General features: G+C 50.7%; 56 protein-coding genes and 1 pseudogene (2 of these 57 cut by a window edge). 33 read left to right on the forward strand and 24 right to left on the reverse strand.

Annotated features, from left to right (window positions below; all coding sequences use genetic code 11):
* Positions 1–74, reverse strand: the 5' end (the start) of a protein-coding gene (gene coaBC, locus AC07NP_RS03690) for a bifunctional phosphopantothenoylcysteine decarboxylase/phosphopantothenate--cysteine ligase CoaBC (protein ID WP_301700525.1). The gene continues 1147 nt to the left of window position 1, outside the view; the window shows 74 of its 1221 coding nt (coding positions 1–74); the start codon lies at positions 72–74; its stop codon lies off the left edge, out of view.
* 180 nt (positions 75–254) lie between these two features.
* On the opposite strand from coaBC, the gene radC reads away from it, so the two are divergent.
* The 4 genes from radC (at position 255) to mutM (ending at position 2469) form a co-directional block, all read left to right on the forward strand.
* Entirely contained in the window at positions 255–920 is a 666-nt protein-coding gene (gene radC / locus AC07NP_RS03695; RefSeq protein WP_203359573.1) for a RadC family protein, read from the forward strand.
* Between the two features lie 216 nt (positions 921–1136).
* Entirely contained in the window at positions 1137–1373 is a 237-nt protein-coding gene (gene rpmB, locus AC07NP_RS03700) for a 50S ribosomal protein L28 (RefSeq protein WP_003024071.1), read from the forward strand.
* Positions 1374–1393: 20 nt separating this feature from the next.
* Positions 1394–1561: a 50S ribosomal protein L33 gene (gene rpmG, locus AC07NP_RS03705; protein WP_003024094.1), complete on the forward strand. Its 168-nt coding sequence runs from the start codon at positions 1394–1396 to the stop codon at positions 1559–1561.
* 98 nt (positions 1562–1659) lie between these two features.
* Complete coding sequence (mutM, locus tag AC07NP_RS03710; RefSeq protein WP_203359574.1) at positions 1660–2469, forward strand: bifunctional DNA-formamidopyrimidine glycosylase/DNA-(apurinic or apyrimidinic site) lyase; 810 nt, start codon at positions 1660–1662, stop codon at positions 2467–2469.
* A 56-nt stretch (positions 2470–2525) separates the two neighbouring features.
* Here mutM and coaD read toward each other — a convergent pair whose 3' ends face one another.
* The gene (gene coaD, locus AC07NP_RS03715; protein WP_203359575.1) at positions 2526–3005 is read right to left on the reverse strand and encodes a pantetheine-phosphate adenylyltransferase; all 480 of its coding nucleotides are present in this window, start codon (positions 3003–3005) and stop codon (positions 2526–2528) included.
* A gap of 8 nt (positions 3006–3013) precedes the next feature.
* A complete protein-coding gene (waaA, locus tag AC07NP_RS03720; protein ID WP_494659616.1) occupies positions 3014–4291 on the reverse strand; it encodes a lipid IV(A) 3-deoxy-D-manno-octulosonic acid transferase in 1278 nt (425 codons plus the stop codon).
* A gap of 403 nt (positions 4292–4694) precedes the next feature.
* Between waaA and rfaQ the strand changes: the two genes are divergently transcribed.
* The 7 genes from rfaQ to AC07NP_RS03755 all read left to right on the forward strand — a co-directional run bounded on the left by rfaQ (position 4695) and on the right by AC07NP_RS03755 (position 11816).
* Positions 4695–5765, forward strand: coding sequence for a lipopolysaccharide core heptosyltransferase RfaQ (rfaQ, locus tag AC07NP_RS03725; protein ID WP_203361184.1), 1071 nt, complete (start codon positions 4695–4697; stop codon positions 5763–5765).
* Positions 5762–6886: a glycosyltransferase family 4 protein gene (locus AC07NP_RS03730; protein ID WP_494659617.1), complete on the forward strand. Its 1125-nt coding sequence runs from the start codon at positions 5762–5764 to the stop codon at positions 6884–6886. The genes rfaQ and AC07NP_RS03730 overlap by 4 nt, the downstream gene beginning before the upstream one ends.
* Complete coding sequence (gene rfaP / locus AC07NP_RS03735; RefSeq protein WP_494659618.1) at positions 6879–7676, forward strand: lipopolysaccharide core heptose(I) kinase RfaP; 798 nt, start codon at positions 6879–6881, stop codon at positions 7674–7676. Before AC07NP_RS03730 ends, rfaP begins: the two co-directional genes overlap by 8 nt.
* 132 nt (positions 7677–7808) lie before the next feature.
* Positions 7809–8819, forward strand: coding sequence for a lipopolysaccharide 3-alpha-galactosyltransferase (gene waaO / locus AC07NP_RS03740; RefSeq protein ID WP_494659619.1), 1011 nt, complete (start codon positions 7809–7811; stop codon positions 8817–8819).
* 40 nt (positions 8820–8859) lie between these two features.
* Entirely contained in the window at positions 8860–9564 is a 705-nt protein-coding gene (gene rfaY, locus AC07NP_RS03745) for a lipopolysaccharide core heptose(II) kinase RfaY (RefSeq protein ID WP_203359579.1), read from the forward strand.
* Positions 9565–9647: 83 nt separating this feature from the next.
* Positions 9648–10667 carry a glycosyltransferase family 8 protein gene (locus AC07NP_RS03750; RefSeq protein WP_494659767.1) on the forward strand — a complete coding sequence of 340 codons (1020 nt, stop codon included), beginning with the start codon at positions 9648–9650 and terminating at the stop codon, positions 10665–10667.
* Between the two features lie 6 nt (positions 10668–10673).
* Positions 10674–11816, forward strand: coding sequence for a lipopolysaccharide N-acetylglucosaminyltransferase (locus AC07NP_RS03755; protein WP_494659620.1), 1143 nt, complete (start codon positions 10674–10676; stop codon positions 11814–11816).
* Positions 11817–11865: 49 nt separating this feature from the next.
* Here the strand turns inward: AC07NP_RS03755 and rfaL are convergent, their stop codons facing one another.
* From rfaL to rfaD, 4 genes are read right to left on the reverse strand one after another with little or no spacing between them, the layout of a single operon-like run.
* Positions 11866–13071 carry an O-antigen ligase RfaL gene (rfaL, locus tag AC07NP_RS03760; RefSeq protein ID WP_494659621.1) on the reverse strand — a complete coding sequence of 402 codons (1206 nt, stop codon included), beginning with the start codon at positions 13069–13071 and terminating at the stop codon, positions 11866–11868.
* Between the two features lie 28 nt (positions 13072–13099).
* Positions 13100–14062 carry a lipopolysaccharide heptosyltransferase RfaC gene (rfaC, locus tag AC07NP_RS03765; RefSeq protein WP_494659622.1) on the reverse strand — a complete coding sequence of 321 codons (963 nt, stop codon included), beginning with the start codon at positions 14060–14062 and terminating at the stop codon, positions 13100–13102.
* A gap of 3 nt (positions 14063–14065) precedes the next feature.
* A complete protein-coding gene (gene rfaF / locus AC07NP_RS03770; RefSeq protein ID WP_494659623.1) occupies positions 14066–15112 on the reverse strand; it encodes an ADP-heptose--LPS heptosyltransferase RfaF in 1047 nt (348 codons plus the stop codon).
* A 9-nt stretch (positions 15113–15121) separates the two neighbouring features.
* The gene (gene rfaD, locus AC07NP_RS03775; protein WP_494659624.1) at positions 15122–16054 is read right to left on the reverse strand and encodes an ADP-glyceromanno-heptose 6-epimerase; all 933 of its coding nucleotides are present in this window, start codon (positions 16052–16054) and stop codon (positions 15122–15124) included.
* Positions 16055–16356: 302 nt separating this feature from the next.
* Between rfaD and yibB the strand changes: the two genes are divergently transcribed.
* The 3 genes from yibB (at position 16357) to tdh (ending at position 19731) form a co-directional block, all read left to right on the forward strand.
* A complete protein-coding gene (gene yibB / locus AC07NP_RS03780) occupies positions 16357–17214 on the forward strand; it encodes a protein YibB (RefSeq protein WP_494659625.1) in 858 nt (285 codons plus the stop codon).
* A 285-nt stretch (positions 17215–17499) separates the two neighbouring features.
* The gene (gene kbl, locus AC07NP_RS03785) at positions 17500–18696 is read left to right on the forward strand and encodes a glycine C-acetyltransferase (RefSeq protein WP_203359586.1); all 1197 of its coding nucleotides are present in this window, start codon (positions 17500–17502) and stop codon (positions 18694–18696) included.
* Between the two features lie 9 nt (positions 18697–18705).
* The gene (tdh, locus tag AC07NP_RS03790; RefSeq protein WP_192614107.1) at positions 18706–19731 is read left to right on the forward strand and encodes an L-threonine 3-dehydrogenase; all 1026 of its coding nucleotides are present in this window, start codon (positions 18706–18708) and stop codon (positions 19729–19731) included.
* 114 nt (positions 19732–19845) lie between these two features.
* Here tdh and AC07NP_RS03795 read toward each other — a convergent pair whose 3' ends face one another.
* The 3 genes from AC07NP_RS03795 to gpmM are packed head-to-tail and all read right to left on the reverse strand — an operon-like array spanning position 19846 to position 23658.
* Positions 19846–20796 carry a divergent polysaccharide deacetylase family protein gene (locus tag AC07NP_RS03795; protein ID WP_494659768.1) on the reverse strand — a complete coding sequence of 317 codons (951 nt, stop codon included), beginning with the start codon at positions 20794–20796 and terminating at the stop codon, positions 19846–19848.
* A gap of 24 nt (positions 20797–20820) precedes the next feature.
* Entirely contained in the window at positions 20821–22080 is a 1260-nt protein-coding gene (gene envC, locus AC07NP_RS03800; protein ID WP_494659769.1) for a murein hydrolase activator EnvC, read from the reverse strand.
* 33 nt (positions 22081–22113) lie between these two features.
* Complete coding sequence (gene gpmM / locus AC07NP_RS03805; RefSeq protein WP_494659626.1) at positions 22114–23658, reverse strand: 2,3-bisphosphoglycerate-independent phosphoglycerate mutase; 1545 nt, start codon at positions 23656–23658, stop codon at positions 22114–22116.
* A gap of 248 nt (positions 23659–23906) precedes the next feature.
* On the opposite strand from gpmM, the gene AC07NP_RS03810 reads away from it, so the two are divergent.
* From AC07NP_RS03810 to cysE, 5 genes are all read left to right on the forward strand, one after another.
* Complete coding sequence (locus AC07NP_RS03810) at positions 23907–24338, forward strand: rhodanese-like domain-containing protein (RefSeq protein WP_494659627.1); 432 nt, start codon at positions 23907–23909, stop codon at positions 24336–24338.
* A 25-nt stretch (positions 24339–24363) separates the two neighbouring features.
* A complete protein-coding gene (gene grxC / locus AC07NP_RS03815; RefSeq protein ID WP_152400605.1) occupies positions 24364–24615 on the forward strand; it encodes a glutaredoxin 3 in 252 nt (83 codons plus the stop codon).
* A 62-nt stretch (positions 24616–24677) separates the two neighbouring features.
* Positions 24678–25145 (forward strand): protein-export chaperone SecB, encoded by a 468-nt coding sequence (gene secB, locus AC07NP_RS03820; RefSeq protein WP_096759097.1) that lies wholly within the window; start codon positions 24678–24680, stop codon positions 25143–25145.
* Positions 25145–26164, forward strand: a complete 1020-nt coding sequence (gene gpsA / locus AC07NP_RS03825; RefSeq protein WP_494659628.1) for an NAD(P)H-dependent glycerol-3-phosphate dehydrogenase — start codon at positions 25145–25147, stop codon at positions 26162–26164. Before secB ends, gpsA begins: the two co-directional genes overlap by 1 nt.
* Positions 26165–26243: 79 nt before the next feature.
* Positions 26244–27065, forward strand: coding sequence for a serine O-acetyltransferase (gene cysE / locus AC07NP_RS03830; RefSeq protein WP_192614113.1), 822 nt, complete (start codon positions 26244–26246; stop codon positions 27063–27065).
* A 183-nt stretch (positions 27066–27248) separates the two neighbouring features.
* Here cysE and trmL read toward each other — a convergent pair whose 3' ends face one another.
* The 6 genes from trmL to AC07NP_RS03860 form a co-directional block, all read right to left on the reverse strand.
* Positions 27249–27722 carry a tRNA (uridine(34)/cytosine(34)/5-carboxymethylaminomethyluridine(34)-2'-O)-methyltransferase TrmL gene (trmL, locus tag AC07NP_RS03835; protein ID WP_494659629.1) on the reverse strand — a complete coding sequence of 158 codons (474 nt, stop codon included), beginning with the start codon at positions 27720–27722 and terminating at the stop codon, positions 27249–27251.
* 46 nt (positions 27723–27768) lie between these two features.
* Positions 27769–29109: an MFS transporter gene (locus AC07NP_RS03840; protein ID WP_494659630.1), complete on the reverse strand. Its 1341-nt coding sequence runs from the start codon at positions 29107–29109 to the stop codon at positions 27769–27771.
* A gap of 196 nt (positions 29110–29305) precedes the next feature.
* Positions 29306–30496: an FMN-dependent L-lactate dehydrogenase LldD gene (lldD, locus tag AC07NP_RS03845; RefSeq protein WP_203359594.1), complete on the reverse strand. Its 1191-nt coding sequence runs from the start codon at positions 30494–30496 to the stop codon at positions 29306–29308.
* Positions 30493–31269 carry a transcriptional regulator LldR gene (gene lldR / locus AC07NP_RS03850; RefSeq protein ID WP_192614117.1) on the reverse strand — a complete coding sequence of 259 codons (777 nt, stop codon included), beginning with the start codon at positions 31267–31269 and terminating at the stop codon, positions 30493–30495. The genes lldD and lldR overlap by 4 nt, the downstream gene beginning before the upstream one ends.
* A complete protein-coding gene (lldP, locus tag AC07NP_RS03855; protein WP_203359595.1) occupies positions 31266–32921 on the reverse strand; it encodes an L-lactate permease in 1656 nt (551 codons plus the stop codon). The genes lldR and lldP overlap by 4 nt, the downstream gene beginning before the upstream one ends.
* 253 nt (positions 32922–33174) lie before the next feature.
* Complete coding sequence (locus AC07NP_RS03860) at positions 33175–33537, reverse strand: YibL family ribosome-associated protein (RefSeq protein WP_203359596.1); 363 nt, start codon at positions 33535–33537, stop codon at positions 33175–33177.
* Positions 33538–33826: 289 nt separating this feature from the next.
* On the opposite strand from AC07NP_RS03860, the gene AC07NP_RS03865 reads away from it, so the two are divergent.
* On the forward strand, positions 33827–34036 hold the full coding sequence (locus AC07NP_RS03865; RefSeq protein WP_192614120.1) for a hypothetical protein: 210 nt from the start codon (positions 33827–33829) through the stop codon (positions 34034–34036).
* A gap of 12 nt (positions 34037–34048) precedes the next feature.
* On the opposite strand, the gene mtlR is transcribed toward AC07NP_RS03865, so the two are convergent.
* The 3 genes from mtlR to mtlA all read right to left on the reverse strand — a co-directional run bounded on the left by mtlR (position 34049) and on the right by mtlA (position 37847).
* Positions 34049–34636: a mannitol operon repressor MtlR gene (gene mtlR / locus AC07NP_RS03870; RefSeq protein ID WP_203361186.1), complete on the reverse strand. Its 588-nt coding sequence runs from the start codon at positions 34634–34636 to the stop codon at positions 34049–34051.
* A gap of 5 nt (positions 34637–34641) precedes the next feature.
* Entirely contained in the window at positions 34642–35787 is a 1146-nt protein-coding gene (gene mtlD, locus AC07NP_RS03875) for a mannitol-1-phosphate 5-dehydrogenase (protein ID WP_494659631.1), read from the reverse strand.
* Between the two features lie 143 nt (positions 35788–35930).
* Positions 35931–37847, reverse strand: a complete 1917-nt coding sequence (gene mtlA / locus AC07NP_RS03880; RefSeq protein WP_494659632.1) for a PTS mannitol transporter subunit IICBA — start codon at positions 37845–37847, stop codon at positions 35931–35933.
* A gap of 535 nt (positions 37848–38382) precedes the next feature.
* Between mtlA and AC07NP_RS03885 the strand changes: the two genes are divergently transcribed.
* The 9 genes from AC07NP_RS03885 to AC07NP_RS03925 all read left to right on the forward strand — a co-directional run bounded on the left by AC07NP_RS03885 (position 38383) and on the right by AC07NP_RS03925 (position 48581).
* Positions 38383–38745 carry a DUF3302 domain-containing protein gene (locus tag AC07NP_RS03885; RefSeq protein ID WP_203361187.1) on the forward strand — a complete coding sequence of 121 codons (363 nt, stop codon included), beginning with the start codon at positions 38383–38385 and terminating at the stop codon, positions 38743–38745.
* A 2-nt stretch (positions 38746–38747) separates the two neighbouring features.
* Complete coding sequence (locus AC07NP_RS03890) at positions 38748–39884, forward strand: HlyD family secretion protein (protein WP_203359599.1); 1137 nt, start codon at positions 38748–38750, stop codon at positions 39882–39884.
* 91 nt (positions 39885–39975) lie between these two features.
* On the forward strand, positions 39976–40584 hold the full coding sequence (locus AC07NP_RS03895; RefSeq protein WP_494659633.1) for a glutathione S-transferase: 609 nt from the start codon (positions 39976–39978) through the stop codon (positions 40582–40584).
* Positions 40585–40683: 99 nt separating this feature from the next.
* On the forward strand, positions 40684–42075 hold the full coding sequence (gene selA, locus AC07NP_RS03900) for an L-seryl-tRNA(Sec) selenium transferase (RefSeq protein ID WP_494659634.1): 1392 nt from the start codon (positions 40684–40686) through the stop codon (positions 42073–42075).
* Positions 42072–43919: a selenocysteine-specific translation elongation factor gene (gene selB, locus AC07NP_RS03905; protein WP_494659635.1), complete on the forward strand. Its 1848-nt coding sequence runs from the start codon at positions 42072–42074 to the stop codon at positions 43917–43919. The genes selA and selB overlap by 4 nt, the downstream gene beginning before the upstream one ends.
* 190 nt (positions 43920–44109) lie before the next feature.
* On the forward strand, positions 44110–45261 hold the full coding sequence (gene yiaY, locus AC07NP_RS03910) for an L-threonine dehydrogenase (protein WP_203359603.1): 1152 nt from the start codon (positions 44110–44112) through the stop codon (positions 45259–45261).
* 93 nt (positions 45262–45354) lie between these two features.
* Complete coding sequence (aldB, locus tag AC07NP_RS03915; RefSeq protein WP_192614128.1) at positions 45355–46893, forward strand: aldehyde dehydrogenase AldB; 1539 nt, start codon at positions 45355–45357, stop codon at positions 46891–46893.
* Between the two features lie 222 nt (positions 46894–47115).
* A complete protein-coding gene (locus tag AC07NP_RS03920; RefSeq protein WP_203359604.1) occupies positions 47116–47439 on the forward strand; it encodes a DUF3302 domain-containing protein in 324 nt (107 codons plus the stop codon).
* 5 nt (positions 47440–47444) lie between these two features.
* On the forward strand, positions 47445–48581 hold the full coding sequence (locus AC07NP_RS03925) for an HlyD family secretion protein (RefSeq protein WP_494659636.1): 1137 nt from the start codon (positions 47445–47447) through the stop codon (positions 48579–48581).
* Here the strand turns inward: AC07NP_RS03925 and AC07NP_RS03930 are convergent.
* On the reverse strand, positions 48575–49552 hold the full coding sequence (locus AC07NP_RS03930) for a LysR family transcriptional regulator (protein WP_203361188.1): 978 nt from the start codon (positions 49550–49552) through the stop codon (positions 48575–48577). The genes AC07NP_RS03925 and AC07NP_RS03930 overlap by 7 nt on opposite strands.
* Before the next feature lie 121 nt (positions 49553–49673).
* On the opposite strand from AC07NP_RS03930, the gene AC07NP_RS03935 reads away from it, so the two are divergent.
* Complete coding sequence (locus AC07NP_RS03935; RefSeq protein ID WP_203359606.1) at positions 49674–50414, forward strand: MipA/OmpV family protein; 741 nt, start codon at positions 49674–49676, stop codon at positions 50412–50414.
* A gap of 33 nt (positions 50415–50447) precedes the next feature.
* Here the strand turns inward: AC07NP_RS03935 and AC07NP_RS03940 are convergent, their stop codons facing one another.
* Complete coding sequence (locus AC07NP_RS03940) at positions 50448–50759, reverse strand: hypothetical protein (protein ID WP_203359607.1); 312 nt, start codon at positions 50757–50759, stop codon at positions 50448–50450.
* Positions 50760–50872: 113 nt separating this feature from the next.
* On the opposite strand from AC07NP_RS03940, the pseudogene AC07NP_RS03945 reads away from it, so the two are divergent.
* Positions 50873–50965: pseudogene (locus tag AC07NP_RS03945) on the forward strand (IclR family transcriptional regulator); the annotation flags it as partial.
* Positions 50966–51091: 126 nt separating this feature from the next.
* Positions 51092–51565 (forward strand): 4Fe-4S dicluster domain-containing protein, encoded by a 474-nt coding sequence (locus AC07NP_RS03950; RefSeq protein WP_494659637.1) that lies wholly within the window; start codon positions 51092–51094, stop codon positions 51563–51565.
* 43 nt (positions 51566–51608) lie between these two features.
* On the opposite strand, the gene avtA is transcribed toward AC07NP_RS03950, so the two are convergent.
* A complete protein-coding gene (gene avtA / locus AC07NP_RS03955) occupies positions 51609–52859 on the reverse strand; it encodes a valine--pyruvate transaminase (protein WP_494659638.1) in 1251 nt (416 codons plus the stop codon).
* A 176-nt stretch (positions 52860–53035) separates the two neighbouring features.
* Positions 53036–55066 (reverse strand): alpha-amylase, encoded by a 2031-nt coding sequence (malS, locus tag AC07NP_RS03960; RefSeq protein WP_494659639.1) that lies wholly within the window; start codon positions 55064–55066, stop codon positions 53036–53038.
* Positions 55067–55382: 316 nt separating this feature from the next.
* Here malS and AC07NP_RS03965 point away from each other — a divergent pair, with 316 nt between their 5' ends.
* A complete protein-coding gene (locus AC07NP_RS03965; RefSeq protein ID WP_203359611.1) occupies positions 55383–56207 on the forward strand; it encodes a protein bax in 825 nt (274 codons plus the stop codon).
* Between the two features lie 47 nt (positions 56208–56254).
* On the opposite strand, the gene xylR is transcribed toward AC07NP_RS03965, so the two are convergent.
* Positions 56255–56892: the 3' portion of a D-xylose utilization transcriptional activator XylR gene (gene xylR / locus AC07NP_RS03970; RefSeq protein ID WP_494659640.1), read on the reverse strand. The gene runs 541 nt beyond the window's last position; the window shows 638 of its 1179 coding nt (coding positions 542–1179); its start codon lies off the right edge, out of view; the stop codon is at positions 56255–56257.

Genomic DNA, 56892 nt, shown 5'->3' on the forward strand with positions numbered 1-56892 from the left:
ACCAGTTCCGGGGTTTTATAGGCCGCAATGCCGCCGCTAACACCGAGAACGATTTTTTTACCGGCCAGGCTCATCATGATCTTTCCTGTGGGGTGTTGGGTTTCACCAGAAGGCGGATATTTTATCACAATCCTTAGCGCGTCGTGTTTTTGCCCGCGATTCACTTTGCGAAGCGGTACGCAGGGGTGATAACAGGGCGTCGAATCCCCTGAGTGGCTGTGCCAACATGTGGCATGACTAAGGGGAGGGTGCGTATGGATACCGCAGAAAGTTTGATGCCTCGGGAAAAAATGCTGCAGTCAGGAATTGGTTCTCTCAGCGATGTGGAGCTTCTGGCCCTCTTTCTGCGTACGGGAACGCCAGGAAAAGATGTGATGACGCTGGCGAAAGAGATGCTCTGTCATTTCGGTTCGCTCTACGGCCTGCTGACGGCTGATTTTATACAGTTCCGTTCCCTTTCTGGGGTGGGCATTGCTAAATATGCGCAGCTAAAAGGGATTGCAGAACTGGCCCGGCGTTACTACAACGTGCGGATGATGGAGGAAAATTCGCTGCTGAGTCCGGAAATGACGCGGGAATTTTTGCAAAGCCAGCTCATGGAAGAGGAACGGGAGATCTTTCTGGTGATCTTTCTTGATGCCCAGCATCGCGTCATTACCCACAGTCGTCTTTTTGCCGGAACGCTCAGCCATGTTGAGGTGCATCCGCGTGAAATCATCCGCGAGGCGATAAAATTAAATGCGTCGGCGGTGATCCTTGCACATAATCACCCTTCGGGGTGTGCAGAGCCGAGTAAAGCGGATAAACTCATCACCGAGCGTGTGGTAAAATGTTGCCAGTTCATGGATATCAGAGTACTTGATCACCTTGTGATTGGGCGCGGAGAGTACGTTTCTTTTGCCGAACGTGGCTGGATTTAGAGCACTTTGCGCGATCCAGTGGGATCTTTGTCTGTTCGGGACTTGAGCACACCGCTTACACAGCGTATACTACGCCACCTTTGAGAATCTCGGGTTTGGCATTTGGGCCTGGCAATCGAGAGTTCGCTTAGAACTGCGATAACCGGGCTGAGAAGCCTGACGAGGCGCCAATACCCCATACGAAGCTCGAGCTAATTTGATTTTTGGAGAATAGACATGTCCCGAGTCTGCCAAGTTACTGGCAAGCGTCCGGTGACCGGTAACAACCGTTCCCACGCACTGAACGCGACTAAACGCCGTTTCCTGCCTAACCTGCACTCTCACCGTTTCTGGGTTGAGAGCGAGAAGCGTTTTGTCACCCTGCGTGTATCTGCTAAAGGTATGCGTGTTATTGATAAGAAAGGCATCGAAACAGTTCTGTCTGAACTGCGTGCCCGTGGCGAAAAGTACTAAGTACTAAGAGGAAATAAATCATGGCTAAAGGTATTCGTGAGAAAATCAAGCTGGTTTCTTCTGCTGGTACTGGTCACTTCTATACCACTACGAAGAACAAACGTACTAAGCCGGAAAAACTGGAACTGAAAAAATTCGATCCAGTTGTTCGTCAGCACGTTTTATACAAAGAAGCGAAAATCAAATAATTTTCGTTTTGATGTAAAGAAAAACCCTGCCTCGGCGGGGTTTTTTGTTTTCTGGCTGTCCCCATAATAAAAACATATCAAACAGTACCGGAGACGCTATGCCTGAATTACCTGAAGTAGAAACCAGCCGTCGTGGGATTGAACCCCACCTGGTTGGGGCAACCATTTTGCACGCCAACGTGCGCAATGGGCGTTTACGGTGGCCTGTATCAGAAGAAATCTACCGTCTGAGCGATAAGCCCGTACTGAGCGTGCAGCGCCGTGCCAAATACCTGCTGCTGGAGCTACCGGATGGCTGGATAATCATTCATCTGGGGATGTCAGGCAGCTTACGTATCCTCCCCGAAGAACTCCCTGCAGAAAAGCACGACCATGTTGATTTGGTGATGAGCAACGGGAAAATTCTCCGCTATACCGATCCGCGTCGCTTTGGCGCATGGCTGTGGACGAAAGAGCTGGAAGGGCACAATGTCCTGGCACACCTTGGCCCGGAGCCGCTGAGCGACGATTTCAACGGCGAGTATCTGCAACAGAAATGCGCAAAGAAGAAAACGGCCATAAAGCCGTGGTTGATGGATAACACGTTGGTGGTGGGTGTCGGTAATATCTACGCCAGCGAGTCGCTGTTTGCGGCAGGCATCCATCCTGACCGTCTGGCCTCGTCATTGTCGCAGGATGAGTATGTGCGGCTTGTACGTGTGATTAAGGCTGTTTTACAGCGTTCTATCGAACAGGGCGGAACGACGTTGAAGGATTTCCTGCAAAGTGACGGTAAGCCAGGATATTTTGCGCAGGAATTGCAGGTATACGGACGGAAAGGTGAACCTTGTCGGGTCTGTGGCACACCGATTATCGCCACCAAACATGCTCAGCGCGCGACGTTTTATTGTCGTCAGTGTCAGAAGTGATTGAAGGGGTGAGTGGTTGCATGCCGGATTAGCGCCAACGCTATCCGGCATCGTCGTTACTTCAGCTTATCCATCAGTGCCTGATGGACGTTGGCTGGCAGGAAATGGGTAACATCGCCCTGATGACGTGCCACCTCTTTGACCAGCGAAGAAGAGATAAATGACCACTCTTTGGAGGGCATCAGGAAGACGCTTTCCAGTTCTGGCATCAGATGGCGATTCATGTGCGCCAACTGCATTTCATACTCAAAATCCGCCACCGCGCGCAGGCCACGAATCAGAATGCTCGCCTGTTGTTCGCGAGCGAAGCTCGCCATTAAGTCGCTAAACCCCATCACGTCGACGTTACCGAGATGCGCCGTCGCTTGTTGCGCCAGCTCCACACGTTCTTCAAGTGTGAACATCGGTTTTTTACTGGGGCTTGCGGCAATGGCCAAAATCACGCGATCGAACATTTGAGTCGCACGTGTCACGATATCGATATGACCGTTAGTAATCGGATCGAAGGTACCCGGATAAATTGCCCGTTTTTGCATGACAGCCCTCAATGCGTTTTAGGTGGCAGATAGGGTTCCAGCAGTTGTAGCAGACGCTGAAGCGCGCCCTGGTTTTGATACAGCACTTCAACAGCATGGCGACCATAGAAATTACGGTAATCGGCATCGGTCAGCAAAGAAGAGACTTCTTTTGCCAGTGTTATGTCATCGGTGACGGTGATAAGACCACTTGCCTGCTCCAGACGGGCGCAAATATCTTTAAAATTAAAGGTATGCGGTCCCATTAATACTGGGATAGCGTGCGCAGCGGCTTCCAGTGGATTATGCCCGCCCCGATCAACCAGTGAACCGCCGACGAAAGCGAGATCCGCAATACCGTAGAGCAACATCAACTCGCCCATGGTGTCGCCAATGACCACCTGAGTACTGGCAGAGGGCACTTCTCCTGAGGAGCGTGTGGTAAAGCTTAGTCCAGCCTGACGTACGAGGTTAATCGCATCCGGAAAACGTTCAGGATGTCGGGGAACCAGAATTAGCAGCAGATTGGGAAACTGGTGTAGCAACGCCTGATGCGCGGCGATAATCACGCTTTCTTCACCGTCATGGGTACTGGTGGCAATCCACACGGGACGATGCGGTGCCCACTGACGACGCAAGGTGATGGCTTTCGCCGCAAGCTGTGGGGTGACAGAAATATCGAACTTCAGGCTGCCGGTGACGGTAACTTGATTGCTTCTCGCCCCCAGCGTTACGAAACGCTCACCGTCTTCGCCATTTTGCGCCGCAATAAGCGTAATACGACGCAGTAGTATGCGGACAAATTTGCCCAGTTTTGCGTAACCCGCTGCTGACCGTGCAGAAAGGCGCGCATTGGCAATCACTAATGGAATATGGCGTTTGTGCAGTGCAGCAATCAGATTTGGCCACAGCTCAGTTTCCATGATCAACACCAGTTTGGGGTCGACTTTATTGAGGAAACGATTGAGTGCGTCAGGTAAGTCATAAGGCAGATAGACGTGCTGAACATCGCTACCAAAAGCGGACTGCACGCGCTCTGAACCCGTAGGCGTCATGGTTGTGACCGTGATCGGAAGATCCGGATAACGGTGACGCAGAGCGCGAACTAAAGGAATTGCGGCCAGTGTTTCACCCACGGAGACGGAGTGCAGCATGATCCCGCCGGGTTTCAGTGGGCGACGGTAAAATCCGTAGCGTTCACCCCAACGTTTTCGATAGGCTGGTGCCTTACGTCCGCGCAACCAAAGCCGTATCCAGATCAATGGCTGAATAAGGTAGAGAAGGGCGGTGTAAAGCAATTCGAGCATAATAAATAGCTGACTTAGGGATGTGCTGGGGATTCTATGTATTTAGCTCAGGCTTTACCATTACTTTTCCTATTTTTGAATCAAATAGCCTGAAACGTGGATAAAGAATGCAGGAGGCCACAGTTTTTTTGTATTTTTATGCGATTCATTGTTTTTCCCCTGTAACGCAATCTTAAATGGCCGTATTAGCTCGGTGTGCTGTTTTTTATTCCACTGATTATAAAAGAAAAAAAATGCGACACGCTTAAAATTTATTCATATCGGATCGCGGCGAAAGAAGTGTTACACTAACATGCACAAAGTAAGTGCGCGTATCAGTATTCAGGTAGCTGTTGAGCCTGGGGCGGTAGCGTGCTTTTTTTCTGCTTACCTTTACCGGAAAATCACAACAAAAGAGTCGCTTGTGGATAAGCCATTTAGAAAAATCCTGGTCGTAAAGATGCGTTTTCACGGAGATATGTTACTCACGACTCCCGTTATTAGTACGCTAAAGCAGAATTACCCTGATGCAAAAATCGATGTACTGCTTTACCAGGACACAATGCCCATTTTGTCTGAAAATCCTGAAATTAATGCTCTTTACGGCATAAAAAATAAGAAAGCCGGCGCGATGGAGAAAATTTCAAACTTCATTCAACTGGTCAAAACGTTACGGGCAAACCAATACGATCTGATCGTAAATTTGACCGACCAGTGGATAGTCGCTCTGCTGGTGCGAATGCTGAATGTTCCGGTCAGGATTTCACAGGATTATAGCCACCGTCAGTCCTCATTTTGGCGAAATAGCTTTACTGCCATGGCGCCACTGCAGGGAGCGAATGTGGTGGAGAGTAACTTATCCGTTCTGGCTCCATTAGGGGTCACGTCGAACGTGGCTCGCACGACCATGAGCTATAACCCGTCTTGCTGGGAGCGTGTGCGCAGCGAGTTAGATAGGGCGGGGGTCGGCGAGCGTTATGTGGTGATCCAACCCACCGCACGCCAAATTTTTAAGTGCTGGAATAACGAGAAGTTTTCACAGGTCGTTGATGCTTTGCACGATCGTGGCTACGAGGTTGTGCTGACTTCCGGACCCGGGCAGGACGATTTGGCTTGTGTTGATACCATTGCTCGGGGCTGTAAAACACAACCTGTTACGGCGCTTGCCGGTAAGGTGACGTTTCCAGAACTGGGGGCGTTGATTGATCATGCCGATCTGTTTATTGGCGTAGATTCAGCGCCTGGACACATTGCCGCCGCCGTCGATACTCCGCTGATTTGCCTGTTCGGGGCGACGGACCATAATTTCTGGCGGCCGTGGTCGAATAATATGATTCAATTTTGGGCGGGTGACTATCGCGCCATGCCTCCACGCGAGCAGCGCGATCGCAATGAAATGTATCTTTCCGTTATTCCGGCAAGTGACGTTATTGCGGCTGTTGATAAGCTGCTGCCATCAGGTTGCGTTTCTTCTGTGGCGGATACCCCATCATGATCGTCGCATTTTGCCTGTACAAATATTTTCCCTTCGGCGGTTTACAGCGTGATTTTATGCGCATTGCGCAGACCGTCGCCTCGCGCGGTCATCATGTCCGGGTCTATACCCAGTCCTGGGAAGGCGAGTGCCCGGATGATTTTGAACTGATCCGGGTTCCAGTGAAATCGCGCACGAATCATGGTCGTAACGCTGAGTATTATTCCTGGGTGCGGGCGCATATGCGTGAGCATCCGGTTGATCGGGTTGTCGGGTTTAATAAAATGCCGGGGCTGGATGTCTACTACGCAGCCGATGTCTGTTATGCCGAGAAAGTCGCACAAGAAAAAGGTTTCTTTTACCGGTTGACGTCACGGTATCGCCATTATGCAGCTTTCGAGCGTGCAACCTTCGAACAAGGTAAGCCAACGAAATTGCTGATGCTAACGGATAAGCAGATAGCCGATTTTCAGAAGCATTATCAGACTGAAGCCGATCGCTTTCACATTCTCCCTCCGGGAATTTATCCGGACAGAAAATACAGCCAGCAAATTCCAGATAGCCGGGAAATTTACCGTCAGAAAAACGGTATCACAGAGCAACAGAATTTACTGTTACAGGTCGGTTCTGATTTCACGCGTAAAGGTGTCGATCGATCTCTCGAGGCGCTTGCTTCATTACCTGAGGCTCTGCGGCATAATACGCTACTGTTTATTGTGGGTCAGGATAAGCCGAGAAAATTTGAATCTCTGGCAGAAAAGCTGGGCGTAAGAGCAAATGTCCATTTCTTTTCTGGCCGTAATGATGTGGCTGAGTTAATGGCCGCCGCCGACATATTATTACACCCTGCTTATCAGGAAGCTGCCGGTATTGTTTTACTGGAGGCGATCACCGCGGGATTACCGGTTCTGACCACCTCCGTTTGCGGCTACGCACATTATATTGTGGATGCAAATTGCGGTGCAGTGATTGAAGAGCCTTACCGACAAGAAGGGTTAAATGAGATTTTACGCAAAGCGTTAACTCAACCTTCATTGCGTGCAGCCTGGGCAGAAAACGCCAGGCATTATGCTGATACACAAGATTTGTACAGTCTGCCAGAAAAAGCGGCGGATATTATTACAGGTGATTTGGATGGTTGAGCTGAAAGAGCCTCTGGCCACGCTATGGCGAGGTAAAGATGCGTTCGAGGAAGTGAAAACGTTGCAGGGTGAAGTCTTCAGAGAACTGGAGACCCGCAGAACACTGCGATTTGAACTGGCCGATAAAAGCTACTTCCTTAAATGGCATAGAGGCACGTCCCTAAAAGAGATCGTCAAAAATCTACTCTCACTGCGTATGCCAGTGTTAGGTGCCGACAGAGAGTGGAATGCAATTCATCGGCTCCGTGATTTAGGCGTAGACACGATGCACGGTGTGGGGTTTGGTGAAAAAGGGGTGAATCCTCTGACCAGAACCTCATTCATCATTACCGAAGATCTCACTCCCACTATCAGTCTGGAAGAGTATTGCGCTGACTGGGCAACGAATCCTCCTGATGTAAAAGTGAAGCGGATGATCATCGAGCGTGTTGCTACGATGGTGCAAAAAATGCATGCAGGCGGGATCAATCATCGTGATTGCTATATCTGCCACTTCCTTCTGCATCTGCCTTTCTCAGGTGAGGAAAAAGGCCTCAAGATTTCGGTTATTGACCTACATAGGGCGCAGATTCGTCATAGCGTTCCACGCCGCTGGCGCGATAAAGATCTGATCGGTCTCTATTTTTCCTCAATGAACATCGGCCTGACTCAGCGGGATGTTTTCCGCTTTATGAAGGTTTATTTTAGTTTACCCCTGAATGTCATCTTCCAGCGGGAAGATGAGCTTATTAAAAAAGCTAAAATAAAAGCAGAAAAAATCAGAGAAAGAACAATTCGCCGATCGTTATAAATAAATTATTGCGAGTATTGTCGATTTACAGGTCAGGATGAAGTTCAGCGCTTCATCTTTTTCCGAATTGAATAAAAGGCAGTGCAAAGTAATATCAATCGCACTTCCAAATATATTGGGTAAATATTAAATATGTCACAGTTTAGTGATAAAGACGTCATTCTTTCTGTTATGGAGTATAACTTTCATGACAGAATATCTGAAAATAATCTTAATATAGCGTTTGGCATAGATAAAAATTTTCTTTTTGGATGTGGTGTATCTATTGCTTCTATATTATTAAGCAATAAATCGATAAACTTTGACTTTCATGTTTTTACTGATCATTTTAGCGAAGATGATCAGAAAAGATTTTCTGCATTAGCCGAACAATATAAAACCTGTATCAAAGTCTATTTAATAGATTGTAATAAATTAAAGTCGTTACCCAGCACAAAGAACTGGACATATGCGACGTATTTCCGTTTTGTTATCGCCGATTACTTTTATGGTAAGCTAGAGAAGCTTTTGTACCTGGATGCTGATATCGCCTGTAAAGGCAGTATTCAGGAACTGGTTGATTATTCATTTACGGAGCATGAGATTGCTGCGGTGGTTGCAGAAAGAGATATCGAATGGTGGACTGACCGTTCTGTAACCCTGACTACTCCTGAGCTTGTATCTGGATATTTTAATGCAGGTTTTTTGCTTATTAATATTAATGAATGGCAAAAAAATGATATTTCAGTTAAAGCAATTGAGATGTTGCGAGTTCCTGAGTGGGTGGCAAAAATTACGCATTTGGATCAGGATGTCTTAAACATTCTTCTTGTTGGTAAAGTGAACTTTATTGATGGGAAATATAATACTCGCTTTAGTATCAATTATGAATTGAAGGATAAAGTGGTAAACCCGGTCAATAATGACACTGTGTTTATTCATTATGTTGGACCGACAAAACCCTGGCATGAATGGGCAAACTACCCTGTTTCGCAAAGTTTTATTTATGCGAAAGAGCATTCTCCCTGGTGCAATGTCGCTCTGCTCCAGCCTGCAAATAGCAACCAATACAGATATTGTGCCAAGCATAAATTTAAGCAGAAAAGATTTCTTCAGGGCGTGATAAATTACATAAAATATTACAAGGCTAAAACGATTAAATAATAAAAGACCTTTTAATATTAACTAATATAATGGCTATCCCATGATTCATAAAAAAAAGATTAAAGATTTAACTGTATTCATAAAAGATAATGATCCTTTTTATGAGAAAATATTAAATGATTTTCTCAATTTCGATCTCAAAATACTGAAGGTATTTCGCTCGATTGATGATACAAAAGTCATTTTGATTGACACACCTCGAGGTCCGATTGTATTAAAAGTCTTCGCACCAAAGCATAAAAAGATAGAGCGATTTCTTAAATCGTGTATAAAAAAAGACTATTATGAGAATTTGATCTACCAAACTAATCGAGTTCGTAGTGAGGGGGTCAATTCTATTAATGACTATTATTTGCTTGCAGAGTATAAAACATTAAATTTTGCACATTATTTCATAATGCTCATCGAGTATATTGAAGGCGTTGGACTAGAAGAATATAAAGAAATACCTGCAGATATAAAACTGCAACTTGCTGAGTCAATTAAAGAGTTACATGCTCACGGTATGGTTTCAGGAGACCCTCACAAGGGTAACTTTATTGTTTCTGAAAAAGGTCTTCGCCTGATAGATTTATCAGGTAAAAAAATAAGTCCTGTATTGAAGGCTAAGGACAGAATTGATCTAGAACGCCATTATGGTATAAAAAACGAAATTCAAGATTCAGGATATAACTCGTTGCTCTTTAAAAAGAGATTGAAATCTATAATCAGGGATATAAAAATAAAGCTCGGGTTGAAAAAATAGTAACAAAATTGAACGACTAAACTCCGACACAATATCAATGTATTGATGCTGTAATATCTATGAAAACGAAAGGTGAACGGGAATTGGATTTTAAAAATTTAACCAAATTTAAAGATATCATAGCATTAGACAGTCGTACGGTTAAATGCAATGACCGCGATACTTTTAATATTTCATGGGGAATTGATAGTAATTATCAAGTCGGTGCTGCAATATCGATAGCATCAATTCTTGAGAATAATAAGCAGAATGATATTGAATTTACATTTCATATTATTGCTGACTACCTTGACCAGGATTATGTCGAGCTCTTAACACAGTTAGCGGAACAGTATAAAACAGTCATTAAATTATATCATATCGACTCTGAACCATTGTCTACGCTGCCAAAAACTAATATATGGCCAGTATCAATATATTATCGCTTACTTTCTTTCGATTATTTCTCTGAACGGCTGGATAAGTTACTCTATCTTGATGCTGATATCACATGCAAAGGTTCATTGCTAGAGCTTTCCGAACTGGAATTCGATCACGAGTACGGAGCAGTAGTGGTTGATGTTGATTCAATGCAAGCTAAAAGCGCAGAGCGACTGAATAACACAGAGTTTGAAGGTAATTATTTTAACTCTGGGGTGATGTATATCAATATGAAGCAATGGTTGCAATCAAATCTGACTGAGCGGTTTTTCGATTTACTTTCTCAGGAAGATATTGCTGCAAAAATAAAATATCCTGATCAAGATATTTTAAATATTATGTTCCTTCACCATGCTAAAATCTTGCCCAGAGAATATAACACTATTTATTCTTTAAAATCTGAGTTTGAGATAAAAAATAAAGATTACTACAAATCAATCATCAACGCGAAAACCATATTTATACATTATACTGGTGTGACGAAGCCATGGCATGATTGGGCAAATTATCCATCAGCACAATTTTTTCGTAGTGTATATCAAATATCGCCATGGCGAGTGAAAAATTTACTTCCCGCAGTACGGAAACATGAATATAGAGAAAAATACAAACACTTGCTTTATCAAAATAAAATAATCAGCGGTCTTTTTTCAGCAATTAAATATAACTTAATGAAGGGTTGATTTTATATGATTGATAAAATCATCTTTACGGTTACACCAATTTTCTCTATACCACCGCGTGGTGCGGCTGCAGTTGAAACATGGATGTATCAGGTCGCGCAAACTACCCGTATTCCAAACCGTATCGTCTGCATCAAAAATGAAGGGTATACTGATTATTCGAAGGTAAGTGAAAAGTGCTCTATTCATCGTATCGGATTTAGCAGAATATATAAGCGAATTTTTCAGAAATGGACCCGACTGGATCCTTTACCTTACTCTCAGCGCATATTAAACGTTGCTAAAGATTTTTCAATCACGGATAAAAGTGTTATTGCTGTACACAACAGCATGAAACTGTATCGACAGATTCGCCAGCGAGCCCCTCAGGCAAATGTCGTGATACATATGCATAATGCGTTCGAACCAAAAGGATTGGAGAAGAACGTTAAGATGATAGTTCCCAGCTTGTTTTTAAAAAACTACTATCATTCATATCTCCCTGAAGCAGATATTGCCATTGTTCCTAATGGAATTAATCTGGAAATTTATCAATCAGATTATGAGCCAATCTCCAGGTCGGACCTGAATATCACACCCGAAGATAAGGTGATATTTTACGCTGGGCGTATTGTACCTGATAAAGGTGTATTACTGCTTTTACAGGCATTCGAAAAACTTGTTGAGTCGCACCCGAACTTTAAACTGGTGGTGGTTGGCGATCATATGGAAGTCAGTAAAAGCGATAAAGGGGCTTATCAGCATGAAGTCCGCGAAATCGCAGAGCGTTTGACGGATAACTGCATTATGTTGGGAAGTATTCCTCCCGAAAAAATGCACCGCTACTATCCACTCGGTGATTTAGTTGTGATCCCTTCTCAATTCCAGGAACCTTTCTGTATGGTTGCAATTGAGGCCATGGGGGCAGGTAAACCCGTGTTGGTGAGCACGCGTGGAGGAATGATTGAGTTTGTTAAAAACAAGGATACTGGCTATCACTTAAGAGAGCCCATGACCGCAGAAACTATTGCGGAGGACATTGAGTGCGTACTGCATGACAGCGAACTATCTACTATTGCGAAACGCGGGCAACAGTATGTTTTTGAGCATTACAGTTGGACGAGTGTGACTCAGCGGTTCGAGGATGTCATTCATCATTGGTTTGACTGAAATAAAAAAGGCTACGTTAGGTAGCCTTTTTTATTGAGAATATCCAGCGTTATTTCTTCATGGCAAGCAACAGGCCAACAAGAATACCCAGGTTATCCAATTCGATCTGTTCAACGTTTCCGCGAATAATAAAATATCCGAAGAAAGATAACAGTATAATCATGTGTGCGTTATAGGGAGAGTCACGACCCTCTTTAAACGCCTTTGACACAGTTTCTTTTACGATTGCTGCGTACACAAGTAGCAACCCAGCCAATCCGAGAAGACCGGTGCCAAACCAGACAAATAACGCGAGGTTATGGGGACCGATTGAGGTTCTAAATTTCCATAATGGATAATCTACGGCGCGATTGTTATAGACCGTTTTATAGGCCTTATTACCAAAGCCATAGCCGATAACCGGATTTTCGAGTATGAGATCCAGTGCGCTGCCCTGAGTACCATTTCCATATCGGTATGAACTGTCTGTCTGGTTGAGTTTAAAGGCCAACTTTGCCGACATTTCTTTATGAGAGAAAATAGCAGTCGCCGCCAGAGCTGCGATAATCATTCCCACAGTCAGCATTTTCCATTTTTTATGCATCAATACCCACGCCAGCCCGATGATTAAGACTGAGAGCCATGCTCCACGAGAAAGAGTACCCAACATCAGGAAAAGATAGATTGCACTAAAAATAATAAAGGCGATTCGATGCTTTGTTGATTTAAATAACCACAGATTCAGAAGTACCGGGAACAAAAAGACTAATGAATCTGAGATGCTACGGTGTCTGTAATCAATAAATGGCATAACTCCATTCTGAAAATCCTTAATATAAAAGACGATCTCAGACAAGCATCGTAAACTTAATGATGTGAGGAAAGAGATGAAAATGAATTTTGCAATAAATTCTACTTTCTCATCCTTTAATAAGACGGGAATGGCAATGGTATACAACAACATATTTTCGATGACGGAATTATTAATTTCTTTCAGGCTGGTTTTTAAGTCTGGCGTCTGAAATAGCGAAAGAAGTACTGCTATGGTAAGAAATAAAATACTTCCGAAAAGGAATGTTTTGAAGGTGGAAATATAATGTTTTGGTTGCTTACAAAGATAAACAATTGTTGTGATCGTCATAAGAATGACGATGAGATGTTTATAGCGAGTAATACCACCTAAGAAATAGGTGGCGATCAACAAGAATATAAGTGTTCTATTCCAGTATAATTTCCAGTTTTTTTTCTCGTTGGAAAAAAACAATGTGAGGGCCATCTTTTCTCCGATGTTTGTTTGCAAGAGCTTATAAGTTCGAAACTAGTACTTCAAATACGGCAGAGGCAGGCAAATCGGTAAGATTTTTGCTTGCGGAACGGCACTCTACCTGGTTCCTTCCATAGCCACCAATTAACCCAGGGTCCGTTGGGCCGTATAGTGTTACATTTGGACGGTCTAGCGCGGCTGTCAGGTGACTCAGTCCCGTATCAACCGACACGACAAACGTTGCCCCTGCCAATACACGCGCGACGTCTTCCAGGCTCATACGCGGTAAAACATCTACGTAATCAAACCCTTCTGCCAGTCTCTTCGCTCGGGCTTCTTCGTGAGCGGCTCCCCACGGCAATTTAATGCGCACTCCAGACTGGCTTAGCAGACCAATTAATTCCCGCCAGTTTGCCTCCGGCCAGTGTTTATCATCTCTGGTGGTGGCATGTAAAAATACAGCATATTGGTCCGTATCGGTATTCATATTGTTCAGAAAATGCTGCGCAATAGCGTAATCACCCTGAGTCTGGGGTTTGTTGTAACCCAGACTTTTGGCGAATAGTTCGCGGGTACGCTCTACCGCATGCTGCTGTTTAGCAATATGATGTCGACAGTTGTAAAACAAGCTGGCCAGCGGCTCACGGGCTGTTTGCCAGTCCATGCCATGCTTAATGCCATGCGCCAGACGAGTGACCAAAGCCGCGCTTTTCACCAGCCCCTGCGCATCTATAATGGCATCATAATGTTGCGCCTGTACTGCCGCCTGAAAGGTTTTGCGTTCAGTTTTAATGGCGGCGGAAAACCAGGCTTTCCGCCAGCGTCGAATTGCCACCGGGATCACCCGATCAACCGCAGCATGCCATGACGGGATTTGTGCAAACCCCTCTTCCACCACCCAGTCAAAGCGAATTCCTGGAATAGCCTGCTGTGCATCAGTGAGCGCAGGAAGCGTATGTAACACATCACCCATCGATGATGTTTTGACGATCAGAACCCGCATTCGTCAGACTTCCTCTTGTAACAACAGACTGTTGAGTTCTTCCAGGACACGCTCCGGTGTAATGTCGATCAGGCTCTGGTGATACCCTTCTGCCGCATCTCCTTTCCGCACCCGGTGATAACCTGTAATCAGGCGGATCACGCGCGCTTTCTGTGACAGTGGCGGTGTGAAATCCGGGCTGCTTGGGCCATAAAGTGCGACCAGAGGGCGGTTCAGCGCCGCTGCCACGTGCATCAGGCCAGAATCGTTGGTGACAACGGCCTGACATGCCGCGAGGAGGATGACAGCCTGTTCCAGCTGCGTTTCGCCAGCCAGATTACGGCACCACGCCTGTTGTTCGGTGTTCAGAGCCGCCAGGATCTCGTTTCCGGACTCATGATCTTTCGCCGAGCCAAACAGGACAATTTGATAACCTTCATCAATGAGCTGTTTGGCCAGTTCCGCGTAGTGATAGTGCGGCCATCGTTTTGCCGGACCAAATTCAGCGCCGGGGCAAAAGCCGATTATCGGGCGTTCCGTTGAAAGTGCGAATTCTCTACAGGTGAGTGATTTTTCCCCTTCACTAACCTGCAATTGCGGCCAGAGTAGAGGTTGTGGCAAATCTTTTGCTGTCTGCATTACGCCTTTGTCGTAGGCCAGCGCAACATAGCGCTCGACCATCAATGGCCAGGCCTCTTTATCGAGCACACGCGCATCGTTAAGCAGGCCGTAGCGCATCTCGCCGCGCCAGCCCGTACGATGAGGAATGCTGGCAAAGAAGGGGACGAGTGCCGATTTAAACGAGTTTGGCAGCACGTAAGCGCGATCGTAACGTTTTTCACGCAAACTATGTCCGAGTTTGCGCCGCTCTCCAAGTTCCAGAGCACCATGACCCAGCGGCATCGGGATCGCTTCATTGACTTCCGGCATCCGCGATAACAACGGACGGCACCACGCAGGGGCCATCACGTCGATTATCGCCTGGGGATAGCGCGCCTTGAGCGTACGATAGAGACTTTGCGACATCATCATGTCGCCCACCCATGACGGGCCGATCACCAGTATCTTCATGCTTACTTCTTACGCGTCGCGGTTCAGCCAGGTCATATATTCCGTTACGCCTTCGGCAACGGTCTTGAACGGCTTGTCGTAGCCAGCTGCACGCAGGTTGGTCAGATCAGCCTGAGTAAACGCCTGATAGCGGCCTTTCAGTTTTTCCGGGAACGGAATGTATTCGATGTCGCCTTTTTTATGGTAAGCGAGAGCTGCATCCGCTACGGCCTGGAAGGATTCCGCACGGCCTGTTCCCAGGTTAAAGATGCCGGAAACGCCATTTTCGAGGAACCACAAATTCACGGCGGCGACATCGCCAACATAGACGAAATCGCGCTTGAAGTTTTCGCTGCCTTCAAACAGTTTCGGCGTTTCACCGTTATTGAGCTGGGTGTTCAGATGGAATGCGACACTCGCCATGCTGCCTTTGTGGCCTTCGCGCGGCCCGTAAACGTTAAAGTAGCGGAAGCCTACAATCTGTGAGTTGGCTTCTGGAAGGATCTGGCGTACGTATTCATCGAACAGGAATTTGGAGTATCCGTAAACGTTCAGTGGTTTCTCGTATTCACGAGATTCAATAAAATCGGATGTGCGGCCACCGTAGGTTGCTGCGGAAGAGGCGTACAGGAACGGAATTTCGCGCTCCAGGCAATAATGCAGCAGCTCTTTGGAGTATTGATAGTTGTTGTCCATCATATACTTGCCATCCCACTCTGTTGTAGAGGAGCATGCGCCTTCATGGAAAATCGCTTCGATATCGCCGAACTCTTCCCCTGCCATAATCTGGATCAGGAAATCTTCCTTATCCATATAGTCAGCAATGTCCAGATCCACCAGGTTCACAAACTTGGTGCCGTCTTTCAGGTTGTCCACCACCAGGATATCGGTGATGCCTTTATCATTCAGGGATTTAACGATGTTGCTGCCGATAAAGCCCGCGCCGCCGGTAACGATGATCATAACTGTAACCTTCGAATTATGGAGTCAGAGACAATCTCAGACACGAATATCTGTAATCATACCATCACATTGACTCCCCTTCAGCCATTTACGTGGTGGATAGTGATGAGGAGAAGGAGGAACACTCTTGCCATTAAACCGTTATGTGTAGTTCTATATTTAGTTCGAAATCAGGGGAACTAAACGGTATATTAGCGTGGTATTAGTTATTGCTATATGACTTAGATTATAAAGCACTCTATGTACAGAGTGTAACTTAATGTGATATAATATTTCTTTTATGTTAATGGTTTTTATTAGCGATGAAATCATCTACCACAATAGTAACGGCATATTTTGATATCGGTAGAGGGGAGTGGACTGCTAATAAAGGGTTCCGCGAAAAACTTGCCCGCTCAGTTGATGTCTACTTGAGTTATTTCGAGCGGTTGGCTGCACTAGAAAACGACATGGTTGTGTTCACGTCTCCTGATTTAGAAGCCAGGGTTGCAGAAATACGTAAGGGGAAACCGACAAAAATCGTTACTGTTGATATAAAAAATAAATTCAAACACATTCGGAGCCGAATAGAGAAAATTCAGCAGGATGAAGCATTTACACGTAAATTAGAAACCCGTCAGTTAAAAAATCCAGAATATTGGTCCCCGGATTACGTGCTGGTTTGTAATTTAAAAGCATATTTTGTGAATAAAGCGATTAATTCTGGTCTGGTCAAAACCCCGCTGGTTGCGTGGATTGATTTTGGCTATTGCCGTAAACCGAAAGTCACACGCGGTTTGAAAGTATGGGACTTCCCTTTTAATCAAAATAAAATACACCTGTTCACGATCAAGAAAGGGTTAAGTGTTTCGTCATTGCAGCAATCTTTTGATTTTATGATTGGTAACCACGTTTACATTATTGGTGGTGCAATTGTTGGCTCTCAGGAAAAATGGAAAGAATTTTATCCATTAGTTACAGAGTGCCAGAAAGTCACACTAGAGAATAATATTGTGGATGACGACCAGGGCATCTTTGTCATGTGTTATTACAAACGACCTGATTTGTTTGTTCTTAACTATCTGGGCCGAGGCAAATGGTTTGATCTCTTCCGCTGTTTCAAACGAACTGCGCTTGGCGCGAAGCTCCAGTCATTAAGGCTCTTTCTTTCCAGAAAATAGTTGCCCGACATAAACGTAGAATCCGCATTTTTTGGCAAGGTACCTCCTGAGTGGGGGATCTTGCCTTATCAACATTGGCTCTCACGCCTTACACTCTGTAAATTCTAATAAATTCATGCCATTAATTGCTTTTTTGCGCAATGCATTCATTCTGAAAATCACCGATAAGCCATGTGGATACGCGTGATTTATGCTGCATTTTAAAGAAGTGATAACGCGTCATCTCGTATCAACGTATAGGTTTGGGTAATATGTGCTGAAATTTGCCCAGTCTGGAGAATCGCAATGCGTGGGGATTTTTATAAGCAGTTGAACAACGATCTGGAAACCGCTCGTGTGGAAGGATTGTTTAAAGAAGAGCGCATTATCACGTCTGCGCAGCAGGCGGACATCACCGTGGCAGATGGAAGCCACGTCATCAACTTTTGCGCCAACAACTATCTGGGGCTGGCGAATCATCCGGAATTGATTGCAGCGGCGAAAGCCGGCATGGATTCCCACGGCTTCGGGATGGCCTCGGTTCGTTTTATCTGCGGTACCCAGGACAGCCATAAACAGCTGGAGCAAAAACTGGCGACTTTTCTGGGTATGGAAGATGCCATTCTGTATTCCTCTTGCTTTGATGCCAACGGCGGCCTGTTCGAAACGTTGCTGGGTGCAGAAGATGCGATTATTTCCGATGCGCTGAACCACGCCTCTATTATTGATGGTGTACGTCTGTGCAAAGCGAAGCGTTTTCGCTACGCCAACAATGATATGCAGGAGCTGGAAACACGTCTGAAAGAAGCACGTGAAGCCGGTGCCCGCCATGTGCTGATCGCGACCGACGGTGTGTTCTCCATGGACGGTGTGATTGCCAACCTGAAAGGGGTATGTGACCTGGCGGATAAATACGATGCGCTGGTGATGGTCGATGACTCTCATGCTGTCGGTTTTGTGGGTGAAGGCGGTCGTGGCTCTCATGAATACTGCGATGTGATGGGCCGTGTAGACATCATTACCGGTACGTTAGGTAAAGCACTGGGTGGCGCATCCGGCGGTTATACGGCTGCGCGTAAAGAGGTGGTGGAGTGGTTGCGTCAGCGTTCTCGCCCGTACTTATTCTCCAACTCATTAGCTCCGGCGATTGTTGCCGCCTCCATTAAAGTGCTGGAGATGGTGGAAGCTGGCGGCGAACTGCGTGGTCGTCTGTGGGCGAATGCACGTCAGTTCCGTGAGCAGATGTCTGCAGCAGGCTTTACGCTTGCGGGCGCTGACCATGCCATTATCCCGGTCATGTTGGGAGATGCGGTGGTAGCGCAAGAATTTGCTCGCGAACTGCAAAAAGAGGGTATCTATGTCACCGGGTTCTTCTATCCGGTGGTGCCAAAAGGTCAGGCGCGTATTCGTACCCAGATGTCTGCGGCGCATACGCCTGAGCAAATTACGCGTGCCGTTGCGGCGTTTACGCGTATTGGTAAACAACTGGGCGTAATCGCCTGAGGATGTGAGATGAAAGCGTTATCCAAACTGAAAGCGGAAGAGGGCATCTGGATGACCGACGTTCCTGAACCGGAACTCGGACATAACGATCTGCTGATTAAAATCCGTAAAACAGCCATCTGCGGGACCGACGTTCACATCTATAACTGGGATGAATGGTCGCAAAAAACGATCCCGGTACCTATGGTTGTTGGGCACGAATACGTTGGCGAAGTGGTCGGTATCGGCCAGGAAGTCAAAGGATTTAAAGTGGGTGACCGCGTTTCCGGTGAAGGTCATATCACCTGTGGTCATTGTCGTAACTGTCGTGGCGGACGTACTCACCTGTGCCGTAATACGACCGGTGTGGGTGTTAACCGCCCAGGCTGTTTTGCTGAGTATCTGGTTATTCCTGCGTTTAACGCCTTTAAAATCCCGGACAACATCTCCGACGATTTAGCCTCTATCTTTGACCCGTTCGGTAATGCGGTACACACCGCGCTGTCGTTCGATCTGGTGGGCGAAGATGTGCTGGTATCAGGCGCGGGCCCAATCGGTATTATGGCAGCGGCAGTGGCAAAACATGTGGGTGCGCGTCACGTAGTCATCACTGACGTCAATGAATACCGTCTGGAACTGGCACGTAAGATGGGCATCACACATGCGGTAAACGTCTCGAAAGAGAACCTGCCTGATGTGATGGCCAGACTCGGAATGACCGAAGGGTTTGACGTGGGTCTGGAAATGTCCGGTGCGCCGCCAGCGTTCCGTGCCATGCTGGATACCATGAACCACGGTGGTCGTATTGCCATGCTGGGGATCCCTCCTTCAGACATGTCTATCGACTGGACGAAGGTGATCTTTAAAGGCCTGTTTATCAAAGGCATTTATGGTCGCGAAATGTTTGAAACCTGGTACAAGATGGCCGCGTTGATCCAGTCTGGTCTGGATCTGACCCCGATCATCACCCATCACTTCTCAATTGATGAGTTCCAGAAAGGCTTTGATGCGATGCGCTCGGGTCAGTCAGGAAAAGTGATCCTGAGCTGGGATTAATATTAAAAGGGCTGGTTATCCAGCCCTTTTTTCTTAAAAACACCTGAACGCTGCGAAGGCGTTGCCATATAGTTAGTCACTTCGCAGGATTTTATCTTGCTGCTCATCTTCCGCTTAATTTGCGTTAGCGTTAATTCCGTTGGAGGAGGATGTTTTCCCCCAACCTTGCCACTGATGCTGGAAGTAAGTGACGACGGTGCTCTGGCGAATACTTTCACTCAATACGTTAAAGAACTGGTCGGCATAGACCGGCGCTAACGGTTGCTTCGGTTTACACAGCTTCACGCCACGGAACGGGTTGCGCGGTGCGTTGGGTTCGCTGTTGCCCGGTGGCGTCAGGTTCGGTGTGGAAGTATCCACCTGGGGTTCGTTGAGCAAGGTGCTTGGGCGCACCAACGTGATGTCGGCCGGTAGGTTATAGACCATTTGTTGCAACACGCGCACCGTTGATGGGTGGGGGTGTCCGATAGCAATGGCGGACCCATTACGGCGAGCTAACTCAATGGCACGATTAAACTGATGGCGGATGTCCGCTTCGTTTTGCGAGTCATCAAGGAACACTTTGCGTTTAATCACTTTCACGCCCGTTCCGGATGCGGCCCGCATTGCCTGGCTGTTGCCGATAGTCATGCTGTCGAGGAAATAGAGATCGTAACGCTCCAGTGCCTGCATCACTTTTTGCATACCAAACAGGCTGGAGGTCATCGCGCTGCCCATATGGTTGTTAAGCCCAACGGCGTACGGTACTTTGTCGACGGCATCGCGGATAATCCGCTCAATGTCGGCGCTGTTCATTTCCGGGCGTAGGGTGTCTTTCTCCAGCGGCTGCTTACTTAATGGTGCCATCGGCAGATGGATCAGGACTTCGTGGCCGCTATTGTGTGCTTTGGTTGCCATTTCACGCGCATGCGGCGCATTGGGCAGCACGGCGACAGAGATGTTGGAAGGCATCGCCAGCACCTGGTTTTCATTGTGCGGGCGATAGCCGAAATCATCGATGACGATGGCAAGTTTGCCAGCAAAAACAGGGGTTGCGAACGCCAGCAGGCTGACCAGTGAGAGCATGATACGGCGAAACTGAGGCAAAACTTATCTTCCCAACCACGGCTGTGGATTGACGGCCTGACCCTGGCGACGAATTTCGAAATAGAGCGCTGGTCGACCCTGACCACCGCTGCTGCCAACCAGCGCAATAGGCTGGCCTGCGCGCACTTGTGTACCTACACTGACCAACGCACTCTGGTTGTAACCGTAAAGGCTCATGTCGCCTTTGCCGTGTTCTACAACAACAACCAGACCGTAACCTTGTAACCAGTCCGCCAGAATGACCCGGCCATCCGCAATGGCTTTCACTTCAGTGCCTTCAGACGCACCGATAACCATCCCCTTCCACCGTAGCTCACCCTGCAGTTGTTCGCCATAACGGTGTAGCGTTGGACCGCGTACTGGCCAGAATGCCTGGCCGCGAGGCGCACCCAGACCGCCGGTACGTGATATCAGTGATTTTTCGCTTTCGGTAGGTTTATAGGTCGTGCCTTTGCGAGTCGCTTCCTGTTGGCGATTACGCACAGCTTGCGCTTCGTTGGCTTCACGTTCAGCCCGCGCTTTTGCTGCGGCTTCTGCCCGTGCAAGGCTGTTGCGCAGGCGGGATTCGTTAGCGCGCATTTCGCTCAGCTGCTGTTGGCCTTGCTGAATCGATGATTCCAGACCGGAGAGCGTTTTTTGGCGCTCATTACGCGCCTGTTCCAGTTTGGCCTGTTGGGCGCGCTGTTCGTACAGCAGCGTCTGCTGCTGGCTTTGCTTCTCTTCCAGCTCGGCCTTTTGCGAGGCCACTTCTTCACGGGTTTGCTTCAGTTCAGCGATGGTTTCCTGACGCGCCTGGTTCAAATAACCAAAGTAGGCTTGCAGACGTTGTCCACGCTGGCTCTCTTCGCCGCTGAGAATCAACTGAATTCCGGTATGTTCGCCCTGACGAAATGCGGCATCAAGCTGCGCGGCGAGGCTGCGTTCCTGACTGGCTTTTTGTTTCTCCAGTTTGGCAATGGACGCATTCATCTCGGCGATCTGTTTATTCAACTGGGCGAGGGTATTCTGGGTTTCACGCAGTTGACGGGCGGCGGCAGAAATGGCTTCTTCCTGGGCTTTTAACTGCGCAAGCAGGCTTGAGCGCTGCTGCTGTTGCTGACGTACGGCGCGTTCTTTCGCGGCGATGTCAGCCTGGATGGATTTGAGTTGGTCACGCTCATCTGCGTGTGCGGAAAAGGCGCACAACAATACGCCAGCGCTAATAACGCTGGCGTAGATCAGGGGCCTGACTGAAAACCTTTGCAGTTTCACGGCCCATGTAATGGAATTCAACGCCTTTCCCCTCATGGGGAGGGATTATTCCACGATGAACAGCGGCTTACCAGTCATCTCTTGCGGGATTTCCATACCCATCAGCGTCAGCATGGTCGGCGCGATATCGGAAAGTTTACCGCCTTCTACTGCTTTCACGTTTTTAGCACCGACATAAATCAGCGGAACAGGCAGGTTGGTATGCGCTGTATGCGCCTGACCCGTCGCCGGATCGCGCATTTGTTCAGCGTTGCCGTGGTCAGCGGTGATCAGCAACTGGCCGCCAACGGATTCAACGGCTTTGGTCACTTGCTCAACGCAGTGATCCAGCGCTTCAACCGCTTTAACCGCCGCGTCCATCATACCGGTGTGACCCACCATATCGCCGTTCGGATAGTTACAGATGATGGTGTCGTATTTACCGCTCTCAATGGCGGCAACCAGTTTTTCGGTCAGCTCAGCGGAGCTCATTTCTGGCTGCAGATCGTAGGTCGCCACTTTCGGTGAGTTGATCAGGATGCGATCTTCACCGTTGAATGGCTCTTCTACACCGCCATTGAAGAAGAAGGTCACGTGTGCATATTTCTCGGTTTCAGAGATACGCAGCTGAGTTTTGTCGTTCTTCGCCATCCACTCGCCGAGGGTGTTCGCCAGCGATGCGGGCGGGTAAGCCACTGCGGTTTTGATGTCGGCTGCATATTCGGTCAGCATCACGAAGTTCAGATTGACCACTTTCTTACGGGCGAAGCCGTCGAAGTCAGCGTTAACAAATGCACGGGTAATTTCGCGGGCACGGTCAGCACGGAAGTTCATGAAAATCAACGTATCGCCATCTTCCATCGCTGCGTCGGGCTGGCCTTCTGCACGAATCACGGTGGCTTTCACGAATTCGTCGTTCTCGTCACGCGCATAGGCGGCCTGCAGGCCTGCAACAGCGGTGTCGGTCTGGAATTCGCCCTGCGCCAGTGTCATCAGGTCATACGCTTGTTCAACGCGATCCCAACGGTTGTCGCGGTCCATTGCATAGTAACGACCGATGATGGACGCTACGCGCCCTTTGCCCAGCGCGGCAAATTTGTCTTCGAATTTTTTCAGCGAGGATTCAGCGCTGCGCGGCGGGGTATCACGACCATCCAGGAAGGCGTGCAGGTAGATTTTCTCTGCGCCACGCTCGGCGGCCATTTCCACCATCGCCAGGATGTGATCTTCGTGGCTGTGTACGCCGCCCGCAGACAGCAGACCCATGATGTGCACCGCTTTACCGGTATTTTTCGCTTGATCAACGGCAGCGGTCAGCGTTGGGTTCGCAAAGAACGTGCGTTCTTTAATTTCAACGTCCAGGCGAGTCAGATCCTGATACACGATGCGGCCTGCGCCCAGGTTGACGTGGCCCACTTCGGAGTTACCCATCTGGCGGTCAGGCAGACCCACTTCCAGACCGGAAGCATCGATCAGGGTATGCGGACGTTTTGCCCACAGAGCATCCATTACTGGGGTTTTGGCATTAAAAATGGCGTTATCCTGGCTGTCTTCGCGATAGCCATAGCCATCCAGGATCACCAGTACCATAGGTTTTTTAGAAACCGACATTGCGACAACCTCATACTCAAGAGACAAAAATAATTGCGTAATTTTACTACAGCTGAATCGATAAAATAGCCTCAGAAGATCAAAGAATGAAGTAGAGCGGTCTGAGGATGGCGCGGATTTACGGTTTTTTTTCCGTAGCACCCCGCAAAAATGCAATCCATTGCACGCTCTGGCTGTATTTGCGACAACGCGCAGGTATACTTCTTCCCTGGTTTTTTTAATCACTGAGTCGGGAGTTGTTACCCCCCATGCAAGAAATTATGCAATTTGTTGGCCGCCATCCTGTTCTAAGTATCGCCTGGATTGCGTTACTGGTGGCGGTATTATTCACCACGTTCAAAGGCCTGACCTCGAAAGTGAAGGTAATTACACGCGGCGAAGCGACACGTCTTATCAATAAAGAAGATGCCGTTGTTGTGGATTTACGTCAGCGCGACGACTTCCGCAAAGGCCATATCGCGGGCTCCACTAACCTGCTGCCAAGCGAAATCAAAGCCAACAACGTCGGCGAGCTTGAGAAGCACAAAGACAAACCGGTTATCGTGGTGGATGGCTCTGGCATGCAGTGCCAGGATTCTGCAACGGCGCTGATTAAAGCCGGTTTTGAGAACGTGTTTGTGCTGAAAGAAGGTGTTGCAGGCTGGAGTGGTGAAAACCTGCCTCTGGTACGCGGTAAGTAAGCTGTAGGTAAACAGGAGCAAAGTCATGGCCAATATTGAAATCTACACCAAAGCGACCTGCCCGTTTTGCCATCGTGCAAAAGCGCTGCTGAGCAGTAAGGGTGTGAGTTTCCAGGAACTTCCAATTGATGGCGATGCCGTTAAGCGTGAAGAGATGATCAAGCGTAGTGGTCGTACGACGGTTCCGCAGATTTTTATTGATGCGCAGCATATCGGTGGGTGTGACGACTTGTATGCGTTGGATGCGCGTGGTGGACTGGATCCCCTGCTGAGCTAACGCACGTCGTTAACATTGCATCAAGACAGTATTAAAGGACAACATTAAAGGGTTTTCTAAACATGTCAGAACAAAATAACACTGAAATGGCTTTCCAGATCCAACGTATTTATACCAAGGATGTCTCTTTCGAAGCGCCAAATGCGCCGCATGTTTTCCAGAAAGATTGGCAGCCAGAGGTTAAACTTGATCTTGATACGGCATCAACCCAACTGGCAGATGACGTGTATGAAGTTGTGCTGCGTGTCACCGTAACGGCTTCCCTGGGTGAAGAAACAGCGTTCCTGTGTGAAGTTCAGCAGGGCGGTATTTTCTCCATCAGTGGTATTGAAGGGACTCAAATGGCGCATTGCCTGGGTGCATACTGCCCGAACATTCTGTTCCCGTATGCCCGCGAATGCATCACCAGCCTGGTTTCCCGCGGTACATTCCCGCAACTGAACCTTGCGCCGGTCAACTTTGATGCGCTGTTCATGAACTATTTACAGCAGCAGACTGGCGAAGGTACTGAAGAACATCAGGATGCCTGATGAACCAAAGTAATGCTTCAATGACTGTGATCGGTGCCGGCTCGTACGGCACCGCTCTTGCCATCACGCTGGCAAGAAATGGCCACCAGGTTGTCCTGTGGGGCCATGATCCTAAACATATCGCGACCCTTGAACACGATCGTTGCAATGTCGCGTTCCTCCCTGATGTGCCTTTTCCTGACTCGCTTCTCCTGGAAAGTGACTTAGCCACTGCGCTGGCGGCCAGCCGTAATATTCTGGTCGTGGTGCCGAGCCATGTCTTTGGCGAAGTGCTGCGTCAGATCAAACCGTTGATGCGCCCGGATGCGCGCCTTGTATGGGCGACAAAAGGTCTGGAAGCGGAGACGGGACGCCTGTTGCAGGATGTCGCGCGCGAAGCGTTAGGACCGGAAATTCCACTTGCAGTGATCTCTGGCCCAACGTTTGCCAAAGAGCTGGCCGCAGGTTTACCAACGGCGATTTCCCTGGCCTCAACGGATGACACGTTTGCTGACGATCTGCAGCAATTGCTGCACTGCGGTAAAAGTTTCCGTGTCTACAACAACCCGGATTTCATTGGCGTACAGCTTGGCGGCGCGGTGAAAAACGTCATTGCGATTGGCGCGGGAATGTCCGACGGTATCGGTTTTGGCGCCAATGCGCGTACTGCGCTTATCACCCGTGGGCTGACCGAAATGTCACGTTTGGGGGCCGCTCTGGGCGCCGATCCGACCACCTTTATGGGGATGGCTGGGTTAGGCGATCTGGTACTGACCTGTACTGACAACCAGTCGCGTAACCGCCGCTTTGGCATGATGCTCGGACAGGGCATGGATGTTCAGGGTGCGCAGGACAAGATTGGCCAGGTGGTTGAAGGCTATCGCAATACGAAAGAAGTTCGTGAATTGGCGCACCGTTTTGGTGTCGAAATGCCAATAACCGAGGAAATTTATCAAGTATTGTATTGCGGAAAAAACGCGCGCGAGGCAGCATTGACGTTATTAGGTCGCGCACGCAAGGATGAGCTGAGCCGCCACTAGCCGCAAGGATCTGTCATCACAAAATGACCCGGCCCGCGAAGAACGGGCCGGTCGTTAGCCTCAATACCTGGAGTCTGCAATGCCGTGCGAAGAACTGGATATCGTCTGGAACAATATTAAAGCCGAAGCCCGTCAACTTGCGGACTGTGAGCCGATGCTGGCCAGTTTTTACCACGCCACGCTACTCAAGCATGAGAATCTGGGCAGTGCGCTCAGTTATATGCTGGCGAATAAACTGGCTTCGCCCATCATGCCCGCGATAGCCATACGTGAAGTGGTGGAAGAAGCCTACGCGGCAGACCCGGAAATGATCGCCTCGGCGGCCTGCGATATTCAGGCGGTGCGCACTCGCGACCCGGCGGTCGATAAATACTCAACCCCGCTTTTGTACCTGAAGGGTTTTCACGCCCTGCAGGCGTACCGTATTGGCCACTGGCTGTGGAATGAAGGTCGGCGAGCGCTGGCGATTTTCTTGCAAAATCAGGTATCAGTGAGCTTCCAGGTCGATATTCACCCGGCGGCAAAAATTGGCCGTGGGATTATGCTCGATCACGCTACCGGTATTGTGGTAGGTGAAACAGCGGTCATTGAAAACGACGTCTCCATCCTGCAATCCGTTACGCTGGGCGGGACCGGTAAATCGGGCGGCGACCGTCATCCGAAAATTCGTGAAGGCGTGATGATTGGCGCGGGGGCGAAAATCCTCGGTAATATTGAAGTCGGGCGCGGCGCGAAGATTGGCGCAGGTTCCGTCGTTTTGCAGCCTGTTCCGCCGCACACCACCGCCGCAGGCGTTCCGGCACGTATTGTCGGCAAACCTGACAGCGATAAGCCGTCCATGGATATGGATCAGCATTTCAATGGGATACACCATACGTTTGAGTTCGGCGACGGTATCTGACTTTCGGGCTATCTTACTTGTCATCCTGAACCCGGGCTGTGCTCACCATCCTCACGTACTGCGTGTACGCTCCGGTGGCTGCGCGCAGTCCGTGTCCAATCTGACTGCGCCGATAACGCCCGAAAAATAAATGGCAAATGCGTTCACAGGTCGGATAAGGCGTCAGCCGCCATCCGACAAAAATCAACTACGCAATACCGCCCCAGGATACCCCAACTGTCTCCACGCTTCATACACCACCACTGACACTGCATTTGACAGGTTCATGCTGCGGCTGTCCGGCATCATTGGAATGCGAATTTTTTGTTCAGCGGGTAGGGCATCAAGAATGCTGGCGGGCAGACCTCGTGTTTCCGGACCAAACATCAAATAATCGCCATCCTGATAGCTGACTGCGCTGTGTGCCGGTGTCCCTTTGGTGGTCAGTGCAAACAGACGCTGGGGATTTTCCGCCGCCACAAAAGCGTCGTAATCGTGGTGGCGTTTTACCGCGGCGAACTCATGATAATCCAGTCCTGCGCGGCGCAAGCGCTTGTCATCCCATGTGAACCCCATCGGTTCAATAATGTGCAGACGAAAGCCGGTATTGGCGCAAAGACGAATGATGTTGCCCGTATTTGGCGGGATTTCTGGTTCGAATAGAACGATGTTTAGCATACTGCCCCCTTGAGTGCGGGGGGCAGAATAGCAGAAATCACGAGTATTATGCGACGGTCAGACGTTGTAGCTTGTAGCGTTGCAACTTATAAAGCGTGGCGGCAGCGGCCACGAGCGCTGGCAGGCTGAGAAACATCAGAATACTGTCGGCCTGCCATTGCAGAGAGAGTAACTGAGCGCTGGTCATGGTCCCAGCCACGCCGCCAAAGCGTCCGACCCCCTGCATCCATGCGATACCCGTTGCGCGGCAGTGGGTAGGATAGAACGTTGTCGCCAGTGTCTGCAGGCCGGATTGCGCGCCATTCATGGTGATCCCCATCAGGAAGATCAGCGCCCCAAACAGGATGATGTGGTTGTTTTCAAACCCGAGCGCAAGGGCGAACAGCATGGTCAGGATAAAACCGGTGGTGACCACTTTGTGCGCTTCCCAGCGGTCCATCATCCAGCCTGCCAACAGGATCCCTGCCGTACCGCCGAAGGTGAACAGCGAGGTGAGCCACGCCGATTCCGCGAGAGGGTAACCCATTCCCAGCATCAGCGTCGGCATCCAGCTCAGTAACACGTAGTAGATAACCAGCCCCATAAAGTAGGTCGTCCAGAGCATCAGCGTACCGGGTAGCCAGGGCATGCTGAACAGTTGCGCCACGCTGCCCTTTTTGTCTGCAGTGCGTTCTTCATCCAGATAAAATTGGGTGACCTGCTCAAGATTGCCCGTGATGAAACGCTGGGCGACACGTCTGATTTGCGCGATGTCTTTACCACGATGTACCAGATATTTGACCGACTCCGGCAGGAATAGCACCAGTAATACGGTTAAGACCAGCGGGGCGATCGCACCCGCCAGCAGCACGCTGTGCCAGCCGTAATGGGGGATAAGCCAGGAAGAGATTGCTCCGCCGCCCGCCGCGCCGAGAGGAAAACCGCAGTACATAGCGTTAATCGTCATCGAACGGCAACGCTTTGGCGCAAACTCTGACACTAACGTAATGGCGTTAGGCATCGCGGCACCCAGCCCGAGCCCGGTGAGGAACCGCCAGAGCGTCAGCATATTCAGCGATTGCGCATACGCGGTGCCCAGACTGGCAAGGCCAAAAAACAGACAGGAAAAGACCAGCACGCGCTTACGCCCCATGCGATCTGACATTGGCCCAGCAACCAGCGCCCCGAGTGACAGCCCCAGCAGCGCAGCGCTTAATACCGGCCCGAGATCCTGCTTCTGAATCCCCCAGTCGGCAGAGAGCGTGGGAGCAATATAGCCCATCGCCGCCGTATCGAATCCATCGATGGCCAGAACCAGAAATCCCAATACGATAATCACCCAGTGAAAGCGCGAAAAAGGAGTGTCATCTATCGCCTGCTGGATATTCACTTTGCCGGAATACACCATGTAACCCTCGCCCGTTGTGATGTTGGATGTGTGTGAATTGCTCTTGTATTTGCTTGTATATACATTTGCGATCGCACAAAAAATTGTCAAATTAATTTGGTGTAAATGTTAACCAATCGTTATTTTTGAATTAAAAATGGCCGGACTGAAAATCAGACCGGCCATTTGGGAACAGAGGATGTTAAGAGGGGCTGAGTTACGCGGCGTCACCACGGGTTAGTGACGTCAGCGCGGCAGGCAGGCTTTTTCCGAGCTCCTGCACCAGAGAATCGCGGCTGATTTCGCTAATCGTTTTTGCGCCGGTCAGCGTCATTGCTACTTTCATCTCTTTTTCGATCAGATTCAGTAAGTTGGCCACGCCCGCTTGTCCTGCCGTGGCCAGCGCGTATAGATACGCGCGCCCCAGCAGCACGGTATCAGCCCCCAGAGCGACCATGCGTACGACGTCCAGGCCGTTACGGATACCGCTGTCGGCCAGAATAGCGATATCGCCTTTAACGGCATCGGCAATGGCGGGCAGGGCGCGCGCGGAGGAGAGCACGCCATCGAGCTGACGACCGCCGTGGTTAGACACCACGATACCATCGGCACCGAAGCGCACCGCGTCGCGGGCATCTTCCGGATCGAGGATCCCTTTGATCACCATCGGGCCGTCCCAGAACTCACGGATCCACTCGAGGTCTTTCCAGGAGATAGAGGGATCGAAGTTGTTCGCCAGCCAGCCAATGTAATCTTCCAGTCCGGTCGGTTTTCCCAGATAGGTGGAAATGTTGCCTAAATCGTGCGGGCGACCGTTCAGGCCGACATCCCACGCCCATTGCGGATGGGTTACTGCCTGCCAGTAGCGGCGCAGTGCGGCATTCGGGCCGCTCATGCCTGAGTGAGCGTCACGGTAGCGTGCCCCCGGCGTTGGCATATCAACGGTAAAGACGAGGGTTGAGCAGCCTGCTGCCTTCGCGCGTTCCAGCGCGTTGCGCATAAAGCCACGGTCGCGCAGCACGTAAAGCTGAAACCACATCGGGCGTTTGATGGTCGGCGCCACTTCTTCAATCGGGCAGACGGAAACGGTGGAAAGCGTAAACGGAATGCCGTGGGCATCAGCGGCGGCGGCGGCCTGCACTTCGCCGCGACGGGCGTACATACCGCACAACCCAACCGGGGCTAAGGCAACCGGCATCGACAGCTTTTCGTTAAACAGCGTGGTTTCCAGGCTTAAGTCAGACATGTTTTTCAGGACTCGCTGGCGAAGTGCCACCTCAGACAAATCTTCCACGTTGCGGCGCAGTGTGTGTTCCGCGTAGGCGCCGCCGTCAATATAGTGGAACAAGAAGGGGGGCAGAATGCGCTGGGCTGCGGCGCGATAATCGCTGGCTGCTGAAATAATCATGCTTTGTTCTCCCTGGAAATATCATTATGGTCTCCGGGCAGGCGGGTAATTCGCGCCTGGCGGGCCTGGTCTTCATCAAATCGTTTAATCGTGGTGTGGACAAAACCTAAGTGGGCCATCATCGCCTGACGAGCGCCTTCCGCGTCGCCTGCCACAATGGCGTCGAGAATGGCCTGATGCTGCTCTGTCAGACGAGCAAACACTGGCGGAACCAGATACATACGCTGGCGGCTCTGTTTCACCGAAGAGTGCAGTACATCGAAGAAACCTCGCATGGTCTGCAGCAGCACCACGTTGTGTGAGGCTTCGGCAATGGCGAGATGAAAGCGAACATCCGCCTGTGAGGCGATATCCGGGTCTTCACTCAGCGTGGCTTCAAAGCAGAGCTTAATTTTTTCTTTATCGATCTCAGTGGCGCGCATCGCGGCGTGCCAGGCGGTGCTGGCTTCAATAGCATGGCGGGCTTCCAGGATATCGAAACTGTAATCCGGGTCATCTGCCATCAGGGTCTTCAGCGGCTGAACGATATTTTGTTCGGACCAGGATTCATGCTGCCAGCGGACGAATGTCCCACCGCCGCGGCGGCTTAGCAGCACGCCCTCGCTCACCAGTTTTGCCAGCGCTTCGCGCAAGGAATTGCGCGACACGCCAAGCTGTACGGCCAGCTGGCGCTCAGCGGGCAATTTCATGCCCGCTTCCAGCTGTTGTTCTTCAATCAGCGCCCGCACACGAGAAGCGACCTCGTCTGACAGGCGTCTGGGCATCACAATCATGGAATCATCCAGGTAAGGACATAGGCCTGAAGCGTGGTGATCACGCCCACCATACAGGTGAAAATCAGGCTGTGTTTAACGGTAAAACGGAACAGATCGGACTCTTTGCCGACCAGCCCGACCGCCGCACAGGCGATGGCGATGGACTGCGGCGAAATCATCTTGCCGGTAACGCCCCCGGTGGTATTGGCGGCCACCATCAGCACATCAGAGACGCCGATTTGCTGAGCGGCAGTCGCCTGTAGAGCGGCAAACAACGCGTTCGAAGAGGTATCTGACCCGGTCAGGAATACACCCAACCAGCCAAGGAACGGTGAGAAGAAGGTAAAAGCGCTGCCCGTGTGTGCCAGTGCCAATGCCAGCGTCGAGGAAAGGCCGGAATAGTTCGAGATAAAGGCGAACGCCAGTACCATCCCGATGGAGTAAATCGGCAGCGCCAGATCTTTCAGGGTACTGCCGAAAGTCTGGATGGCGGCAGACGGCTTCATTTTCAGCCAGACAACTGACAGTAATGCGGCAAACAGAATGGCGGTACCGGTGGCCGAGAACCAGTCGAACTTGTAGACCGCAGCGTAGGCGGTGGCTTCGTGTACCACCGGCGGCATACGGGCGACCAGTTTGTCGAGATATGGAACCGGAATGTTAACCACCCAGTGGTACATTGCGCCACCCGGCGCAAACAGCGCCTTAAACGGTGGGATACTCCAGAGCGTCACGGTCGCCGTTAGGAACAGGAACGGTGACCAGGCGCGAACCACTTGCCCCGCGGTGTAGTTTGTACGGGCCAGGGTCTGATCAACCTGTGACGCGCCCATATCGCCAAAGCGGAAGATGCGTACCGGCTGCCAGCGTTTCAGGAACAGGGTCAGACACACCAGAGAAACCAGTGACGAGATGATGTCAGGCAGCTCCGGTCCAATAAAGTTAGAGCTCAGATATTGGGCGATGGCAAACGAACCGCCAGCCACCATTACTGCTGGCCAGGTTTCCTTCACGCCGCGCCAACCGTCCATAATCGCCATGATCCAGAACAGAACGATAATCGTCAGGAACGGCAGTTGACGGCCCACCATCTGGCCTATTTCAAAGCTGTCCAGCCCGGTGACCTGACCGGCAACCAGAATAGGGATACCCATCGCGCCAAACGCCACGGGCGCGGTGTTCACGATCAGGCACAGTCCCGCTGCGTACAGCGGATTAAAACCCAGGCCGACAAGCAGCGCGGCGGTAATCGCTACCGGAGCACCAAAACCTGCCGCCCCCTCAAGGAACGCGCCGAAGCAGAACCCGACAATCAGCATCTGCAAACGCTGGTCAGGGGAGATCGACAGTATCGATGATCGGATGATGTCGAACTGGCCTGTTTTCACCGAGATTTTATAGACGAATACCGCGGCAATAATTATCCAGGCAATTGGCCATAGCCCGTAGAAGAAGCCGTATACCACAGAGGCCAGCGCATGATCGACAGGCATTTTGTAGAACAGCAGCGCCACGGTTAGCGCAATAACCACCGTCCACGAGGCGGCAACATAGCCTTTCAGCTTGAGCTTAATCAGCGCGAAGAAAAAGAACAGAATGGGGAGCGATGCTACCAGACTGGAAAGCCAGATATTCCCGGCCGGATCGTAGTTTTGTTGCCAGAGATTCATTGCAGGTCTCCTGAGGGCCACGCACACAATGCAATGAGTCTGTGCTCATCTCTAAGTCACATTCTGTGTAAAAGTGGTCATGCCAATATTGTTGTGTAGGGATAATGACAATGAATGGTTAACTAAATGTTATTTATTGGCAACGTTAGTGTAATGAAATTTTGGGGAAGTGTGAACCACTGAGCGGATTGGGCGGGAATTGGTAGGGCCAATCGGAGGGGCCGGGTAAGCATGGCTGCTACCCGGCTGAAGATCAGAATTCGGTCTTCGCGAAACCGGTCATCTCTTGCAGGTCCATTTCACGACCTAACGCTGTCATCGGGTGTACGACCACCAGACCACGGACGCTTTTCTTCAGTTTGCCCATGTCAGCTTGTTCTTTTTTGGTAATCGCACGACGAAATGGCAGGTTCATCAATTTCTGTGCTTCTTTACTCAGCTTTTGGCTGTGAACGTCGCGCAGACGCGCAATTTCAGCTTCCAGGGTTGTTTTTTCTTGTTCCAGTTCGGCGTACTTCTCGGCGCCCTCGACCAGGGAGAGATCGGCCTGCTGGTGGCGGATGGCATCCAGGCGATCGCTGAGGCGTTTAATTTCGTTTTTTTCAATTTCTTTCATGGGATAGCTTCTGATGGAAATAGGATGAATATCTTATAGTATGCCCGCAGAGCGGTATTATTCACAACTAATGGGATAAAAATAATGAAACATGGTAAGTATTACGATGCTAATTATTTTTTGTAGTGGACTGATTAAATAAGATTTTTAGATTAAAAGGGGAGGATGTGAAGATTAATTAATCGGTTTACGATTAAGCACGTTTTCCTCAATCTCATTATTCATCTGATCCTAAACTGCAATAGGCAACCGCGTCTCTGAAACGCGGAGAATTCATGGAGGGTTTATCATGGGAAAAATCGGTGAGAATGCATCAGTTCTTATTGATAAGACTGTAGATTTCATGGCTTCAAGTCAGGCTTTCCGGGAATATCTGAATAAAACGCCGCCGCGTAATGTTGTCCCTACTGAGATACCGCAAGCGAATGTGGAGATGTATCTGCAGCGGCTGGAATATTATCGACAGATATACAGGCCAAAGCAGGACGAAAATCAGTAGGTCTGCGCCGGGCTATTTCTGAAATGCTTTTTTTAAGCTGATTTTGGAAATCAGCTCGGTCAGAGAAAGCACCATGGTTGAGCGCACTGCTTGTTGGTAGCGCTGAATTTGCATGGCATACAAACTGGGGTCAGTGGTGTCGAAATGCGGCGGCGGCGGAAGCGCCATCACGCAGTGTAGCTCACCAAATGGCCCGAGGATTTCGTCGTCCGTAAATGCGTACTCACTGCCGTCGTGATTCAGCTCTTCACGCAGCGCCATCAATAGCTCAGCATCTTCATATTCCGGACGGCTGAGTACACCTAAGCCATAGATCAGCTTCAGACGCACAGAAAGATCGCCCAGCGGTCCGTCGCCGTCGAGCAACGGTTCTACAGCATATTTCACCGCGTAATCGTCTTTGCGGAATACCTGGAGTACCAGAATATTCACCGCCTCGGTGAGTAGATCCACGGCGGTGATCAGGAAACTCCGTACGGTTTTGCCAGCATTCAGACGTTCAAGCACACGGTTTTCAAAGGCCTGGGTTTGTTCCATTATTGGCTGCATATCTGACAATCTATTATTCAGGCGCAGGATGCCCTGCGCCTGGTACGGCATCATAATTACTTTGCGTTATACGCGTTAACCGCCTCGGCAACGACATCGCTATTCGCATCCAGTCCGGAAACCTGTGCCAGCGCCGCCTGCGGGCCTTTCTCTTCAATCAGTGCAGCCAGTTCCTGAGCCTGTGGGTCTTCATCGCTGCGATAGTGCATCGCGCCGGCAATCCCTTTGACCAGATTGGCGTGCGGCAGCGCATATTCCAGCGTTCCGAGCAGCGGTTTGATCAGACGATCGCCCGCGCTCAGTTTACGCAGCGGCTGACGTCCCACACGCTCAACGTCATCTTTCAGATACGGGTTTTCAAAGCGACCGAGGATTTTCTGAATGTATGCTGCGTGTTTATCCGCATCAAAGCCGTAGCGTTTGATCAGCACCGCGCCGCTCTCTTCCATCGCGCCTTTTACCACCGCACGGATTTTCTCATCGAGAATCGCGTCACGGATGGTCTGATGACCTGCCAATTTTCCGAGGTACGCGGTTATAGCATGCCCGGTGTTCAGCGTGAAGAGTTTACGTTCGACAAATGCCATCAGGTTATCAGTTAATTCCATACCTGGGATGTTCGGCAGTTCGCCTTTGAACTGGGTCTTGTCGACAATCCATTCGCTGAAGGTTTCTACAGTCACTTCCAGAGGATCGTTAGTGGCCGAAGCCGAAGGCGGAACAATACGGTCTACGGCGGAATCCACAAAGCCCACATGCTGCTCAACCCAGGCTTTATCTTCCTCTGGCAGCGCATTCATCACATGGCCTTTCAGTTGGCTGGTGCCACGCACCATGTTTTCGCAGGCGATGATGTTCAGCGGGGTTTCGATGCCCTGCGCTTTGCGTTTCACCAGACCTTTGGCAACCGCCGGCGCAATACGCTCCAGTACCACCGGCCCAACCGCAGTGGTCACGATATCGACGTGCGCGATCAGATCAATGACCTCGTCACCAATGCTGCTTACGGCATTCACGTTGGAAACGGTTTCGACCTGCTCATTTTCACCCACAACATGAACCTGATAGCTATGACGGGCATTCAGGGCGTCGAGCACCACCTGATTTACATCCGCGAAAGTCAGTTGTATCCCCGCGTCGGCCAGCAGTTTGCCGATAAAGCCACGACCGATATTACCTGCGCCAAAATGTAATGCTTTCATAGTGTTAACCTTCATTAATGTTTTTACCCGAGAGGGCTGGGGTGAGGGACAGCAAAACTTTCCCCCTCACCCTAACCCTCTCCCGTTACGGGAGAGAGTAGGACGTAGACCCGATTAACGTTAGCGTCATCGGGCTACGCGACTTACTTACAACCTGCCAGCAGTTCCAGGACTTCATCCACGCTGGTGGTGTGCGCCAGACGTTCGATCACGGATTCATCATCCAGTGCGTTGGTCAGGCTGGTAATGACCTGGATGTGCTCGTTGTTGCGTGCGGCGATACCAATCACCAGACGGGCAATGTCGTCTTCTTCTTCGCCAAAGCGAACGCCTTCCGGGTACTGGCAGAATACCACTCCCGTTTTCAGCACGCGGTCTTTGGCTTCAACAGTGCCGTGTGGAACTGCGATAGACTCGCCCAGATAGGTCGGGGTCAGCTTTTCGCGTTCAAGCATTGCATCAACATATTCCGGCTCTACGTAGCCGCCTTTTACCAGTTGCTCACCGGCAAAGAGAATCGCTTCTTCTTTCGTCGCCGCTTTGCGACCCAGGAAGATGTTTTCCGCACCCAGCTTGAACAGGTTGTTGTCGCCTTCGTCAAAGCTATCTTTCAGATGATCGCGAACTTTCTCTTCGTTGACGTTGTGGCGCTGTGCTGCAACCAGACGCTCGGTCAGGCTGGAGTACAGGCCGCTGTCCAGGAAGTTAGTCAGCGAAATATGCTGCGCCTGAGGCACCTGGCGCATTGCACGCTCGGTCAGATCGCGGTGGGTGATCACCAGATCCACATCTGGCGGCAGGCTGTTGATTGCGCTGTTGGTGACAGAGATGTGGCTCAACCCTGCATCCTGCACTTTTTTACGCAGTACACCGGCGCCCATGGCGCTGGAGCCCATACCGGCATCGCAGGCAACGATGATTTTACGCACGTGGCTCAGGTCGTTGGTGACATCACCTGCGGTCAGCGCAGATGCACCTTTAGACTCAGCTTTCATGTCGTGCATACGGCGGGTTGCCGCGTCGATATCGTCCTCTTCCTCTTTCACTTTGCTGGTTTTCAGCAGAATGGCAGAGACAACGAAGGAGACCGCCATCGCCGCACAGATTGCTGCGATGTTCGCGAAGTAGGCGCCTTTTGGCGTCATCGCCAGTACCGCCAGAATGGAACCCGGAGAGGCCGGAGAAACCAGACCGCCGTTGAGAATGGTCAGTGTGAACACACCCGTCATACCGCCAAGGATAACGGCGAGGATCAGACGTGGGTTCATCAGCACGTACGGGAAGTAAATTTCGTGAATACCACCCAGGAAGTGGATGATTGCCGCACCGCCAGCTGACTGCTTAGCGCTGCCGCGACCGAAGAACATGTATGCCAGTAGAACGCCCATCCCCGGACCCGGGTTCGCTTCAATCAGGAAGAAGATGGATTTGCCCATCTCATGGGACTGTTGAATGCCCAGAGGTGAGAAGATACCGTGGTTGATGGCGTTGTTGAGGAACAGGATTTTCGCCGGTTCAACGAAGATAGAGGCCAGCGGCAGCATGTCATGGACAACCATGAAGTTAACGCCAGCAGCCAGAATTTTGGACAGTGCTTCAACCAGCGGACCAATGCCGAGGAACGCCAGAATGGCGAGGATCATACCGATGATGCCAGCGGAGAAGTTATTCACCAGCATCTCAAAACCGGACTTGATCTTACCGTCTACCCAGCTATCGAAATGTTTGATTGCCCAGCCACCCAGCGGACCTGCGATCATCGCGCCGAGGAACATTGGCATATCCGCACCAACGATAACCCCCATCGTGGTGATTGCGCCCACCACACCACCGCGATCGCCACCGACCAGACGGCCGCCGGTATAACCTATCAGTAACGGCAACAGGTAGGTGATCATCGGTCCAACAAGCTTCGCCAGCGTTTCGTTCGGCAACCACCCTGTTGGAATGAATAATGCGGTGATAATACCCCACGCGATAAACGCGCCGATATTTGGCATCACCATGTTGCTGAGGAATCGACCAAAGCTTTGCACTTTGATCTTAATATCGGATGACATAAAAACACCCCTTCTTATGTTGCTGTCGCGCAGGCCGGAAGCCCGAGGATTATTGTTAATGTGGCGGCAGAGGTAGCCGGACCCTGTAGATACTGCGAAATCTGGCACTGAATCGTTCAACTGTCCAGTCGACGACCTGTTGTGTGATTTTTGTCACATAAATATAGGGGGTGGAGCGGTATTTGATGTGATATTGATCACGATAAGACTGTGTAAAAAAACAACAAAACGACCGAAGCGGCAAAAAATGGCAATTAAATGTGATGGTTGTCACCTTTATTCTTTGGAGGTTTGTTGAATTTTTGTGATGCTAGTCACAAGATATTTTCGCCATGGCGACGCATGGACGTGATCCTTCAGGGGTTCTACCCTTCACTTTAACGTCCCTGAAATTGAGCAACCTCTCACCCCGAAAATTTAGCTTTTCGTGCTATGGCGAAAATGGCAATTTCGAATTATGTTCAAAACACCAGCCATGACAGTCATCGGCTGCCTGCAATTTAAAACTCTTATTAAACGTGAACGCGAGGCAGGTATGTTTCTAAATTATTTCGCGTTGGGAGTGCTGATCTTCGTTTTCCTGGTTCTGTTTTACGGAATCATCGCGATTCACGATATCCCCTACTTGATTGCGAAAAAGCGCAATCACCCTCATGCCGACGCCATTCATACGGCAGGCTGGGTAAGCTTATTTACGCTGCATGTTATCTGGCCGTTTCTGTGGATTTGGGCAACGCTCTATCAGCCAGAACGAGGCTGGGGCATGCAATCACACGCCAGGCCGCCAGGGCAGGAGCCTGACCCCGACATTGCCGCGCTGTCAGAGCGTATTACACAGCTAGAACAAAAACTGGCCCGGGCACAAACCCCCGACGATGATTCCTCTGTGGAGCGCTAATCATGGATCTGCTGATTGTGTTGACCTACGTGGCGTTGGCGTGGGCGGTATTTAAGATTTTCAGGATCCCGGTCAATCAATGGACGTTGGCAACGGCAGCATTAGGCGGTGTATTTTTGGTGAGTGGGCTCATTCTCTTAATGAACTACAACCACCCCTACACCTTTACGGCACAGAAAGCGGTTATTTCCATCCCGATTACGCCGCAGGTCACCGGCATTGTTAGCGAAGTGACGGATAAAAATAATCAGTTGATTAAAAAGGGTGAGGTGTTGTTTAAACTCGACCCTGTTCGTTATCAGGCGCGAGTCGATCGCCTGCAGGCTGACCTGGTGACGGAAACGCATAATATACAGACGTTAAAAGCGCAGCTCGCTGAAGCGCAGGCGAATACCACGCGGGTATCCGCCGAACGCGATCGGCTGTTTAAAGATTATCAACGTTACCTGAAGGGCAGCCAGGCGAAGGTGAATCCTTTCTCTGAAAGCGACATCGACAATGCCCGGCAAAACTATCTGGCGCAGGATGCCATGGTAAAAGGCTCCGTTGCAGAACAAGCGCAAATTCAGAGTCAGTTAGATAGCATGGTCAACGGCGAACAGTCGCAGATCGTCAGCCTGAGAGCACAACTGGCGGAAGCCAGGTATAACCTTGAACAAACGGTGATTCGCGCGCCCAGCAACGGCTATGTCACCCAGGTGCTTATCCGTCCTGGTACCTATGCGGCCGCGCTACCGTTACGCCCGGTGATGGTGTTTATTCCTGAGCAAAAACGACAAATTGTTGCGCAATTCCGCCAAAATTCATTACTACGTCTTGAAGCGGGTGATGATGCGGAAGTGGTGTTCAACGCGCTGCCAGGGCAAGTTTTTCACGGCAAACTGAACAGCGTTTTGCCGGTGGTCCCCGGTGGCTCTTACCAGGCTCAGGGGGTATTGCAGTCGCTGACTGTGGTTCCGGGAACGGATGGCGTCCTCGCGCTGATTGATTTGGATCCGAACGCTGAGGTAGAAGCATTACCCGATGGTATCTATGCGCAGGTGGCTGTTTACTCTGACCATTTCGCCCATGTGTCCGTCATGCGTAAGGTATTGCTGCGCATGACCAGCTGGATGCACTATCTCTATTTGGATCACTAATGAAATGAAAGGCAGGAGTGCGATAAGCATCACCTGCCTTTTGCTCAATCCTGAGCCATACTGATATTTTTGTTGGCAAAAAGGACTGAACATGAAACTCATCGGCAGCTACACCAGCCCATTTGTACGCAAAATTTCCATTCTGTTGCTGGAAAAGGGCATCACCTTCGAATTTGTTAATGAACTCCCTTACAACGCAGAAAATAGCGTGGCGGATTATAACCCGCTGGGCAAAGTCCCCGCGCTGGTGACTGATGATGGGGAGTTCTGGTTCGATTCGCCCATCATTGCGGAATATATCGAATTGCTGGATATCGCTCCGGCCATGCTGCCGCGTGAACCGATGGCGTCGCTGAAAGTTCGGCAGATTGAAGCGCTGGCGGACGGCATCATGGACGCTGGGCTGGTTTCTGTTCGTGAACAGGCGCGACCCGCAGCACAACAATCAGGAACGGAACTGCTGCGCCACCGGGAGAAGATCAACCGCAGCCTGGATGCGCTGGAGGGCTATCTCGCGAAGGGGACGATCACCACCGATACGGTGAACCTGGCCACTATCGCGATTGCCTGTGCGGTGGGTTATCTCAACTTCCGCCGCGTAGCGCCTGGCTGGTGTGTGGACAGGCCGCAGTTAGTCAAACTGGTCGAAACACTCTTTAGTCGTGAAAGCTTCGCGCGCACAGAACCGCCAAAGGCTTGACGCGTATTATGTCCGCCTGAATAAACTCACGGTACAATCCCCCCCTATGTCTACCTCCCTCTCCGCACCGGAGAGGGCCACCAACAGCCAGGCTTTTTCATGACAACCGAAACGCGTTCGCTTTACAGTCAGCTTCCCGCTATTGATCGCTTATTGCGTGATAGCGCCTTTCATTCTTTGCGTGACATTCACGGGCATACCCAACTGGTGGAGCTGCTTCGCCAGATGCTCGATGAAGCCAGAGAGATGATACGGGACGCGCAGGCATTGCCGGTATGGAGTGAAAACTGGGCGCAAGAGGCGAAAGCCCGGCTGGAAAAAGAGTCGCAAAGTGCGTTACGCCCAGTGTTCAACCTGACAGGAACGGTGCTGCACACCAATCTCGGGCGTGCGATACAGGCGCAAGAGGCGATTGACGCCGTCGCAGATGCGATGCGCTCTCCGGTAACGCTGGAGTATGACCTGGATGATGCCGGCCGCGGGCATCGCGATCGGGCGTTAGCTGACCTGTTGTGCCGCATCACCGGTGCGGAAGACGCCTGTATCGTCAATAACAACGCGGCGGCGGTGCTGTTGATGCTGGCGGCAATGGCCAGCGGCAAAGAGGTGGTCGTTTCCCGCGGTGAACTGGTCGAGATTGGCGGCGCGTTCCGCATTCCGGATGTCATGCGTCAGGCCGGGTGTACGCTGCATGAGGTGGGAACGACCAATCGGACGCATGCAGATGATTATCGCCAGGCGGTGAACGAGAACACGGGCCTGCTGATGAAAGTGCATACCAGTAACTACAGCATCGAAGGATTTACTCACTCGGTGGATGAAGCTGAACTGGCGACCATCGGGATGGAGCGGGATATTCCAGTGGTGACGGATCTGGGTAGTGGTTCACTGGTGGATCTGAGTCAGTATGGTTTGCCAAAAGAGCCGATGCCGCAGCAACTGATTGCGGCTGGCGTCAGCCTGGTGAGTTTTTCTGGCGACAAACTGCTGGGCGGACCGCAGGCCGGGATTATTGTCGGTAAGAAAGAGATGATTGCCCGTTTGCAACGTCACCCGCTGAAACGTGCACTGCGGGCGGATAAAATGACCCTCGCTGCGCTGGAAGCGACGCTGCGTCTGTACCTGCACCCGGAAGCATTAGCAGAGAAATTACCGACACTGCGGCTGTTAACCCGCAGCGAAGCGGCGATTCAGGCACAGGCACAGCGGTTACAGACGTTGATTGCCGCGCATTATGAAGGGCTGTTTGCCGTCAATGTCATGCCCTGTCTGTCGCAGATTGGCAGCGGTTCACTGCCTGTTGATCGGTTGCCCAGCGCGGCACTGACATTTACCCCGCATGATGGGCGGGGAAGCCATCTCGACGCGCTGGCGGCGCGCTGGCGTGCGCTACCTACGCCAATCATTGGCCGCATTTACGATGGCCGCTTATGGCTGGATTTGCGCTGTCTTGAAGATGAAACCCGGTTTATGGAGTTGATGTTGAAATGATTATTGCCACTGCCGGACACGTTGACCACGGTAAAACAACGTTATTACAGGCGATTACGGGTGTGAATGCCGATCGTCTGCCTGAAGAGAAAAAGCGCGGCATGACCATCGACCTGGGGTATGCCTACTGGCCGCAGGCGGATGGTCGCGTGCTTGGGTTTATTGATGTTCCAGGCCACGAGAAATTTTTGTCCAACATGCTGGCGGGGGTGGGCGGTATTGACCACGCACTGCTGGTGGTGGCTTGCGACGATGGCGTAATGGCGCAAACGCGCGAACATCTGCAGATCCTAAAACTGACGGGGAATCCGCAACTCACCGTCGCACTCACCAAAGCTGACCGGGTGGATGAGGCGCGAATTGAAGAGGTGCGTGAAGAGATCCAGACGACGCTGGCGCACTATGGTTTTTCCGGGGCTGAGCTGTTTGTGACCGCCGCCAGTGAAGGGCGCGGCATTGACACGTTGCGTGAACATCTGCAGCAATTATCGACGCGTGCCCATGCAAGTAATCAGAGTTTCCGTCTGGCCCTCGATCGCGCCTTTACGGTGAAAGGAGCGGGACTGGTGGTAACCGGGACAGCGCTCAGTGGTGAAGTCCATGTCGGCGACACGTTGTGGCTCACTGGCGTGAATAAACCGATGCGTGTACGTAGCCTGCATGCGCAAAATCAGCCGACTGAGTACGCCCATGCGGGGCAGCGTATCGCGTTAAATATCGCGGGCGACGCGGAAAAAGATCAGCTTAACCGTGGCGACTGGTTGCTCTCCGATGCGCCGCCCGAGGCATTCACCCGCGTCATTGTCTCTTTAGAACAACAGGCGCCGCTCACGCAGTGGCAGCCACTGCATATCCACCATGCCGCCAGCCATGTGACCGGGCGCGTCTCGCTGCTGGAAGGTTCGCTGGCCGAGCTGGTTTTTGATACTCCGCTCTGGCTTGCTGATAACGACCGCCTGGTATTGCGTGATATCTCCGCGCGCGCCACGTTGGCGGGAGCGCGTATTGTGATGCTCAATCCGCCGCGCCGCGGTAAACGTAAGCCCGACTATTTACAGTGGCTGTCGGCGTTGGAAAATGCGCAGGATGACAGCGCCGCGCTGGCGATTCATCTGGAGCGTGGGGCCGTCAATCTGCCCGATTTTGCGTGGGCGCGCCAACTCAATGGCGAAGGTATGCGTCAACTTATTGATCAGCCTGATTTTATTCAGGCCGGATACAGCCTGTTGAACGCCCCTGTCGCCGCCCGCTGGCAGCGTAAAATCCTCGATACGCTGGTGACCTACCATGAGCAGCATCGTGACGAACCGGGACCTGGACGCGAGCGGCTGCGACGCATGGCGCTGCCAATGGAAGACGAAGCGCTGGTATTGTTGCTGATCGAACGTATGCGGGAAAGTGGCGTTATTCATAGCCATCACGGGTGGTTGCATCTCCCCGATCACAAAGCCGGGTTCAGCGACGAGCAACAGGTCATCTGGCACAAAACCGAATCGCTGTTTGGCGATGAACCCTGGTGGGTGCGGGATCTGGCGCGGGAAACCGGAAGTGATGAACAAAACATGCGTCAGGTATTACGACAAGCTGCGCAGCAAGGAATGATTACAGCAATCGTGAAAGATCGTTATTACCGTAATGATCGGATTGTCTCTTTTGCCAATATGATCCGCGACCTGGATAGGGAAAAAGGATCAACCTGTGCGGCTGATTTCCGTGATCGACTCAATGTTGGGCGAAAACTGGCCATTCAGATTCTGGAGTATTTTGACAGGATTGGTTTTACTCGTCGCCGGGGAAATGATCACCTGTTACGGGATGCTTTATTATTTCCTGAAAAGAAATGATACGGTTAATATATGCACGACATAAATTAATACAAAAAATACATTGATTTGGATAAAGCATGTTCAGTTATTAACCGAATGTGCTTTTTTATTTTCATCATTATGAAAAAAACAACGCTGATCATATTTTGAGTAAACATTACTCCGTATGCTGCTTTTCTGATTTATTGATGAAATTAAGGATAGTTTTATGGCTGCTTCAACATTTTTTATTCCTTCCGTTAATATCATTGGCGCTGATTCACTGAAAGACGCGATGAACACAATGGCGGAATATGGATTTCGCCGCACGTTAATTGTCACGGATACGATGCTGACAAAATTAGGTATGGCGGGCGAAATTCAAAAAGCGCTGCAGGAACGTGATATTTTCAGCGTGGTTTATGATGGTACGCAGCCTAACCCAACCACTGGAAACGTTGCCGCTGGGCTGAAAATGCTTGAAGAAAATGCGTGCGACAGCGTGATTTCTCTGGGCGGTGGATCCCCGCACGACTGCGCAAAAGGTATTGCGCTGGTGGCGGCTAACGGCGGTGATATCCGTGATTATGAAGGCGTGGACCGCTCTGCGAAACCACAGCTGCCTATGATTGCCATTAACACCACGGCAGGAACTGCATCGGAAATGACCCGCTTCTGCATCATCACCGACGAAGCGCGCCACATTAAAATGGCGATTGTGGATAAACACGTCACCCCGCTTCTCTCCGTGAACGACTCTTCGCTGATGGTCGGTATGCCGAAATCGCTGACCGCCGCGACCGGCATGGATGCGTTGACCCACGCGATTGAAGCGTACGTTTCTATTGCCGCCACGCCGATTACCGATGCATGCGCTCTGAAAGCCGTCACCATGATTGCCGAGAATCTGCCGACTGCGGTTGAAGATGGCAGCAACGCGCAGGCGCGTGAAGCGATGGCCTATGCGCAGTTCCTGGCGGGAATGGCGTTTAACAACGCCTCTCTTGGCTATGTCCATGCGATGGCGCACCAGCTCGGCGGTTTCTACAACCTGCCGCATGGCGTGTGTAACGCCGTATTGCTGCCGCACGTTCAGGTATTTAACAGCCAGGTTGCGGCAGGACGTCTGCGTGATTGCGCGGCGGCGATGGGCGTGAACGTGGCTGGTATGAGCGACGCGGAAGGCGCGCAAGCTTGTATCGCCGCGATTCGTGAACTGGCGCAGCAGGTGAACATCCCGGCGGGTCTGCGGGATCTGAACGTGAAAGAAGAAGACTTTCCGGTACTGGCGACCAATGCGCTGAAAGATGCTTGCGGTCTGACCAACCCGATCCAGGCGACCCACGAGGAGATCATGGCGATTTATCGTGCTGCCATGTAATTCGTGATACTTGTCGTAAAGCATGAAAAGGCTGGCGAAGATTTCGCCAGCCACGTCTACCCTTGTAGTACCTCTACAGCTAAGGAGACGTTCATGACCAATAATCCCCCTTCAACACGTATCCAGCCCGGCGAATATGGTTATCCTCTGAAGTTAAAAGCCCGCTACGACAACTTTATCGGTGGCGACTGGGTTGCGCCTGCAGACGGTGAGTACTATCAGAACCTGACGCCTGTGACCGGGCAACTGCTGTGTGAAGTGGCCTCTTCCGGCAAAAAAGATATCGATCTGGCACTTGATGCTGCCCATAAGATAAAAGACAAATGGGCGCATACCTCTGTACAGGATCGCGCTGCCATTCTGTTCAAAATTGCCGATCGTATGGAGCAAAATCTGGAGCTGCTGGCAACGGCGGAAACCTGGGACAACGGCAAACCGATTCGTGAAACCAGCGCTGCCGACGTGCCGCTGGCGATCGATCATTTCCGCTATTTTGCCTCGTGCATCCGTGCGCAGGAAGGCGGTATCAGTGAAGTGGACAGCGACACGGTCGCTTACCATTTCCATGAACCGCTTGGCGTGGTGGGACAAATCATTCCGTGGAACTTCCCTCTGCTGATGGCAAGCTGGAAAATGGCGCCAGCGCTGGCGGCGGGCAACTGTGTAGTGCTCAAACCCGCACGTCTGACACCGCTTTCGGTGCTGTTGCTGATGGAAATCATTGGCGATTTGTTGCCGCCGGGCGTGGTGAACGTGGTTAACGGTGCGGGCGGGGAGATCGGTGAATATCTGGCAACCTCGAAACGCATCGCAAAAGTGGCGTTTACCGGTTCAACGGAAGTTGGGCAGCAGATCATGCAGTATGCCACGCAGAACATTATTCCGGTGACGCTGGAGCTGGGTGGGAAATCCCCGAATATCTTCTTTGCTGATGTGATGGATGAAGAAGATGCGTTCTTCGACAAGGCGCTGGAAGGCTTTGCCCTCTTTGCATTTAACCAGGGCGAGGTCTGTACTTGCCCGAGTCGCGCGCTGGTACAGGAATCCATTTATGAGCGCTTTATGGAACGAGCGATTCGCCGGGTAGAGAGCATCCGCAGTGGTAACCCGCTCGACAGCGTGACGCAGATGGGGGCGCAGGTCTCTCATGGTCAGATGGAAACCATTCTGAATTACATTGATATTGGTAAGAAAGAAGGGGCTGATGTTCTGACTGGCGGGCGGCGCAAACAGCTGGAAGGTGAGTTAAAAGAGGGCTACTACCTCGAGCCGACCATCCTGTTCGGTAAGAACAATATGCGCGTATTCCAGGAGGAGATCTTCGGCCCGGTGCTGGCGGTGACGACCTTCAAAACGATGGATGAAGCGCTGGCGCTCGCTAACGACACTCAATATGGCCTCGGCGCTGGGGTCTGGAGTCGCAATGGCAATCTGGCCTATAAAATGGGACGTGGTATTCAGGCCGGGCGCGTGTGGACCAACTGTTACCATGCTTATCCCGCGCATGCCGCGTTTGGGGGCTATAAGCAGTCGGGCATTGGCCGAGAGACACACAAAATGATGCTCGAGCACTATCAGCAAACCAAATGTCTGCTGGTGAGCTACTCTGATAAACCGCTAGGATTGTTCTGATATTAATTTTATAACATGCCCGGTGACCTTACGTTTACCGGGCATGAATCCCTTCAAATCCAGCGCAGGTTCATCCGCAACACCACTGTAGTACATATAAAACTATATAGCTTTATATAAATATGGGCATTGCCTGGCGAGCTCCCCCCCCATTACTATCCTCCAGATGTATTTGTTTTTGTTAAAATGCTGATTGATATTTTTTGAGTTTTTGAGGGAAATATGTTCCTGAATTATTTTGCACTAGGTGTATTGGTTGTCGTATTCCTGGTTATTTTTTATGGGATTATCATTCTGCATGATATTCCTTACCTCATTGCGAAAAAACGCAATCATCCACATGCCGATGCGATACATGTCGCCGGTTGGGTGAGTTTGTTTACGTTACATATTATTTGGCCTTTCTTATGGATTTGGGCCACGCTGTATCGTCCGGACCGCGGATGGGGAATGCAGAGTCATAACCCTGACCTTATTGAGTTGCAACAACGTGTCGCCGGACTGGAAAAACAACTGGCCGAGGCTAAGTCCTCCCCAGCGGAGTAATTGTTATGGATTTACTGATTATTCTCACCTATGTGGCTTTTGCATGGGCCATGTTTAAGATCTTCAAAATTCCCGTCAATAAATGGACAATACCGACTGCGGCATTAGGCGGTATATTTATTGTGAGCGGTTTAATATTACTGATGAACTATAACCATCCGTATACTTTTAAAGCGCAGAAGGCGGTGGTTTCCATTCCGGTAGTGCCGTTGGTGACAGGTACTGTCATCGAAGTGACGGATAAGAAAGATACCCTGATAAAAAAAGGGGAAATTCTTTTCAAATTGAATCCGGGACGTTATCAGGCTCGGGTTAATCGTTTGCAGGCTGATATTGTCACGGCGACCCATAAAGAGCAGACGCTTGTCGCGCAACTGGCAGAAATGCAGGCAAATACTCAGAAGGCGAAAGCCACGCGGGATCGAGTTGGGAAAGATTATCAGCGTTACCTGCAGGGCAGTCAGGCAAAAGTGAATCCGTTCTCGGAACGCGATATTGATGCTGCACGGCAGAACTATCTGGCTCAGGAAGCGGCAGTCAAATCATCCATTGCAGAAGAGCAGCAGATCCAAAGTCAGTTAGACAGTCTGGTTGAGGGCGAAAACTCGCAGGTCGCCAGCCTCAGAGCGCAACTTGCGGAAGCTGAATTTAACCTTGAACAAACCGTCGTGCGCGCGCCGAGCGATGGATATGCGACGCAGGTATTGATCCGTCCTGGCACCTATGCCGCCGCTCTGCCTCTGCGTCCGGTGATGGTGTTTATTCCCAGCCAGAAACGACAAATTATCGCTCAGTTCCGGCAGAACTCGCTGCTGCGTTTGAAGCCTGGCGATGAAGCTGAAGTGGTGTTTAACGCCTTGCCGGGAAGAGTGTATAGCGGGAAGCTCTCTTCCATTAGCCCCGCAGTACCCGGGGGGACATATCAGTCGATGGGCGCCTTACAATCTTTAAACGTCACGCCTGGAACAGATGGGGTGATCGCCAGCATCGAACTGAATGAGAATGTGGATTTCAACGCGCTGCCTGACGGTATCTTCGCCCAGGTTGCCGTCTATTCCGAGCACTTCAGCCACGTCTCCATTATGCGTAAAGTGCTGTTGCGAATGACCAGTTGGATGCACTACCTGTATCTCGATCATTGATCTGTTAACTGACAAGCTTGCTCAGGTGATTTCTGGATTACGTGAGCAAGCTGATGACGAATTTCGTTCAGCAACTCATCCAGCACATACTGCACCCGCCAGGGTTGATACTCACGCTTGCGGAAGATAACGACTAAATCCAGCCACCACTGATGTTGTTCCGGAAAACAGGGGAACAACGTTCCAGACTGAATATCCTGCTTCAATGTTGTATCTGGCGCAAAGACAATGCCCAAATGATTGCGGGCAAGGTCGAGTGCTGCTTGCGTATTGTCGCAAACATAATTTCCTTTCACCCGATACTCATGAATATCCACCCCGCCGTTTGATGCAAAACGCCAGATATTGGCATCATCAATCATCATTGAATCAATAAGAATACAGGAATGATTTTCAAGTTCCTGGGGGTGATTAATGGGATGCTTATTTAGATATTCACGACTGGCATAAGCGCTGACGGCATATTTTGCCAGGAATGAGGCAACCAACGTTTGATCTTTCGGTGGCGCATACGTCACCATAATGTCGCAGTCATCTGGAAAGTCGACACCTTCATAAAATGCTTTTCGTTCAAGGTTTGATGTTTTAAGTGTTAAAATAATGTCGCCAATATTTGATATATTAGCAATAACATTCTTAGATAAATAAGAAGTAATACCTGTAGGTGCATACACGGTAACGCGTCCGCTTTTTTCATGCTTATAATCAGCAATAAAATTAGTTAACTGATTATTTTTATCCAGGCAGGTGTTGATATACGGGAGAAGCGCGGCCCCAAACGGTGTGAGCGTCAGTTGTCGGGTGGTTCTGTCGAATACCTTTAATCCTATTTTTGATTCAAAATCAGCAAGGTACTTGCTAACGTTTGCCTGTGCGATACCCAGCGCTAACGCGGCATGGCTGATATTTTCGCTGGCAGCAATTACCGAGATAATCTTTAATTCTCTCAGCTTGAGTTGTTGTTTATTCATCATGGAATCCATGTATATATGAATTTATATATTACTATATAAATAAGTACATTGCATCGATGAAATTGTAAGCATTATTATGCACGCGCTTTGTAGCTTATTTTAAAATGGAAAGTTTGGCATGTTAATTAAACGTAATATTTTGGCAGTATTTGCAATGTCTTTTATGGCGAGTGCAACTGCTTCAGAATTCTCTCTTGGTGCCGGTGCTGTTTATAATGAATCACCGTATCGCGGCTATAATGAAAATGTTCACGCGGTGCCGCTGATCAGTTACGAAAGTGAGTCTTTTTATTTCAGACAAACATCCTTAGGTTATATTCTTTCAAAAAATGAAAAAAACGAATTTAGCATAACCGCTTCCTGGATGCCGCTGGAGTTTGATCCTGCCGACAACGATGAGCATGACATGAAGCAGCTGGATAAGCGCGACAGCACAGCCATGGTCGGTGCCGCATGGTATCGCCACGAGAAGTGGGGAAGCGTGAAAGTCTCTGCTGCCGCAGATGTTCTGGATAACAGCAATGGTTGGATGGGTGAGGTTTCTGTTTTCCGCCAAATGCCTGTGGGTAAATTCACCCTTACACCGTCTGCTGGTGTCTTCTATTACGACGAAAATTTCAACGACTACTACTACGGTGTATCGGGCAGCGAATCCCGCCGCAGCGGACTGTCCAGCTACTCGCCTGACGACAGCTGGATGCCGTATGTGGGTCTGACCATGAAGTATCCGTTAACCAACAATCTGGTGCTGGTTGCCAACGCAACCTATACCGTGCTGCCGGACGATGTTAAAGACAGCCCGATGGTGGATCGCGACGACAGTTTCGCTTTCATGACCGGACTGAGCTGGCGCTTCTGATAATGGTTTTAGCCCGGCTGCGTGCCGGCCGGGTTAATCCAGCGTCTTTACCTTAAGAGGACGAAAACGGCTGTAGATCCACAGTCCCAGGCAGGTGACTGAGCCCATGAATGCGGTAAAGATAACGGTAACAAACAGGGCGCTGAACATCGCTGCCGGAAGCGCAAGAATGCCATGTACCGGTTGATCGTTCCATTTCACCATGTCGGCCCCAAAGATACCCATCACACCGCACACCACCGCAAAAATTTGCAATGGAATACCAAGGCCAATCAGCATAAGCCGATAGATTGCTGACGGTTTGATTCGCTTCATGGAGATGTCGGTGGCGCTGTCCTTGCTCATTTTTATTTTCTCATCGAAAGGTAAAGTGCTGTGATTGTAGCATGAAGGGATGAGCCTGACCTGCAAGCGCCTGTTGTGCCGCCGGGTTGGTTTTATCTTTTATTTCTCTATGCCTTAAGCCGGTGAGAGAAAAGAATTTTCTTAAGTTGCTGCGTGAGGCCGCTTTGGCAAATTCGAATGAACTGGGTTTTAGTGTGAGGGATTAACGTCGTCAGACAAAACACCAGAACATGACGGGCATCTGACAAAAATGTGTGATTTCCGTTGTCGGATCAAAGCAGCGCTGGCGGCCACTCTGGCACTCTGGCGTTTTAGGTCGAAGGGAGCAGGTCATGAACCCATTTATTGTGGCGGATGCAACGAAGTGCATTGGATGTCGGACCTGCGAAGTTGCCTGTGTGGTCTCACATCAGGAGAACCAGGACTGCGCAGCAGTCTCCTCCGGAGAATTTGTCTCGCGAATTCGGGTCATTAAAGATAACGCATTCACCACAGCGGTCACCTGCCATCAATGTGAAGATGCACCGTGTGCGAACGTCTGCCCGACGCAGGCTATTCGTCGCGAACGTGGGCATATCTTCGTTGAGCAATCGCGCTGTATCGGGTGTAAAAGTTGTATGCTGGCATGCCCGTTTGGGGCGATGAATGTGGTTTCGACGTTGTCACGGACGCAGGCCATCAAGTGCGATCTTTGCTGGCATCGCGAGGCGGGGCCCGCCTGTGTCGAGGCCTGTCCAACCCATGCCTTAGCGTGCCTGGACGTCGTCACGCTACAACGTCATCGTCTGCTTTCCCAACCATTGTGAACACGACATTCCCGGCAATCATGACCGGGAATGTGACGTTCTGTCAGCCCTCAAGCCAGGCGCGTTCAATCTCTTCAGCCAGAATTTTTACGCCCGCTTCGATTTTTTCCGGTTCGGGAACGTAATTCATCCGCATACATTGATGCGTGTGCGGCCATGGCTTATCCAGTCCTGGGAAGAAGTAGTCGCCGGGCACCATCAGGACGCCGCGTTTTTTCAGGCGCTGATAGAGCAATTCTGTTGTGATGGGCAAATCCTTAAACCACAACCACAGGAAAATGGCGCCCTCCGGTTTATGGATCAGGCAGCGGTCTTCAGATAAATAGCGACGAATGATGGTAATCGTCTCCTGAACGCGCTGGTAATAAAACGGTTTGATCACGGTCTCTGACAGGCGCAGCAGATCGTTGCGTTTGATCATTTCACACATCATCGCGGGCCCCATCCCCCCAGGCGCCAGGCTGATAATGCCGTTCATGTTGGTGATGGCGGTGATGATTTCTTCATTGGCGATAATAATACCGCAGCGAGAACCGGGCAGCCCCAGCTTGGAGAGGCTCATACACAGAATAGTGTTGGGGTTCCACAACGGTCGTGCGTCGCTGAAAATAATTCCCGGGAAGGGGACGCCGTAGGCGTTATCAATCACCAGCGGGATGCTATGTTGATGCGCCAGAGCGTCCAGCTTCATGAGCTCTTCGTCGGTGATGACATTACCGGTTGGGTTTGTTGGGCGCGATACACAGATCATGCCCGTCTCTTCGCCGATATGCAGATGTTCAAAATCAACGTGATATTTAAACTGGCCTTCCGGCAGCAACTCAATATTCGGGCGTGCCGAAACGAAGAGATCTTCCTCCAGACCTGAATCGGCATAGCCAATGTATTCCGGCGCGAGCGGGAAAAGCACTTTTTTGGTCGTGCCGTCGGCGCGGCGTCCGGCAAAGAGATTAAACAAGTAGAAAAATGCGCTCTGACTACCATTTGTTAGCGCAATATTTTGTGGCCCGATATCCCAACCCAGCGTTTCACGGAGCAGTGCGGCGAGCGCGTCCAGTAATTCGGTTTTTCCCTGCGGACCGTCATAATTACAAAGCGCATCAGTGGCTTTGCCATTTTCCAGCATCCCGGTCAGCAGCGTGTGGAAGTATTCCTGCATCGCCGGGATTTGCGCCGGGTTACCGCCGCCAAGCATGATTGCGCCGGGCGTGCGTAAACCGTCGTTGAGGTCCTCCATCAGGCGGGTAATGCCTGAGTGGCGGGTAAATTTGTCGCCAAAAAGTGAGAATGTCATAGCAGATGGTCTGTCGGGCTGAGTAGTAAAGTGGCTAACCATAGCGCTACCTCTGGCAGGGTGCAAATCAGGCGACTGTGAAGAGAATCACACTTTATGCTGCCAGTTTCTGTCTGGTTAGTGTTTTGTTTTGCTAAAGGGTTCTGACACATGACGGGTGCCAGAACCCGGGAGAATCAGGGGCGGCCAGCCCAAATGACCATCACTTTATCGTCACCCTGCTCGCGCACGAAGCCGTATCCCTGCGTTAATGAAAGGGTCGTTTGTTTGCCTGCACCTATGGCGGAATGGCGGGCTCTGAACTGGCTGATACGCTGCCAGTGCGCAACGGTATCCGCCGCGTTACCGTTCACGTCCTGCCAGTTCATCTCTGACCGTGTACCTTGCAGAGGATCGGAGCCTGTCGGGCCGAAAGGTCGCGCAGACTCATCACCGTAAAAAATCTGCACAGCGCCAGGCGCCAGCAGCAACAGCTCCGCTGCTTTATCGCCACCTTCCCGGAACAGGCGAGTATCGTGCGATGAGAGATAGCTCAGGACGTTGAAATCCTGCAATTTTTCTGCCATTTGTTGCCAGGTAAGGTCCATGTCGGCCAGACAATCGACCGCTTTTGCCGCCTGTTCCTGGTAATCAAAATTGATCATCGCGTCGAAGCCGTGGCGGTAGTAGTTGCTTTGCATCACGCCATGACCCCAGGCTTCACCGGTCATCCAGAAGGGGCTGTTATCCAGCGCTTTGTCCGGATTGGCGCGTTTCCATTCAACCAGCGCAGCGCTGGCCTGCGTTTTCAGTTGTTGCCAGGCGGGAAGTTCGACGTGCTTGGCGGTATCGACGCGGAAACCGTCGATGCCGTAGCCTCGTACCCACTGACTTAACCAGTGGGTTAAATAATCTCGCGGTGTGTAACCCGCAATGGCTTTGGCGTGGGTATCCGGTTTGTGTTGATAGAAGACGGGCAGGCCAGAAGGGGTGGTGGACTCGGTTTTGAGATCGGGCAGAAAGGCCAGGGACATGGTCAGGTCATCAAAGCCTGGCGCGTCGTAATCTCCGATGTCGGTGCGGATCCAATTTTTCCCCCACCATTTTTCCCATGCGGTTTTATCGCCGAAGTTGATGTAATCATTAAAGCTGTGCCAGCTTTGACCCGCTGCGGGTTTCCAGTCCGTCCAGCGCTCACCGAGCGTTTTCTTCAGCTCATCTCCCGATAAATACAGCGCGCCAAACTGGTACTCCTGCATATCTGCCAGCGTGGCGTAACCGGTATGGTTCATCACCACATCGAACAGAATTCGAATACCACGCTGATGTGCGCCGTCCACCAGTGCGCGCAGGTCGTCACCGGTACCCATATTGGCGTCAAGTGTGGTCCAGTCCTGGGTGTAATAACCGTGGTAAGCGTAATGAGGAAAATCGCCTTTGGCGCCGCCGCCGACCCAACCATGAATTTGCTCAAAGGGGGCGCTTATCCACAGGGCGTTGACGCCAAGCTGTTGCAGATAGTCCAGCTTGCTCACCAGCCCGCGTAGATCACCGCCATGAAAGGTACCGATCTCCTGCATACCGTCTTTATGGCGACCATAGCTGTTATCGTTTGTCGGATCGCCATTCTGGAAGCGGTCCGTCAGCACAAAATAGACGGTGGCGTTATGCCAGTCGAATGCGGCGGGAGCGTCGGTCTCTGCCCGCTCCAGCAGTAAAAGCCCATTGCTGGTCGCCGCGGGCTGGAGTGTGATGTGACCATTTTTAACCGTGACGATTTGCTGGCTGTAGAAATCACGTACTTTTGAGCCTTCCGCAAAGGTCCCGGCGACATCCAGGGTCAGCGGCGAACCGTCCCATTTCGGGCACTGGCGTATTGGGTTTTCGGCAGGTTCAGCGGCATTCTTTACCGACAGCATCAGTGTTGGTGTACCCGAGCGGGTATCCACCTCCAGCGTATAGTCGCCCTCTTTAAAAAGCCGCCATTGTGGAGGGGCTTCTTCGCACGGTTTGAGGGACAGCATCTGATTGAGCTTTATCGTCTCTGCAGGCTGCCAGCACTGTTGGTCAAACGTCAGCGTTAAAGGGCGAGTACCCTTCGTCAACGTGGTATGGCTGACAAACTTACCGGTTCCTTGTGCAGTAAAAGCCGGGAAGCCGGGCGTTGTCCATGATGCGGCGATCGCAATGCCGGGCATCAACGCCAAAGCAATGGCGGCAAGTTTCATAACGCGGTCCTTGTTGCTGCGATTTTAGTCAGTTTGCCAGTGAAATGGGGCGGCAAAATCATCCTTTGGATGAATACCTCCAGGATGAGGCGCGAGGATGAGCGATCGTGCGCAAAAAACAGCCTTATTTTGCGATAACCTCCACATTTTCATCGAATTAATGACATTCCTAACCGTTAGGGCGTGACATAGTTTCAGAATTGGACTATTCCTTTGAGTGCTCTTGACGGCTATTTTTGATATGATTTGAGATTCAACTCTCATTTTTGTGAAAAATATAAGGTGTTGGAATGTATAAATCCGACCAGGAGACCTAATGATATTGACTCCCATTCGACGATATGGGGCCATGATTCTTATGTTACTCACCATCGCATTTTCGGGTGAGGTGCTGGCAAAGACGCACACGACGACAACGAGTCAGAAGTCCCACGTAACCAAGACAAGTAATACACAGGCAAGCAGTAAACAAGAGTATTCTCGCAATAGTGCAAAGAGCAGTTCACTTCCTGATTTGCGAAAATACCCTTCCGGAACACCAAGGAAAAAAGCGTTTCTCCGGACGGTTATGCCTTATATTACCAGTCAAAATGCTGCCATTACGGCTGATCGTAACTGGCTGATTTCAAAGCAGTACCAGAACCGCTGGTCGCCTTCTGAGCGTGCGCGCATGAAAGATATCGCGAAACGCTACAAGGTGAGCTGGTCCGGCAATACGCGTAAAGTTCCGTGGAACACGTTGCTTGAGCGTGTCGACATTATCCCTACCAGCATGGTGGCGACAATGGCTGCGGCAGAAAGCGGCTGGGGTACCTCTAAGCTGGCCCGTAACAATAACAATCTGTTCGGTATGAAGTGCGGGAAGGGCCGTTGCAGCAACGCGCCTGGTAAGGTGAAAGGCTATTCTCAGTTCGACTCTGTTAAAGAGTCGGTCAGCGCCTATGTCATCAACCTGAATACCCACCCGGCTTACTCCTCCTTCCGTAAGTCGCGCGCGCAATTGCGCAAAGCGGATCAGGAAGTGACGGCGACCGCGATGATTCATAAGTTGAAAGGTTATTCAACGAAAGGACAGAGCTATAACAACTATCTGTTCGCCATGTACCAGGATAACCAGCGCTTAATTGCCGCGCATATGTAATCGTTACATGCCGGATGGCGCATTAGCGCCGCCATCCGGCAAGCACATCACAACAACACTTCACTGTTCAGGTCACGGTACTCTTTTGGGGTCGTGCCATACTCTTTTTTAAAGACCGAATAGAAATATTGCAGGGAAGGATAGCCGCACATTTGTGATATTTCGTTGATCGGCAGTGTGGTGGAAATCAACAGGCTACGCGCTTTTTCCAGTTTTTCAGCATGGATTACGGCGTGAATAGTCTCTCCCACCTCCTCTTTGAATCGCTTCTCCAGATTTGAGCGGGAAATTCCTACCGCATCCAGCACCTGATCAACCTTGATACCTTTACAGGCATGATTGCGAATGAAATGCATGGCCTGAATGACGGCCGGGTCCGTGAGCGAACGATAATCGGTCGACTGACGCTCAACGACGCGCACCGGAGGGACGAGGATACGCTGTAAGGGCATCTCTTCGTTGGCCAGCAGGCGGTGCAGCATTTTGGCGGCCTGATATCCCATCTGCCGTGCGCCCTGTGCGACCGACGAGAGCGCGACGCGTGACAGGTAACGGGTGAGTTCTTCGTTATCAATCCCAATGACACTCAGCTTTTCGGGCACCGGGATGTGCAGATGTTCACAGACCTGCAGCACATGCCGCGCACGGGCGTCCGTCACCGCAATAATGCCGGTTTGTGGCGGAA

The sequence above is a fragment of the Citrobacter sp. GW821-FHT07H02 genome, assembly GCF_059418505.1.

Bases quoted from the DNA above. Each gene is read 5' to 3' on its own strand.
- AC07NP_RS03810 (WP_494659627.1), top strand. From the start codon at position 23,907: ATGCAAGAAATTATGCAATTTGTTGGCCGCCATCCTGTTCTAAGTATC.
- AC07NP_RS03865 (WP_192614120.1), top strand. From the start codon at position 33,827: ATGGGAAAAATCGGTGAGAATGCATCAGTTCTTATTGATAAGACTGTA.
- cysE (WP_192614113.1), top strand. From the start codon at position 26,244: ATGCCGTGCGAAGAACTGGATATCGTCTGGAACAATATTAAAGCCGAA.
- waaA (WP_494659616.1), bottom strand. From the start codon at position 4,291: ATGCTCGAATTGCTTTACACCGCCCTTCTCTACCTTATTCAGCCATTG.
- lldD (WP_203359594.1), bottom strand. From the start codon at position 30,496: ATGATTATTTCAGCAGCCAGCGATTATCGCGCCGCAGCCCAGCGCATT.
- AC07NP_RS03935 (WP_203359606.1), top strand. From the start codon at position 49,674: ATGTTAATTAAACGTAATATTTTGGCAGTATTTGCAATGTCTTTTATG.
- mtlD (WP_494659631.1), bottom strand. From the start codon at position 35,787: ATGAAAGCATTACATTTTGGCGCAGGTAATATCGGTCGTGGCTTTATC.
- avtA (WP_494659638.1), bottom strand. From the start codon at position 52,859: ATGACATTCTCACTTTTTGGCGACAAATTTACCCGCCACTCAGGCATT.
- secB (WP_096759097.1), top strand. From the start codon at position 24,678: ATGTCAGAACAAAATAACACTGAAATGGCTTTCCAGATCCAACGTATT.
- AC07NP_RS03930 (WP_203361188.1), bottom strand. From the start codon at position 49,552: ATGAATAAACAACAACTCAAGCTGAGAGAATTAAAGATTATCTCGGTA.
- malS (WP_494659639.1), bottom strand. From the start codon at position 55,066: ATGAAACTTGCCGCCATTGCTTTGGCGTTGATGCCCGGCATTGCGATC.
- gpmM (WP_494659626.1), bottom strand. From the start codon at position 23,658: ATGTCGGTTTCTAAAAAACCTATGGTACTGGTGATCCTGGATGGCTAT.
- AC07NP_RS03895 (WP_494659633.1), top strand. From the start codon at position 39,976: ATGAAACTCATCGGCAGCTACACCAGCCCATTTGTACGCAAAATTTCC.
- rfaF (WP_494659623.1), bottom strand. From the start codon at position 15,112: ATGAAGATACTGGTGATCGGCCCGTCATGGGTGGGCGACATGATGATG.
- AC07NP_RS03730 (WP_494659617.1), top strand. From the start codon at position 5,762: ATGATCGTCGCATTTTGCCTGTACAAATATTTTCCCTTCGGCGGTTTA.
- AC07NP_RS03925 (WP_494659636.1), top strand. From the start codon at position 47,445: ATGGATTTACTGATTATTCTCACCTATGTGGCTTTTGCATGGGCCATG.
- selA (WP_494659634.1), top strand. From the start codon at position 40,684: ATGACAACCGAAACGCGTTCGCTTTACAGTCAGCTTCCCGCTATTGAT.
- grxC (WP_152400605.1), top strand. From the start codon at position 24,364: ATGGCCAATATTGAAATCTACACCAAAGCGACCTGCCCGTTTTGCCAT.
- rfaD (WP_494659624.1), bottom strand. From the start codon at position 16,054: ATGATCATCGTTACCGGCGGCGCGGGCTTTATCGGCAGCAACATCGTT.
- aldB (WP_192614128.1), top strand. From the start codon at position 45,355: ATGACCAATAATCCCCCTTCAACACGTATCCAGCCCGGCGAATATGGT.
- AC07NP_RS03885 (WP_203361187.1), top strand. From the start codon at position 38,383: ATGTTTCTAAATTATTTCGCGTTGGGAGTGCTGATCTTCGTTTTCCTG.
- AC07NP_RS03920 (WP_203359604.1), top strand. From the start codon at position 47,116: ATGTTCCTGAATTATTTTGCACTAGGTGTATTGGTTGTCGTATTCCTG.
- coaD (WP_203359575.1), bottom strand. From the start codon at position 3,005: ATGCAAAAACGGGCAATTTATCCGGGTACCTTCGATCCGATTACTAAC.
- lldR (WP_192614117.1), bottom strand. From the start codon at position 31,269: ATGATTGTGATGCCCAGACGCCTGTCAGACGAGGTCGCTTCTCGTGTG.
- AC07NP_RS03840 (WP_494659630.1), bottom strand. From the start codon at position 29,109: ATGGTGTATTCCGGCAAAGTGAATATCCAGCAGGCGATAGATGACACT.
- rpmB (WP_003024071.1), top strand. From the start codon at position 1,137: ATGTCCCGAGTCTGCCAAGTTACTGGCAAGCGTCCGGTGACCGGTAAC.
- selB (WP_494659635.1), top strand. From the start codon at position 42,072: ATGATTATTGCCACTGCCGGACACGTTGACCACGGTAAAACAACGTTA.
- trmL (WP_494659629.1), bottom strand. From the start codon at position 27,722: ATGCTAAACATCGTTCTATTCGAACCAGAAATCCCGCCAAATACGGGC.
- AC07NP_RS03890 (WP_203359599.1), top strand. From the start codon at position 38,748: ATGGATCTGCTGATTGTGTTGACCTACGTGGCGTTGGCGTGGGCGGTA.
- gpsA (WP_494659628.1), top strand. From the start codon at position 25,145: ATGAACCAAAGTAATGCTTCAATGACTGTGATCGGTGCCGGCTCGTAC.
- yibB (WP_494659625.1), top strand. From the start codon at position 16,357: ATGAAATCATCTACCACAATAGTAACGGCATATTTTGATATCGGTAGA.
- AC07NP_RS03950 (WP_494659637.1), top strand. From the start codon at position 51,092: ATGAACCCATTTATTGTGGCGGATGCAACGAAGTGCATTGGATGTCGG.
- mtlA (WP_494659632.1), bottom strand. From the start codon at position 37,847: ATGTCATCCGATATTAAGATCAAAGTGCAAAGCTTTGGTCGATTCCTC.
- AC07NP_RS03940 (WP_203359607.1), bottom strand. From the start codon at position 50,759: ATGAGCAAGGACAGCGCCACCGACATCTCCATGAAGCGAATCAAACCG.
- tdh (WP_192614107.1), top strand. From the start codon at position 18,706: ATGAAAGCGTTATCCAAACTGAAAGCGGAAGAGGGCATCTGGATGACC.
- AC07NP_RS03860 (WP_203359596.1), bottom strand. From the start codon at position 33,537: ATGAAAGAAATTGAAAAAAACGAAATTAAACGCCTCAGCGATCGCCTG.
- rfaY (WP_203359579.1), top strand. From the start codon at position 8,860: ATGATTCATAAAAAAAAGATTAAAGATTTAACTGTATTCATAAAAGAT.
- kbl (WP_203359586.1), top strand. From the start codon at position 17,500: ATGCGTGGGGATTTTTATAAGCAGTTGAACAACGATCTGGAAACCGCT.
- AC07NP_RS03965 (WP_203359611.1), top strand. From the start codon at position 55,383: ATGATATTGACTCCCATTCGACGATATGGGGCCATGATTCTTATGTTA.
- rfaL (WP_494659621.1), bottom strand. From the start codon at position 13,071: ATGGCCCTCACATTGTTTTTTTCCAACGAGAAAAAAAACTGGAAATTA.
- mtlR (WP_203361186.1), bottom strand. From the start codon at position 34,636: ATGCCGTACCAGGCGCAGGGCATCCTGCGCCTGAATAATAGATTGTCA.
- rpmG (WP_003024094.1), top strand. From the start codon at position 1,394: ATGGCTAAAGGTATTCGTGAGAAAATCAAGCTGGTTTCTTCTGCTGGT.
- lldP (WP_203359595.1), bottom strand. From the start codon at position 32,921: ATGAATCTCTGGCAACAAAACTACGATCCGGCCGGGAATATCTGGCTT.
- rfaC (WP_494659622.1), bottom strand. From the start codon at position 14,062: ATGCGGGTTCTGATCGTCAAAACATCATCGATGGGTGATGTGTTACAT.
- mutM (WP_203359574.1), top strand. From the start codon at position 1,660: ATGCCTGAATTACCTGAAGTAGAAACCAGCCGTCGTGGGATTGAACCC.
- AC07NP_RS03795 (WP_494659768.1), bottom strand. From the start codon at position 20,796: ATGCTCTCACTGGTCAGCCTGCTGGCGTTCGCAACCCCTGTTTTTGCT.
- AC07NP_RS03755 (WP_494659620.1), top strand. From the start codon at position 10,674: ATGATTGATAAAATCATCTTTACGGTTACACCAATTTTCTCTATACCA.
- waaO (WP_494659619.1), top strand. From the start codon at position 7,809: ATGTCACAGTTTAGTGATAAAGACGTCATTCTTTCTGTTATGGAGTAT.
- yiaY (WP_203359603.1), top strand. From the start codon at position 44,110: ATGGCTGCTTCAACATTTTTTATTCCTTCCGTTAATATCATTGGCGCT.
- rfaP (WP_494659618.1), top strand. From the start codon at position 6,879: ATGGTTGAGCTGAAAGAGCCTCTGGCCACGCTATGGCGAGGTAAAGAT.
- radC (WP_203359573.1), top strand. From the start codon at position 255: ATGGATACCGCAGAAAGTTTGATGCCTCGGGAAAAAATGCTGCAGTCA.